At 65.4% G+C, this 57428-nt stretch carries 58 protein-coding genes and 1 riboswitch (1 of these 59 running past the window's edge); of the genes, 42 read left to right on the top strand and 16 right to left on the bottom strand.

Translation table 11 applies throughout. The annotated features are described in order from the left end of the window. Both A5658_RS14625 and A5658_RS14620 read left to right on the top strand, forming a co-directional pair. Positions 1-543 carry the end of an MFS transporter gene (locus A5658_RS14625; RefSeq protein ID WP_067336149.1) on the top strand. The gene continues 936 nt to the left of window position 1, outside the view, so 543 of the gene's 1479 nt are visible here — the last part of the coding sequence; the start codon falls outside the window, past its left edge; the stop codon is at positions 541-543. Positions 544-657: 114 nt separating this feature from the next. Further along, positions 658-978 carry a DUF732 domain-containing protein gene (locus tag A5658_RS14620; protein WP_067336146.1) on the top strand — a complete coding sequence of 107 codons (321 nt, stop codon included), beginning with the start codon at positions 658-660 and terminating at the stop codon, positions 976-978. Between the two features lie 38 nt (positions 979-1016). Here A5658_RS14620 and A5658_RS28460 read toward each other — a convergent pair whose 3' ends face one another. After that, positions 1017-1181 carry a hypothetical protein gene (locus tag A5658_RS28460; RefSeq protein ID WP_197503129.1) on the bottom strand — a complete coding sequence of 55 codons (165 nt, stop codon included), beginning with the start codon at positions 1179-1181 and terminating at the stop codon, positions 1017-1019. A 604-nt stretch (positions 1182-1785) separates the two neighbouring features. Here A5658_RS28460 and A5658_RS14615 point away from each other — a divergent pair. From A5658_RS14615 to A5658_RS28820, 7 genes are all read left to right on the top strand, one after another. Continuing rightward, the gene (locus A5658_RS14615) at positions 1786-2784 is read left to right on the top strand and encodes a Gfo/Idh/MocA family protein (protein WP_067336144.1); all 999 of its coding nucleotides are present in this window, start codon (positions 1786-1788) and stop codon (positions 2782-2784) included. Between the two features lie 145 nt (positions 2785-2929). After that, on the top strand, positions 2930-4549 hold the full coding sequence (locus A5658_RS14610) for a class I adenylate-forming enzyme family protein (RefSeq protein ID WP_067336263.1): 1620 nt from the start codon (positions 2930-2932) through the stop codon (positions 4547-4549). Next, complete coding sequence (locus A5658_RS14605) at positions 4536-5309, top strand: class II aldolase/adducin family protein (protein ID WP_067336143.1); 774 nt, start codon at positions 4536-4538, stop codon at positions 5307-5309. Before A5658_RS14610 ends, A5658_RS14605 begins: the two co-directional genes overlap by 14 nt. A gap of 10 nt (positions 5310-5319) precedes the next feature. After that, positions 5320-6588, top strand: coding sequence for an amidohydrolase family protein (locus tag A5658_RS14600; RefSeq protein WP_067336142.1), 1269 nt, complete (start codon positions 5320-5322; stop codon positions 6586-6588). Between the two features lie 56 nt (positions 6589-6644). Next, positions 6645-7409 carry an SDR family NAD(P)-dependent oxidoreductase gene (locus A5658_RS14595; protein ID WP_067336141.1) on the top strand — a complete coding sequence of 255 codons (765 nt, stop codon included), beginning with the start codon at positions 6645-6647 and terminating at the stop codon, positions 7407-7409. Between the two features lie 15 nt (positions 7410-7424). After that, positions 7425-7595, top strand: coding sequence for a hypothetical protein (locus tag A5658_RS28825; protein ID WP_231997329.1), 171 nt, complete (start codon positions 7425-7427; stop codon positions 7593-7595). A 20-nt stretch (positions 7596-7615) separates the two neighbouring features. Next, positions 7616-7906: a hypothetical protein gene (locus tag A5658_RS28820; RefSeq protein ID WP_067336133.1), complete on the top strand. Its 291-nt coding sequence runs from the start codon at positions 7616-7618 to the stop codon at positions 7904-7906. 138 nt (positions 7907-8044) lie between these two features. Here A5658_RS28820 and A5658_RS14585 read toward each other — a convergent pair whose 3' ends face one another. Beyond that, complete coding sequence (locus A5658_RS14585) at positions 8045-8629, bottom strand: hypothetical protein (protein WP_067336130.1); 585 nt, start codon at positions 8627-8629, stop codon at positions 8045-8047. Between the two features lie 290 nt (positions 8630-8919). On the opposite strand from A5658_RS14585, the gene A5658_RS14580 reads away from it, so the two are divergent. Continuing rightward, complete coding sequence (locus A5658_RS14580; RefSeq protein ID WP_067336127.1) at positions 8920-9156, top strand: general stress protein CsbD; 237 nt, start codon at positions 8920-8922, stop codon at positions 9154-9156. 56 nt (positions 9157-9212) lie between these two features. On the opposite strand, the gene A5658_RS14575 is transcribed toward A5658_RS14580, so the two are convergent. Both A5658_RS14575 and A5658_RS14570 read right to left on the bottom strand, forming a co-directional pair. After that, complete coding sequence (locus A5658_RS14575) at positions 9213-10319, bottom strand: diacylglycerol kinase (RefSeq protein ID WP_067336123.1); 1107 nt, start codon at positions 10317-10319, stop codon at positions 9213-9215. A gap of 45 nt (positions 10320-10364) precedes the next feature. Next, the gene (locus A5658_RS14570; RefSeq protein WP_067336120.1) at positions 10365-10916 is read right to left on the bottom strand and encodes a TetR/AcrR family transcriptional regulator; all 552 of its coding nucleotides are present in this window, start codon (positions 10914-10916) and stop codon (positions 10365-10367) included. Between the two features lie 194 nt (positions 10917-11110). Between A5658_RS14570 and A5658_RS14565 the strand changes: the two genes are divergently transcribed. Beyond that, entirely contained in the window at positions 11111-12328 is a 1218-nt protein-coding gene (locus A5658_RS14565) for a cytochrome P450 (protein WP_067336117.1), read from the top strand. Between the two features lie 5 nt (positions 12329-12333). Here the strand turns inward: A5658_RS14565 and A5658_RS14560 are convergent, their stop codons facing one another. The 3 genes from A5658_RS14560 to A5658_RS14550 form a co-directional block, all read right to left on the bottom strand. Further along, positions 12334-13077, bottom strand: a complete 744-nt coding sequence (locus A5658_RS14560) for a cutinase family protein (protein WP_156751470.1) — start codon at positions 13075-13077, stop codon at positions 12334-12336. Between the two features lie 140 nt (positions 13078-13217). Continuing rightward, positions 13218-14333, bottom strand: a complete 1116-nt coding sequence (locus A5658_RS14555) for a DUF1214 domain-containing protein (protein ID WP_067336110.1) — start codon at positions 14331-14333, stop codon at positions 13218-13220. Beyond that, on the bottom strand, positions 14330-14905 hold the full coding sequence (locus A5658_RS14550; protein ID WP_067336106.1) for a TetR/AcrR family transcriptional regulator: 576 nt from the start codon (positions 14903-14905) through the stop codon (positions 14330-14332). The genes A5658_RS14555 and A5658_RS14550 overlap by 4 nt, the downstream gene beginning before the upstream one ends. A gap of 28 nt (positions 14906-14933) precedes the next feature. Between A5658_RS14550 and A5658_RS14545 the strand changes: the two genes are divergently transcribed. Beyond that, positions 14934-16181 (top strand): sulfotransferase, encoded by a 1248-nt coding sequence (locus tag A5658_RS14545; RefSeq protein WP_067336102.1) that lies wholly within the window; start codon positions 14934-14936, stop codon positions 16179-16181. A gap of 7 nt (positions 16182-16188) precedes the next feature. Here A5658_RS14545 and A5658_RS14540 read toward each other — a convergent pair whose 3' ends face one another. Beyond that, entirely contained in the window at positions 16189-16683 is a 495-nt protein-coding gene (locus A5658_RS14540) for a hypothetical protein (RefSeq protein ID WP_156751469.1), read from the bottom strand. Between the two features lie 458 nt (positions 16684-17141). After that, the gene (locus A5658_RS14530; protein ID WP_067336096.1) at positions 17142-18158 is read right to left on the bottom strand and encodes a DNA topoisomerase IB; all 1017 of its coding nucleotides are present in this window, start codon (positions 18156-18158) and stop codon (positions 17142-17144) included. Positions 18159-18324: 166 nt separating this feature from the next. Here A5658_RS14530 and A5658_RS14525 point away from each other — a divergent pair, with 166 nt between their 5' ends. Together A5658_RS14525 and A5658_RS14520 are read left to right on the top strand one after the other, a co-directional pair. Beyond that, positions 18325-18888, top strand: coding sequence for a hypothetical protein (locus tag A5658_RS14525; protein WP_067336093.1), 564 nt, complete (start codon positions 18325-18327; stop codon positions 18886-18888). Positions 18889-18981: 93 nt separating this feature from the next. Then, positions 18982-19407 (top strand): SRPBCC family protein, encoded by a 426-nt coding sequence (locus tag A5658_RS14520; RefSeq protein ID WP_067336090.1) that lies wholly within the window; start codon positions 18982-18984, stop codon positions 19405-19407. A 4-nt stretch (positions 19408-19411) separates the two neighbouring features. Here A5658_RS14520 and A5658_RS14515 read toward each other — a convergent pair whose 3' ends face one another. Further along, a complete protein-coding gene (locus A5658_RS14515) occupies positions 19412-19705 on the bottom strand; it encodes a hypothetical protein (protein ID WP_067336087.1) in 294 nt (97 codons plus the stop codon). A 125-nt stretch (positions 19706-19830) separates the two neighbouring features. On the opposite strand from A5658_RS14515, the gene A5658_RS14510 reads away from it, so the two are divergent. Further along, entirely contained in the window at positions 19831-21135 is a 1305-nt protein-coding gene (locus A5658_RS14510; protein WP_067336085.1) for an NAD(P)/FAD-dependent oxidoreductase, read from the top strand. 58 nt (positions 21136-21193) lie between these two features. After that, on the top strand, positions 21194-22369 hold the full coding sequence (locus tag A5658_RS14505) for a glycosyltransferase (RefSeq protein ID WP_067336256.1): 1176 nt from the start codon (positions 21194-21196) through the stop codon (positions 22367-22369). Here the strand turns inward: A5658_RS14505 and A5658_RS14500 are convergent. Genes A5658_RS14500 through malQ form a run of 3 tightly spaced genes read right to left on the bottom strand, consistent with a single transcriptional unit; the run spans position 22360 to position 25870 of the window. Continuing rightward, on the bottom strand, positions 22360-22830 hold the full coding sequence (locus A5658_RS14500; RefSeq protein WP_067336081.1) for a nuclear transport factor 2 family protein: 471 nt from the start codon (positions 22828-22830) through the stop codon (positions 22360-22362). The two genes, A5658_RS14505 and A5658_RS14500, sit on opposite strands and share 10 nt — an antisense overlap. Continuing rightward, positions 22827-23708, bottom strand: a complete 882-nt coding sequence (locus tag A5658_RS14495) for an LLM class F420-dependent oxidoreductase (RefSeq protein ID WP_067336251.1) — start codon at positions 23706-23708, stop codon at positions 22827-22829. The genes A5658_RS14500 and A5658_RS14495 overlap by 4 nt, the downstream gene beginning before the upstream one ends. 5 nt (positions 23709-23713) lie before the next feature. Then, entirely contained in the window at positions 23714-25870 is a 2157-nt protein-coding gene (gene malQ / locus A5658_RS14490) for a 4-alpha-glucanotransferase (protein WP_067336078.1), read from the bottom strand. 304 nt (positions 25871-26174) lie between these two features. Between malQ and eccB the strand changes: the two genes are divergently transcribed. The 8 genes from eccB (at position 26175) to A5658_RS14445 (ending at position 38264) form a co-directional block, all read left to right on the top strand. Next, on the top strand, positions 26175-27686 hold the full coding sequence (gene eccB, locus A5658_RS14485) for a type VII secretion protein EccB (RefSeq protein ID WP_067336075.1): 1512 nt from the start codon (positions 26175-26177) through the stop codon (positions 27684-27686). Then, complete coding sequence (gene eccCa / locus A5658_RS14480; RefSeq protein ID WP_067336072.1) at positions 27683-31864, top strand: type VII secretion protein EccCa; 4182 nt, start codon at positions 27683-27685, stop codon at positions 31862-31864. The genes eccB and eccCa overlap by 4 nt, the downstream gene beginning before the upstream one ends. Positions 31865-32035: 171 nt before the next feature. Then, positions 32036-32344 (top strand): PE family protein, encoded by a 309-nt coding sequence (locus A5658_RS14475; RefSeq protein WP_067336070.1) that lies wholly within the window; start codon positions 32036-32038, stop codon positions 32342-32344. An 8-nt stretch (positions 32345-32352) separates the two neighbouring features. Further along, positions 32353-33546, top strand: coding sequence for a PPE family protein (locus tag A5658_RS14470; RefSeq protein ID WP_369830527.1), 1194 nt, complete (start codon positions 32353-32355; stop codon positions 33544-33546). Positions 33547-33923: 377 nt separating this feature from the next. Beyond that, positions 33924-35192, top strand: a complete 1269-nt coding sequence (locus A5658_RS14460; protein ID WP_067336062.1) for a PPE family protein — start codon at positions 33924-33926, stop codon at positions 35190-35192. Between the two features lie 528 nt (positions 35193-35720). Continuing rightward, on the top strand, positions 35721-36020 hold the full coding sequence (locus A5658_RS14455; RefSeq protein WP_067336060.1) for a PE family protein: 300 nt from the start codon (positions 35721-35723) through the stop codon (positions 36018-36020). A 9-nt stretch (positions 36021-36029) separates the two neighbouring features. Beyond that, entirely contained in the window at positions 36030-37259 is a 1230-nt protein-coding gene (locus A5658_RS14450; RefSeq protein ID WP_067336057.1) for a PPE family protein, read from the top strand. A 213-nt stretch (positions 37260-37472) separates the two neighbouring features. After that, a complete protein-coding gene (locus A5658_RS14445; protein WP_067336250.1) occupies positions 37473-38264 on the top strand; it encodes a DUF6065 family protein in 792 nt (263 codons plus the stop codon). Between the two features lie 329 nt (positions 38265-38593). Here A5658_RS14445 and A5658_RS28125 read toward each other — a convergent pair whose 3' ends face one another. Both A5658_RS28125 and A5658_RS14440 read right to left on the bottom strand, forming a co-directional pair. Continuing rightward, positions 38594-38740, bottom strand: coding sequence for a hypothetical protein (locus tag A5658_RS28125; RefSeq protein ID WP_156751468.1), 147 nt, complete (start codon positions 38738-38740; stop codon positions 38594-38596). Positions 38741-38774: 34 nt separating this feature from the next. Next, positions 38775-38969 carry a ferredoxin gene (locus tag A5658_RS14440; protein WP_067336248.1) on the bottom strand — a complete coding sequence of 65 codons (195 nt, stop codon included), beginning with the start codon at positions 38967-38969 and terminating at the stop codon, positions 38775-38777. Positions 38970-39129: 160 nt separating this feature from the next. On the opposite strand from A5658_RS14440, the gene A5658_RS14435 reads away from it, so the two are divergent. From A5658_RS14435 to A5658_RS14365, 15 genes are all read left to right on the top strand, one after another. Beyond that, a complete protein-coding gene (locus A5658_RS14435) occupies positions 39130-40311 on the top strand; it encodes a cytochrome P450 (protein ID WP_067336056.1) in 1182 nt (393 codons plus the stop codon). Between the two features lie 367 nt (positions 40312-40678). Then, on the top strand, positions 40679-40978 hold the full coding sequence (locus tag A5658_RS14430; protein ID WP_067336055.1) for a PE family protein: 300 nt from the start codon (positions 40679-40681) through the stop codon (positions 40976-40978). A gap of 168 nt (positions 40979-41146) precedes the next feature. Beyond that, positions 41147-41443, top strand: coding sequence for a WXG100 family type VII secretion target (locus A5658_RS14425; RefSeq protein WP_067336047.1), 297 nt, complete (start codon positions 41147-41149; stop codon positions 41441-41443). 43 nt (positions 41444-41486) lie between these two features. Beyond that, the gene (locus A5658_RS14420; RefSeq protein ID WP_067336045.1) at positions 41487-41771 is read left to right on the top strand and encodes a WXG100 family type VII secretion target; all 285 of its coding nucleotides are present in this window, start codon (positions 41487-41489) and stop codon (positions 41769-41771) included. An 88-nt stretch (positions 41772-41859) separates the two neighbouring features. Further along, a complete protein-coding gene (locus A5658_RS14415) occupies positions 41860-42771 on the top strand; it encodes an ESX secretion-associated protein EspG (protein WP_067336043.1) in 912 nt (303 codons plus the stop codon). Between the two features lie 175 nt (positions 42772-42946). Then, a complete protein-coding gene (eccD, locus tag A5658_RS14410; protein ID WP_067336041.1) occupies positions 42947-44461 on the top strand; it encodes a type VII secretion integral membrane protein EccD in 1515 nt (504 codons plus the stop codon). Continuing rightward, positions 44439-46187, top strand: a complete 1749-nt coding sequence (gene mycP, locus A5658_RS14405; RefSeq protein WP_067336037.1) for a type VII secretion-associated serine protease mycosin — start codon at positions 44439-44441, stop codon at positions 46185-46187. The genes eccD and mycP overlap by 23 nt, the downstream gene beginning before the upstream one ends. After that, entirely contained in the window at positions 46184-47350 is a 1167-nt protein-coding gene (gene eccE / locus A5658_RS14400) for a type VII secretion protein EccE (protein ID WP_067336033.1), read from the top strand. The genes mycP and eccE overlap by 4 nt, the downstream gene beginning before the upstream one ends. 16 nt (positions 47351-47366) lie before the next feature. Beyond that, complete coding sequence (eccA, locus tag A5658_RS14395) at positions 47367-49199, top strand: type VII secretion AAA-ATPase EccA (RefSeq protein ID WP_067336030.1); 1833 nt, start codon at positions 47367-47369, stop codon at positions 49197-49199. A 140-nt stretch (positions 49200-49339) separates the two neighbouring features. Then, positions 49340-49510: riboswitch (M-box (ykoK) riboswitch) on the top strand. Between the two features lie 280 nt (positions 49511-49790). Beyond that, positions 49791-50090: a PE family protein gene (locus A5658_RS14390; RefSeq protein ID WP_067336028.1), complete on the top strand. Its 300-nt coding sequence runs from the start codon at positions 49791-49793 to the stop codon at positions 50088-50090. A gap of 13 nt (positions 50091-50103) precedes the next feature. Further along, positions 50104-51348, top strand: coding sequence for a PPE family protein (locus tag A5658_RS14385; protein WP_067336243.1), 1245 nt, complete (start codon positions 50104-50106; stop codon positions 51346-51348). Positions 51349-51454: 106 nt separating this feature from the next. Next, positions 51455-52180 carry an MgtC/SapB family protein gene (locus tag A5658_RS14380; protein WP_067336013.1) on the top strand — a complete coding sequence of 242 codons (726 nt, stop codon included), beginning with the start codon at positions 51455-51457 and terminating at the stop codon, positions 52178-52180. A gap of 45 nt (positions 52181-52225) precedes the next feature. Continuing rightward, the gene (locus A5658_RS14375) at positions 52226-53161 is read left to right on the top strand and encodes a sterol desaturase family protein (RefSeq protein ID WP_067336010.1); all 936 of its coding nucleotides are present in this window, start codon (positions 52226-52228) and stop codon (positions 53159-53161) included. Positions 53162-53298: 137 nt separating this feature from the next. Next, complete coding sequence (locus A5658_RS14370) at positions 53299-53883, top strand: LysM peptidoglycan-binding domain-containing protein (protein ID WP_067336006.1); 585 nt, start codon at positions 53299-53301, stop codon at positions 53881-53883. Positions 53884-54076: 193 nt separating this feature from the next. Continuing rightward, entirely contained in the window at positions 54077-54697 is a 621-nt protein-coding gene (locus A5658_RS14365; RefSeq protein ID WP_067336237.1) for a hypothetical protein, read from the top strand. Here the strand turns inward: A5658_RS14365 and A5658_RS14360 are convergent. Beyond that, complete coding sequence (locus A5658_RS14360) at positions 54694-55140, bottom strand: nitroreductase/quinone reductase family protein (protein WP_067336003.1); 447 nt, start codon at positions 55138-55140, stop codon at positions 54694-54696. The two genes, A5658_RS14365 and A5658_RS14360, sit on opposite strands and share 4 nt — an antisense overlap. Positions 55141-55252: 112 nt before the next feature. Here A5658_RS14360 and A5658_RS14355 point away from each other — a divergent pair, with 112 nt between their 5' ends. From A5658_RS14355 to A5658_RS14345, 3 genes are all read left to right on the top strand, one after another. Then, a complete protein-coding gene (locus A5658_RS14355) occupies positions 55253-55975 on the top strand; it encodes a TetR/AcrR family transcriptional regulator (RefSeq protein ID WP_067336000.1) in 723 nt (240 codons plus the stop codon). A 101-nt stretch (positions 55976-56076) separates the two neighbouring features. Then, positions 56077-56577, top strand: a complete 501-nt coding sequence (locus A5658_RS14350) for a VOC family protein (RefSeq protein ID WP_067335997.1) — start codon at positions 56077-56079, stop codon at positions 56575-56577. Further along, on the top strand, positions 56574-57428 hold an 855-nt coding region (locus A5658_RS14345; RefSeq protein ID WP_156751467.1), incomplete at its 3' end, for an FAD-binding protein. The genes A5658_RS14350 and A5658_RS14345, both read left to right, overlap by 4 nt.

The raw sequence follows: 57428 nt of genomic DNA, 5'->3' as shown, positions 1-57428 counted from the left end.
CCGGCGAAGGTGCCGCAGTTCTACGTGCTGTGGGCGCTGAGCAACTTCTTCGGGCCGCTGGTGCTGGGTCGGCTCTTCGACACCATCGGTCGCAAGCCGATGATCACCATGTCCTACATCGGCTCCGCGGCGGTGGCGGTTGTCCTGGCGATCCTGTTCGTCACCCAGACCGGGGGAGTCTGGGCTTTCATCGCGGTGCTTGCGGCCACGTTCTTCCTCGCGTCGGCGGGCGCGAGCGCTGCCTATCTGACCGTCAGCGAAATTTTCCCGATGGAAACCAGGGCGCTGGCCATCGCGTTCTTCTATGCCGTCGGTACCGGCATCGGTGGTATCAGCGGGCCTCTGCTGTTCGGCCAACTGATCGAGTCCGGTCAGCGCGGCGAGGTGATGTGGTCCTTCCTGATTGGCGCGGCCGTCATGGCGGTGGCCGGGTTGGTGGAGCTCTGGCTGGGCATCGCCGCCGAACAACGCCCTCTCGAGGACCTCGCGTTGCCTTTGACGGTGGCCGACGCCGAGCGCGATGACGAGTCCCAGGGGTCCTGAAAGCATCGCGCGAGCGACGAAGCCGTTAACGCTCGTTGAAATTGCATCGGCCACCAGCCCAGATATGCGGAGGCGTACTGCATCTCGTACGCAAATTTGGAAGACTCTGGCGTCATGAAACGACTGCTGATGCTGCTCTGCATCCCCACCATGATCATCATGGCTGCGCCGGCCTACGCAGACGACCCGGCGCCCAACCCGGCGCCCAACAACGACGAGGACTTCGCCAAGCAACTCACCGACGCCGGGGTTACCTATCAGGACCCGAAAAAGGCGGTCGCGGCCGCTAAGGTCGTGTGCGAACTGCTCGACAACGATCAACCTAAAAGCGTGGTCGAGAAGAATCTGGAATCACGCAACGGATTCACCGACAACGGCGCGCACAAGTTCATGATCTTGGCCACCGCCGAGTACTGCCCCAAGCATTCGGCCTGAGAAAAGCGCCGTTCGAAAACGCCTGGCGCAACAGGTCACTAAGCCCCGCGGCGGACGACCTCGTCGGCTGTCGCACGCATCCGTTCCGACAGACGGAGCAGATCGTGTTCGCCGATGCCGTTGTGCAGGGTGTACGCGAGCTGCCGTAGCTCTACCGCGCAGTTGCGCAGTTCGTCTTCGAGCCGGGTCTGAACCGGGATCATGACCATCTCCCTCGGGCAGGACGGGCGAAAAGCCCGACAATCCAATATGAAAAATGTACGTAGTCCAGCGTCCGGTCGGCGAGGGTTGTCGACGCGTATTTACAGGACTTTGACATCTCGTTTACGCCCCAAGCTTCCTGTCGCACACGTCAGTCGCGACTTCGAGCTTCAACGCGGCGCACATTGCTCAAGTCCGCCGAAACCGACTCGCCTCGGCGACGTCGACCCGCACCGGCAGATCGCAGTCTGCACCTGGTGGCGGCTCGTATGTCATTGCGCCACAATGACATCGCCAGGTTTGGTGTCGGCCGCACGAACACATCGCGGACTTATTCACGATCCGTTCGGCTCTCATCAGATGGCCACGGGGGCAACGCAGCGGCGGCCGCGCATTGCGAATCGGCGGAAACCGCACCAGGTCACCGACCGCAGTCATAGAGCGAAGGTAAGCGCCGTCCCTGCGCACGGCATTAACAAATCAGATGGACTTGCTGAGAAAAATTCAGCTCAGTGCGACGTGGCGGCGGAGGCCGAACTCGACGAAAGAAACGGAGTATTCCTATGTTTCGTGACTGCCGGCGTGGCGAGGTGTTAGCTTCGGTCCGTGTCTGAACCCGGAACAACGTTGCGTCTCGGTGTGCTTGGGGCGGCGCGGATCGCGCCGTTGGCACTCATAAGGCCCGCGAAAGACAACCCCGACGTGGTGGTGGCTGCGGTGGCCGCGCGGGATGCCTCACGCGCCCGGGCGTTTGCCGCCAAAAACGGCATTGAGCGCGTGCACGAGAGCTACGAAGCGCTGATCGCCGATCCTGACCTGGACGCGATCTACAACCCGCTACCGAACGGCTTGCACGGCAAGTGGACTCGGGCCGCGATTGACGCCGGCAAGCACGTGCTGTGCGAGAAGCCATTCACCGCGAACGCCGCCGAGGCCCGCGAAATCGCCGCAGTGGCGGCGCGGTCCGATCGGGTCGTGATGGAGGCATTTCACTACCGATACCATCCGCTCGCACTACGCACTGAACAGATCATCGCCTCGGGGGTGCTAGGGAAGCTGAAGCGGGTCGAGGCCGCGTTGTGCTTTCCGTTGCCCAAGTTCTCCGACATCCGGTACAACTACGGTCTCGCGGGCGGAGCGCTGATGGATGCCGGCTGTTACGCCGTGCACATGGCCCGAACATTTGGCGGATCGACGCCAGACGTGGTTTCGGCGCACGCCAAGCTTCGTGATCCACAGATCGACCGGGCTATGACAGCCGAATTGCAATTCCCCGAGGGCCACACCGGCCAGATCCGCTGCTCGATGTGGTCGGCGCGCCTGCTCGAGATCAGGGCTCGAGTGATCGGCGACCGCGGCGAGTTGCGGCTGCTCAACCCCGTGCTTCCGCATGCTTTCCACCGGCTCGCCGTCCGCACAGCGGAGGGCAGGCGCGTCGAGCGCTTCTCCCGTCGGCCGTCCTACGCATACCAACTCGACGCGTTCGCAGCCGCCGTCCGTCGCGGTGAACCGGTGAAAACGACACCGGAGGATGCGATCGAGACCATGACGGTCATCGACGCGATCTACCAGACTGCCGGTCTGCCGCTGCGCCAGCCCAGCTGAGCGCGATCTCCCTCGACCGATGGCCCGGCTGGGCTCGGGCGCCGTCTCGCGAGCCGACTGGTGTGTCCGGATCGATCGCCGGGCCGGTGTCACGGTTGTCGACGAATGCGATGGCAGGCCAGAACGCGCGCCATATCATCGGGTTATGAGCACTGGCGGCCTGGATACGGTGGGCTCGCCGGCCTTCACCGACGAGGAATCAATCCGCTACCGCGAGGCGGGCTGGTGGTCGGAGACAACATTGTCCGACGCGGTAAGCCGCAACGCCGAGCAGCACCCGGCCCGGGCCGCTTACGTCGACCGGCCCGGCCTAGCCCTGACATGGGACGAATTCGACCGAACCGCAACAGCTTTAGCTGAACAGCTGGTCGGGGCTGGCGTGACCCGCGGTGACCGAGTCGCGGTGTGGCATGGCGACTCCGCCGCCATCCATGCCCTGTTCGTCGCCCTCGAGCGCTGCGGGGCCGCGGTGGTCGGTATCGGCGCGCGGGCCGGCACCCGCGAGGTCGCCGCGATCCTGCGCACGTCACAGCCGAAAATGCTGGTCAGCGATGGGCGACGCAGCGATGACGCAGCCCGGGCCGCCGGGTCCGCGATTCCGGTGGTGACCCTGACGCAGGGCGGCGCGGGGCTGCGATTTGATCTCGAGGCGGCCCCGGGTGTGCTGGCCTCGGACCAACCCCTCGGGCCCGACGACGTGTTCCTGATCAACTCGACATCCGGGACCACCGGACTACCCAAGTGCGTGGTACACACCCAGAATCGCTGGTTCTACTTCCATCAGAAGGCGGTTGCCAACGGGCACCTGAGCGCCGAGGATATTTTCCTGCCCGTGATCCCGATGCCGTTCGGGTTCGGGATTTGGACCCGTCACACCACACCGATCTACCTGGGCGCCACCACGATCGTCCTGGATCGGTTCAGCGCGCGCGCGACATGTGAGGCGATTGCCGAGCACCGGGCCACTGTGTTGTGTTGTGTCAGTACACAGTTGACGATGATGATCGCCGACGCTGCCTCGCGGGAGTTCGACCTCACTTCGCTGCGGGTCGTGTTCACCGGCGGGGAAGCGTTGCCCTATCAACCCGCGGAGGAATTCGAGAAGCTCACTGGCGCAACGATTCTGCAGTTTTACGGCTCGAACGAAACCGGTCTCCTGAGTGCCACCACGCTGGACGATTCGCAGCCTCGTCGACTGCGTACGGCTGGCCGGATCGTTCCCGAGATGTCGGTCCGGCTTTTTGACGGCGACCACGACGTCACAGAGCAGGGTCACGGCCAGCCAGCCTGTCGCGGGCCGGCCACCAGCCTGGGCTATCTCGGCGGCACCGATCACGACAAGCTGTTCACCCGCGACGGCTGGATGCGAATGGGCGACATCTGCGCAATCGACCCCGACGGCTACTTGAGCGTCACCGGTCGCACGTCGGACTTCATCCTTCGCGGCGGCAAGAACATCAGCGCGGCTCAAGTCGAGGACGCCGCGACCGCGCACCCCGCGATCGCCGTAGCGGCGGCGGTGCCGATGCCGGATCCGGTCTTTGGCGAAAAGGTCTGTCTCTACACCGAACTCGCCGACACCCAGTCGATCGACTTGCCGACTCTGGTCGAGTTCCTCCTGGGCGCAGGCGTATCCAAGGAACTGCTGCCAGAGCGCCTCATTGTGGTCGACGAACTACCCCGGTCATCGGGCGGCAAGATCGCCAAAGGCCGACTCCGCGAAGATATTCAGGCCAGGATGGAGTCCGAACATGAACGCACCTAACCCCCGTCGAGGCGGACTGGAGGTGTGGGCGCCGTCGGTGGTCCCACCGATCGGCGTCGAGTTGTCCAACCAGCAGGCACTCGCGGTCGCCTTTCGTCACCTGGCCGGTATCGGATTCGCCGAGAATCTGGCCGGCCACATCACCTGGCAACCGGACGGGCAAACCGACATGCTCGTCAACCCGTGGGGGCTGTGGTGGCAGGAGATCACCGCCTCGGACATCTGCGTCGTCGATACCGATGCGCGAGTCGTCGACGGCCGATGGGACGTCACGCCCGCGATCCACATCCATACCGAACTACATCGTGTGCGCGATGACGCACGCGTGGTCATTCACAATCACCCGTACTACGTCTGTGTGCTCGCCGCGCTGGGTCGACTTCCGGAACTGGTTCACCAGACCGGCTCCCTCTTCCTGGACGACCTGTGCCTAGTCGATGCATACGATGGTGAGATCGACAGTGCCACGCGCGCAGCCGATCTCGCGGCTCGCATCGGCGGCGCGAACCTCACGATCTTGGCCAATCACGGGGTGATCGCCACCGGCCGCAATCTCGCCCAGGCCGTCTACCGCGCCGCGTCCATCGAGCGGGCGTGCAAGCTGGCCTACGACGTGATGCTCACCGGCCACGAACCCACGAAGATGAACTGGTCGGACATGGCGGGGATGCAGCGATCGCTGATCGAACGGGCCGCCGACGTGTATTGGGCAGGCGCGGCCCGCCTGACCATCAAAGCCGATCCCGCCGTACTGAATTGAGCGAAATGCGATGAAATCAATCGATGACCTGGCTGCCAACCTCAGCTTCACCACCGCCAAGACCGGTGACGACCGCTCGGTCACGTTTCTGCCCGATCCGCCCAGGGCGGCACGCCGTTACACGTTGATTTCGGTGGACGACCACATCGTCGAGCCCCCGGACACGTTCACCGGCCGTCTGCCGCGCCGGTTCGCCGATTCCGCGCCGAAAGTGGTGGATACCGCCGACGGCGGGCAGACGTGGGTCTACGACGGACAGGTACTACCGAATGTCGGATTCAATGCGGTTGTCGGACGGCCGGTGTCGGAATACGGTTTCGAGCCGGTCCGATTCGACGAAATGCGCAGGGGTGCATGGGATATCGACGAACGCGTCAAGGACATGGACCTCAACGGTGTCTACGCGTCGCTGAACTTTCCGTCGTTCCTGCCGGGGTTCGCCGGCCAGCGACTGCAACAGCTCACCACCGATTGCGACCTGGCGTTGGCTTCGGTGCGGGCCTGGAACGACTGGCATCACGACGTGTGGGCCGGGTCGCACCCTGGCCGGATCATTCCGTGCCAGTTGCCCTGGCTGTTGGATCCTGAACTCGGCGCACAGATGATCCGTGAGAACGCCGAGCGCGGCTTCCACGCCGTCACCTTCAGCGAGAATCCCTCGATGCTGGGGTTGCCCAGCATCCACTCCGGTCACTGGGACCCGATGATGGCCGCGTGCGCGGAGACCGGGACGGTGGTGAACCTGCACATCGGATCATCGGGCTCGTCGCCGTCAACCACCGACGACGCGCCACCGGATGTGCAGGGCGTGCTGTTCTTCGCCTACGCCATCTCGGCCGCGGTCGATTGGCTCTACTCCGGATTGCCGAGCCGATTCCCAGACCTGAAGATCTGTCTATCCGAAGGCGGAATCGGTTGGGTCGCTGGACTCTTAGATCGACTCGACCACATGCTCAGCTACCACGAGATGTACGGCACGTGGGCGGCGTTGGGGGAGAACCTGACTCCGGCCGAGGTGTTCACCCGCAACTTCTGGTTCTGTGCGGTGGAAGACAAGTCCTCGTTTGCGCAGCACGAGCGGATCGGCGCCGACAACATCATGCTGGAAGCCGACTACCCGCATTGCGACTCGACGTGGCCGCACACCCAGCAGACCGTGCACGAGCAGATCGGAATGCTGCCGCCTGAGCTGATCCGCAAATTCACTTGGGAGAACGCATCACGCCTGTATTGCCATCCGGTACCCGTTGAGGTTCAGCAAAATCCAGACGCCTTCTGAGGTTCCCACGTCGGTTACCCGACTTCGGTGTCGGCCGGCCGATAGACTCCGCGGCCATGACCGCACCGCAACCCGCACTGGAAGGCCGGCGAATCCTGGTGACCGGCGCCGCCACCGGGATCGGGGCCGCGGCCACACGGGTCCTGCACGCCGCGGGCGCCCGACTGGCCGCTACCTATCACCGCACCGCTCCCGCTGACGACCCACCCGACGTGCTGTGGCTGCAGTGCGACGTGCGCGACACCGAATCAGTCGACACCACCGTCGACCGCGCGGTGGCCCAGCTCGGCGGCCTGGACGTGTTGGTCAACGCCGCGGGTCTGTGGCAACCCGGGGTGCCCGGTTCGATCACCAGCGACGAAATCGACTTCCTACTGGCGACCAACGTCAAAGCGACGGTGCTGACCAATCAGGCGGCTCACCGGGTGATGCGTGGAAACGGCGGCCAGATCATCAATTTCGGATCCGCCGAGGCCGTGATGGGCAGCCCGGTCGCGGCGGTCTACGCCGCCACCAAAGGCGCCGTGCAGGCTTGGACCCGTTCGGCGGCGAAGGCCTGGGGCGCCGAACGGGTCACCGTGAATGCGCTTGCGCCGGCGGTGCAGACGGCTGGCGCCGACCGGCTGCGCGACTTTCTCGGACCCGACGTCGCACCGTTCATCGATCAGCAGATGAAACTGTCCATCCCCCTGGGCGGCAAGCTCGGCGATCCCACGGACGACCTGGGACCGGTGTTGGTATTTCTGGCCAGCGCTGGCGCCCGCTTCATCACCGGCCAGCTGATTCCCGTAGACGGCGGGCTCGCCATGGTCGGAGGCTGAGCGAGTACCCGAGACATGGACCGCCTCGGGATCGAGATGCTCAGCGTCTTCGGCATGCCGCCGATCGAATACCTCCATCTCACGGCCGATCTCGGCTGCCGGTACATCACTGTGGCGATGGTCGGCTTCGCCCCGTCAAAGCCCTTGGTTACCCGGCATTTTCGTTACGTGACGAACCGCAACTGAGAAAAGACCTGCTCGCGGTGATGGACGACCGCGACGTCTCGATCTCGTTGGACGAGGGGCCGTTGATTGCGCCGGGGGTCGACTTTCGTTCCTACGCCGCCGATCTCGACGTGATGGCCGAGCTACGGATACCGCGGATCAACACGGTGAGCCTCGAACCCGATCGGGCCCGGGCGTTCGACGAACTGGCCGTCCTGACGGCGTTGGCAGCCGAACGCGACATCGCCACCTGCGTCGAACCTGTTGTCGGCCTGAGCATCGCGGATCTATCGTCGGCGATCGCCGCGATGGAGCACGTAAACCGAGACTAGATACCGATGCGGTCGCGCGCGGAGGAAGGCGTCAGCGCCCGCGACCGTCTGCTCCCGTGCGTGCAGAGCGCCAGGTCGCTACTGGATCAAGCGCGCGAAAGCCACTGATTGGCAATCGGATCCCCAACCGCCGGGTGGTCAGCTCCCTAGCGCTTGTTTGATCACCTCGTCCTGCTTTTGGCCGACATCGGTGACGAAATCTTGGGGTGCCAGTGCAAAAGAGGGTCCGTCGAATTCCATCGTGACCAACGCCTTGCCTTCGGTGAACAGCAACACCGTCACGCCCTTGGAGTGATCCGGCGACAGGCCGGTGACCGTCACGCCCCCCACGCCGACTTCAACGCGCAGCGACTTGGCTTGAAGGGCTTCGCGGTGCGTGGACTTGGCCGAGTCGAGCGCACTGGCGGCGGCTTCGATATCCGGCAGAATCGTTATGGTGTCGACGATCGAGTGGCTGTGGTCGGCGTCGGTGAACGTGACGGTGGCACCCTGCTGGCCGTTGGGATCCTTGGTGGCCGGACCGGCGGTAAAGGCATCGGGGGCTTTGATGTCGCTGGCCTTGATCAACAGCGTGGTGTAGTCGCTGATCGCCGGGCGTGTGGTGGTAGTGGCCCCTGGGGCCGGCGTCGACGGCTTCGATGCGCTGCTGCAGCCCGCGGCCGACACGCCTACCAGCGTCGCCGCGATCGCCATTGCGGCTATCACCGGCGGCGGAATCCTCATCACACACAGCTCCTTTTACGTTGAGTTAACCGAAACCGTATCCCAGAGCCCTGCGAGGTGCCGCTCGGTCGTCCGGCTCGACTGCCGAAACCCCTGACCAGGGCACCGCGGCGAGGGAAGCCGGTGCTGCGGTGTTTGGCCGGATGCCCTCTCGGGAAGCCACTGAGTGCGAATGAGCAACGGGTGGCCGCTCACGCGCGCCAATGTGCTCACCGCACAGCCCAACTGGTGGGTGGCGCCCGATTCGCAGAGGTAAGCAGTGTGTTCACCACAGACGAAAGGAAAGATCCATGGGGGATCAGAAGAGCGGACCTGAAGAAGCCGTGAAGGGCGCGGTGGAAGGCGTCAAGGGGAAAGTAAAGGAAGTCGGCGGATCCGTCATCGGTCGTGACGATGTCGTGCGCGAAGGACAGGCGCAGCAAGACAAGGCCGATGCCGAGCGCGATGCGGCGAAGAAGGAAGCCGAGGCCGAGTCGGCACGCGCCGGCGCGGACGCCGCCGAGAAGCGTCAGCAGGAACACCAGTAGTTGCGTGCACGAGCGGCCCGGCCTGGTAAATCAGGCCGGGCCGTTTTGGTTGGCTATCAGTGACTTTGGGCTACCTCGCCCGCGCCGACCACGTCGCGGGCGTACAGTCCGCTTCCGGTGATGAACGGCAGATCTAGTGTCGTCCTGATGCCGGGTGGTGCCGCGATCACGGCCGGAATGGCGTTGACGATCCGCCCCGCGGCGCCGCAAATTGCGGCCTGGTTGTGGTCGCCGAATCGACTGCTCGGCACGATGTCGACCGCATACGAGGGCTCACCGGTGATCTCGACACGGTAGGAGCCGCCACCCGCGGCAGGCTGCGGCAGGTCCGGCCGCAGATCGGGCCTCAGTCGGGTGATGTGCTCGATGACGATCGCCGGGTGGCCGTCGACCATGCCGCGGATCTCGAACTGCAGGGCGGCCAGGGTGCCCTTGGCCACCCGGCCGACGGCGATATCGAAGTCCTCCGGCGCCGGTTCGCGCTGATACGACTCAGTGATCTCGTCGACTTCGATGCCCAGGCCGGCCGCGAGCTGCCTGATCGCGGTGCCCCAGGCGATGCTGAGTACGCCCGGTTGCAGCAGCATCGGAATCTCGTCCATCGGCCTGGCGAATCCCATGTAATGCATGACTTCTGCGCCGTCATACGACGCGTAGTCGTGGATCTCCATGCAGCGCACCTGTTCGATGCGCTGACAGGTGCTGGCAAGCGCGAGCGGAATCAGGTCGTTGACGAACCCGGGGTCGACGCCGCTGATAAACATGCTCGAATTACCCTGTTGCGCAGCGTCTTCTACGCGTTGTATGTACTTCTCAGGCATCACACCCCAGGGATATTGCAACAGCCCCGGGGACGAGCCGACCACGTTGATACCGGCGGCCAAGATGCGCATGACGTCGGCCATCGCGTCGGGCAAACGCGTATCACCCATCGCGCAGTAGACGATGCACTCCGGCCGACCGGCGATTAGCGCATCCAGGTTGTCGACGGCCGCGATCCCGGTGGATACATCCAGGCCGGCGAGTTCGCCGGCGTCCCTGCCAACCTTTTCCGGCGTCGAAACGCACAGCCCGATCAGCTCGAATCGCGGATTGGTGATCAACTCGATCAGCGCCAGCCGACCGACGTTTCCGGTGGCGACGTGGGCGACTTGGATCGCCATTGATGTTCTCCATCCGTGGATGCGCGCGACAGACCGCCCTCGACGCTAGTCCACGACGAACGCCGGCGCGACGAATCGTCGCACCACTTCGAGCTCGGCGGCGTCGTCACCGACCGGCCAGTACAGCAGCGACATCACCACCCGGACCACCCACAGCGCGGCCTGCGGATCACTGTCCGTCAGGCCGGTGAGTTCGGTCGCGAACCCCGCGAGCAACGGTGAACCCGTCAGCCATACCACGTCGTTGGCGCGAACCGAACTGAACATCGGCCGGCTCAACGGATCAGCGCGGATCAGCCTGAGCGCCACCGTAATCGCCGTGACGACGCGCTCCGGGCCGTCTAGATCCTGGACGGCCACCCGCACTTGTTCGACGATGCGGGCGGCGGAACGGGCCACCACTGCGTCGCGGATCTGCGCCTTGCCGCCCGCGTAGCGGTAAATGGTCGCGCGCGAGCAGTGAACACGCGCCGCCAAGGTGTCGATGTCGAACGCGTCCGGCCCGTCTCGAGTGATGAGCTCGGTGGCAGCGTCATAGATGCGTTCGGCCGCGATTCCTCGGCGGTCACCGCCGACCAACCAGTCGTCACGGGGCATCGCACACCTCCAAGCGCGCGCGAGACCGTTCGAGCGCCATTCTTAGATCTGAGACATTTCGACAGGTTCTTCTCATCGTAGACCCAGGTCCGTTTGGCGCGGTGAGACAATGCCCGGTCCTGGCCGCTCGACGCTAGTTTCAACCTCGCCCGGCGGCGTTGACGCCGTTCGCGCTACCGGCTCAGCCTGGACACATGACCGCAGGCAATCCCATCGAATTGTTCGAGGCCGACTCTCTTCAAGACCCCTATCCGCTGTACGCGCGGATGCGGGCCGGCGGTGCGGTTCGTCGGATCGGAGATTCCGACTTCTACGCGGTCTCCGGTTGGGACGCGGTCGTCGAAGCCATCGCCCGCGTCGACGATTTCTCGTCGAACCTGACCGCGACCATGGTGTACCAGCCGGACGGTACGGTCGCGCCGTTCACCATGGCACCGCTCGGCGATCCATCTCACGCACTAGCCGTCGCGGACGACCCCGCACACGCGGCGCACCGCAAACTGCTGGTTCCGCATCTGTCGGCCAAGAAGGTCCAGGCGCTCGAGACCTTCGTTTCCCAGACGGCTGAACGGCTGTGGACCGACGGGGTGCACGACAGCCGGATCGAATGGATGGATTCCGTTGCCAATCGGCTGCCGATGCTCGTCGTCGCCCGGCTCATCGGCGTGCCCGAGGCGGACGCCGACAAACTCGTCGAATGGGGATATGCGGGGACACAGTTGCTCGAGGGCCTGGTCTCTGCCGACCAACTCGAGGCCGCCGGGGCATCGGTGATGGAGCTGTTGGGTTACGTCACCGACCATTTCGCGCGGGCCCGGGCCAACCCGCGGGACGATTTGATGGGCGGCCTCGCTATCGCTTGCGCGGCGGGCGAATTGGATGAGGTGGTGGCGCTGTCGATCATGGCCACGCTGTTCGCGGCCGGCGGTGAGTCGACCGGCTCACTGCTCGGGTCCGCAACCTGGATCCTGGCTAGCCGAGCCGACGTCCAGCGACGGCTTCGCGAAAGCCCGGACTTGCTGGACCCATTCATCGACGAGGTCCTGCGATATGAACCGCCATTCCGCGGCCACTACCGGCATGTCGCGACGGACACCTCTCTGTGCGGGACCGACTTGCCCGCCGGCTCGCATCTCATCCTCTTGTGGGGCGCAGCCAACCGCGATCCCGCCCACTTCGATGAACCAGACAAGTTCCGGCTCGACCGCGCATCGGCCAAGGGGCACATCGCCTTCGGCAAAGGCGCCCACTTCTGTGTCGGTGCTGCCCTTGCTCGCCTCGAGACACGGATTGTTCTGCGTCAGCTACTCGACCGCACAGCCGAGATCACGGTCGCGCGGACAGGACGGTGGTTACCTAGTCTGCTGGTCCGCCGTCTCGAGCACCTCGAATTGGCGGTCGTAGCGCGGTAGCGGGCTCAGTTCCCAAATCCGCCACGGGGCGAGGGCGCGCCGCCGGTTCCCTGTAGATGGCTTGCGGCGAAGTCGGCTCCCTGGGCGATGACGCTGCCGTCGTCGACGTAGCTGTTGTGCGCGGCGAAATTCACGCCTTCGGAGCACACCGGGTCTTCGGGCGCGCACACCTCGATGGTCTTGGCCTTGTACAACGGCCCGATCACCAGCTGAGGCTGGCCGAGGAAGTCCATCGCCCGCACGTTTGGCGTGCCGAACAGCACCACCGCCGCAACATGATTCGCGACGGACGGATCCAGCGGCTTGGGGATGGTCGCTGGATCGACGTCCTTGGGTACGGAGTCCGGAACGGCGGGGGACGTGACGAACCCGGCGACCGCTGCGCCCTGCGAATAGCCACCAAGCACCATCTTGGTGTTGGGGCACGTGTTGGCCTCCGACACGACGTGCGCGCCGGCATCCCGGATGCCGTCGAGGCCGGTCGACCACTGATCGCTCGCGGGGTAGTTCACCGCGTAGACGTCCAGCGACCTTCCCGGTAGCCGATCACGCAGGGCATCGATGAACGCCTGTCCCGTCGGCCCAACGCCCGGATCCTCACCTGTGCCGCGCGCGAAAACCACCTGAGTATCGGGACATGGCTGGGCGGATGCCGACGGGGCGACGGCGATCGGAAGAGCCGAGACCGCGAATCCCCACACAGCGGCCGAGGCCGCACCATACATACGAGTGACACGATGCGCATTCATGAGGCAGTAGGTTCCCATACAAATGTTTCCCCAAACTAAGAATTCGCTGGACATAACCTGAGTGCACCGCGCCGCGCCAAAACTTAACAGGGGAGAGGCGTTCCGTCACCAGTTCGACACGGCAGCAAGACAATTCAACGCTAGGAATCGATGCTGGTCGGCGCATCCGCCAGTTTCACCAGCTTGACCTCCGGCAGGGCGGGAACCTCATCGGTGAGGAACCATCGGAAGGCCAGGTTTCCGCGGGGATAGTCAAGTGTGGTCAGCGAATTCGGGTGGGTCGTCATGCCTCGAGACAGCACGACGGTTACCGAGCTGTCCGAGTTGGGAACCGCGCTGTGGCCGTTGACCGAGCAACGCGCGTCGGTTACACCGTGTGTGGCCATGAATTGGTTCCACACCACCAAGTTCCAGAACCTGCATGGCGGCGGACGATGAGTGATCACCAACGCTTCGTCATCGTTGAGTACGAAGCTGCCGTACGAGTAGCAGGCGTCGCGCGCCGACCAGCCGAAGTTGGCGTCCGGCACTTGATAGGGCTCGGCGAATTCGTTTGCTGCGTGAGCGATCTCATGACCGAGGGCATGCGCCTCGTCAACCCGTGCACCCACGGCCAGCGGGACTATCGCGAACATCGTTCGCATCCAGGTGGCAGCGGCCCGCAGCTTTGCCGCCGTCTCGGCATCTCCGTGTCGCACGGGCTCCGGCTCGTCAAGCGATTCGATTTGCCAGTTGATCGGACGACCGGTCTGCGGGTCAGCCTGATAGTCGCGAGTCATCAACATCGCCGCGCCCGGTGTGGGCCCGAGCTCGAATGAAAAGTTGCCGTCCGCGTCGATGTCGAGATCGTCGTCGCGCACGATGGCCACGATCCGATCCGACCAGGCGCCGGGCGACGGTTCGTTGTAGGCGGTCAGCGAGAAGTACACGCTGTCGCCGCGGTTGCCGCTGATGCGATAACGCCGGCCAGGATCGACCGGACAGATGTAGTAGTAGGCATCCGTGTTGTCACCGCCCCAACGGCGGTCACGCCGAAATGGAGTGTTGACCGCCACGAACACCGGTCGGCTCGGCTCGCCGAACAGGCAGGTGTCGAATGCGACGCCCAAGGTGCTGGCGAGCATTCGATAGCCGTCGGCGATCTGCTGGTCGTCGGTGACGGCGCGGTCGCCCTCCAGGAACGAGCGATCCAGCCCGCCCACCGTCTCCATCAACTCGCGCCAGGCGGCGGTGGACTCATGCTCGCTGTCGATCATGCGCTGATTCCTCTCGCTATCAGGGCCGCGGTGCGATCGACCCATGATTCGTCGAGCCGGTCGCCCCGGGTGAGCAGGGCCAGAAAGGTGGTGCCGGCCAAGACCTCGACCACCTGGGCGGCGGTGACATCGGACCGGACCTCGCCGCGCGCGACAGCGTCGACGAGGCGATCGGTCAAACCTCTGGACAGGATGTCGCTGAAACGCTCCAGCAGGGCCGCGTGCAGCGTCATGTCGGCCGCCATCTCGCCGACCAGGCCGGGTAGCGCGGCCCGCGCCGCGGGAGTGGTCAGCACCGCGGCGGTTCGGCGAACCATCTCGCGCACGTCTCCGGTCAGCGAGCCGGTGTCGGGGAGCGCCGTGGCGTCGCTGATCGGAAAGACGGCCTCGTGCACCAGGTGCGCTTTGCTCGGCCAGCGCCGATAGATCGCGGGTTTGCTGGTGCCGGCCCGCCGGGCGATGGTGTCGACCGAGAGGTCGGCGTAGCCGGTCTCGGCGAGAAGCTCGACGGTCGAATGCAGCACCGCGCCGTCGATGCGCTTGTCGCGGGGGCGGCCCAACTCTGTCGTCATTACGTAACTCAGAGTAACATAACTAGCCGTGACCAATGCCGGACCCTCGCCCGTTCATCTCGACGACCTCGCTGTGCCGCGATTCAGCCCGGCGGTAGAGCAGCTTCGCGAGCTGATGGGGGCGATGGCGCCGGAGTGCCCGCTGGACGCCGATGTGCTGCACGCCAAGGCCACGGCCGAGACCGGCCTGACCGACTTCGGGCCGGATGACTACCGGGAACGCCTCGACGTCTACCTCGAGGCGCTGCGCGATATCGACGGCCTGCACGGCCCCGGGATCGTCAACCTCCACGCCCAGGTCCTACAGCTGCTCAAGAATCGACTACTGCTGCACGACCTGCTTGCCCGCCATCCCGAAATTCGCGACATCGAACTACTGGCACCGGTCGTCATCGCGGGTCTGCCGCGCACCGGCACCACCCATCTGCACAACCTGCTCGCCATGGGCCCGACGTTCCGCACGCTCCCCTACTGGGAAAGCGTGGAGCCGTTCCCTCTGCCGGCCGAGGTGGGGATCGAGCCTGACCCTCGCAAGGCGCGCATGGACGTCGCCGTCGAGTTCATGAACGCGACAATGCCGTACTTCCCGCTCATGCACGAGATGACCACCGAGCACGTCCATGAAGAGATCCAGCTACTGGCCAACGACGTGTCGACGATGCTGTTCGAAACACTTGCCCATGTGCCGCGCTGGCGCGACTACTACCTCGCCCACGACCAGACGTCGTCATATGAGTACCTCAAGCTGCAGCTGAAAGCGCTGCAGTTCCTCAGGGGCGGCCGTCGCTGGCTGTTGAAGTCGCCTCAGCACCTCGAACAGCTGCCGGTGCTGAACGCGGTGTTCCCCGGCGTCGTCGTGGTGTGCACCCACCGCGACCCGGTTCCGGTCGCGCTGTCGATGCTGGCGATGATCACCTACACGGCGCGGATGCATCGCTCCCCGGTGCCGGTGCACGAGATCGCGGCATCGTGGTGCGACCGCTTGGGGTTGATGCTCAACGCATTTGTCCGGAATCGGGACGTCATACCCGCCGAGCGGTCAATCGACCTCCGCTTCGACGAGTTCATGGCCGACGAACTCGGTGCCGTCGAACGAATACACGCCCTGGCCGACGAGCCGCTGACCGATGCGGCCCGCGCCGCGATGGCCGAATATCTGGACGCCCATCAACGCGGACGGCTGGGCTCGATCGTGACGTCGGCCGATATGTTCGGTCTCGACGAGCACGATCTGCCCAGCCGTTTTGCCCGCTATCGCGAGCGATTTTCAGTCTGACGCGCGCTTAGGCGCCTTGCGGTGGTGCCGGAGCGTCATTGGGTGCGTCGGCGACCGCCGGCGCCGCCGGGGGCGGCTCGGGGGCCAACACGCTTACCAGGACAGGAGCCGGGGCATCGGCCGGCGCGTCGCCGGCGTCCACCGGCAGGTACATGTGGTGGTTGAACTGCGGCTGGTAGGCGCCACCACCGCCGATCCGCACCCCGCCGCCTTCACCGCTGGAGACGGGGGTGCCGTCGGGCAGCGTGACCGCGGTGTGGCCACCGTTCCAGCCGATCACCAGGGCACCGGGCGCGGTGCCGTAGTGGAACCCGCGCGCCAGCAGCGCTGACTCCTCGTTGCCGGTGTTGAACCGGCCGCTGAAGGCGGGTCGGTCCGCTGCCACGTTGGAAACCAGAGAGGCCAGACCGGAGCAGTCCGTCCCTGCGGGGGAGTTACCGCCGGTGACGTAGGGCGTCCCCGACATCTGGTTGACCAGAGCCATCACAGTTTCTAAGAACATGAGCCGGGACGGTACTTACAAGCTCAATAGGTAACCAAACTTTGTGCAGCCCATCACTTTTGGTTTCTAAACATGACTTACGTCTCATTTGGAAGCGAAAAGCCCTGGTAGATGGGGCCTCAAAAGATCAATTCGACATACGTGGAAGAGTAACGCAGTCTTGACTTTTCGCCAGGGAAAGCGCTCAGATGCAGCAACTTTAGGCCAAAATCGCTCTTTAGCAAAGTGTTATTCGTCACCGAGGTCAAAATCGCTTGAAACAACCCACTCTTCAGTTGGTGCTGAGCCAACTCATAGGTGTGCGTTAGGCATTCCACAACCGACGCGACGTTGCGCTGTTCGATATTTGCACACCGACGTGACGGCGCCTGATTTTTCCGGAACATGCTGTGTTCCAGTGGTATTCATTGGATCAACATGAATCATGCTTATTAGCAATCGGTTACGCAGCTCGCCCCTTAACGACGGCTCACGCGCCTGATCATGCGCACGGTGGCCTGTTCGATCACTTCGCGTCGTGCTTCGGGACTGCGCTTCCGTTGTGCCCGGCGCAATGCCGGCGCAATCGTGAGGCCCTGCTCGTAGGCTTCGACAACCCGCGGATCCACATACGAGCGACGCACCACCGCCGGCGTGTTACCCAACTGGTCGGACACCGCGCGCATCACCGCGGCCTCCTCGCGCCGCCGCGCCGTCTTCGAGGTCGGCTCGCGTGCAACGCCAAACGCTTCGGCAGCCAGCACTGTGCCGTGCCACGTTCGTAAATCCTTGACACTGAACTCCGCACCGACAAGTTCCCGAAATCGTTCGTTGATGTCGTCGGCACGGACTTCAGACCAGCCATCCGAGGTCTGATAGGCAAGCAGACGCGGCGTAGTGGTCTTGGCGCGCATCAAAGATCGCACCGCCTTGAGCACCAGTGGGTCCTCCAGGGAAATAGTCTGTCTCACACCACTTTTCGCTGGAAAATCGAAGTCGACGCTGTCGCGATGCACGTGCACATGGTCGCGTAGCAGGGTCGATAGGCCGTAGCTGCCGTGTTCTCCTACGTACTCTTCACCGCCGGCCCGGAAGTACCCCTGGTCGATAAGATGCTGTGCCAGTGCCAGGACACGATCGCGCGCCAGTCCCCGGCGGCGTAGATCGGTGAGCAGGTTCAGCCGCCAGCCGGGCAGATGCTTGGCCAGGCTCAGCGTGCGCTCGTACTTCTCTTCGGACCGTTCTGCCTGCCAGCGTTCGTGATAGAGGTACTGCCGTCGTCCGGCCGCGTCGGTACCGACCGCCTGAATGTGTCCGTTGGGGTGTGGTGAGATCCATACTTTCTTCCATGCCGGCGGAATCACCAGTGCATCGATGCGGGCGAGCACGTCGGCATCGCGAACCGGGTCACCGTTGTCGTCGATGTAGGAAAACCCGCGACCACGGCGAATTCGGTGCAGCCCCGGCCCATCGACGGTGCTTTTTCGCAGCCTCATCGGAATCGGTGCGTGGCGCGGGAGATCGGCGTCCGAATTCGCTGTGCGTTCATCCGTACACGACTACCCAGCAAGAGAATTGCAATAACGCGGTTGCCTGCGCGGCAGGGCCGACACGACCGGATCAGCGGCCGTCGCGGGAGCCGACGTGAGACGGTAGTGAGTTATGCAGGGCTTTGAGTACGTCAGCTACGAGACTTTTGGCCGGCGCTTCTTCGAGGTGGCCGTCACTGAAGAGCGCGTCGCGGCCGCGTTCGCCGCGATCGCCGGTAGCCAATTCGAGATGCCGCCGATGGCTCAGGGTCCGGGAAAGATTGCCAAAGTCAGCGCCAGCGTCACCATCAAGCAGCCCAAGGTCACGCGAAATGTCGCCGACAGCATCACCTTTGACATTCATATCCCGCTGCTGATCGACCTGCTGGTCGACCTCCGGATCGACAAGCAGCGGTTCATGGTCGACGGCGACATCGCACTGAGCGCGACGGCACGGGCCGCCGAGCCCCTGTTGCTGATCGTCGACGTCGCAAAACCCAATTCGTCGGACATCGCCGTGCACGTGTCGTCCAAAAGCATCCGCGGCGAGATACTCCGCATCATCGGCGGCGTCGACGCGGAAATCCGCCGCTTTATCGCGCAGTACGTCAAAGACGAAATCGATGCGCCTCAATCGCAGCAGGCACAGGTCATCGATGTTGCCGAGCAGCTCGACCAGACCTGGACGGGCCTCTGATCGCCAGCTCCACGGTTTACCACGCTGGCACGTCAGGGTATGTAGTTCCCCGCACGTGACCGGGTTTTCAACCGCTGCAAGGAGTGAGACGAGGTGGCTCAAGTCGATGTCTCGACGACGTCGAAACTTTCTCCCGAGTCCGCATGGAAGCTGGCATCGGATCTCAGCCGGTTCGGAGACTGGATGACGATCTTCGGCGGCTGGCGCGGCGAAGTTCCCGACGTGATCGAAAAGGGCACCAAGGTGTCGTCGCTGATCAAGGTAAAGGGATTTCGCAACGTCATCCATTGGATGGTCACCCGCTACGACGAACCGAAGGCGATCGAACTGTCCGGCCGCGGGCGCGGCGTGGGAATGACCGTCGCGATGCGGGTCACCGACGACGACCCCGGTTCGACGTTTCACCTCACCGCCGACCTGAACGGTCGTCTGCTCAGCGGCGCAGTGGGACGACTTGTCGCGCGGATCATCACTTCGGACGTGCGTAAGTCAGTGCAGAACTTGGCTTCTCTGGAATAGGTCTCTACCCGGCGTTGCGGTGGGTCCGGCTCCAGTCCCGTTGAACCTCGCGGACCCGCCTGGCTTCCATCGTCAGCCAGGCCAGGCCGGCGCCGGCCGTCAACAGCGTGACGATCGCGGCACCGATTCCCACCCCGACCGCGTGTTCGGCGAAGCTGGCCAGGCACACCACAAACGCGACAACCGCGATTGCAACCAATACCAGACCCGGCATTTTCGCCGTGTTCTTCATCGTTTCGCCGGCCAGAGGCTGCGCGGTGCGGTGATGGTCGACGGGGTCGTTCGAGGTGTCTCCCACAGATCTCTCCTTGATTCGCTCGGGTCCCGGCGTGCAACGAAATACCCGGATCAATCGGCAGAAAAACGGTCGAGGCCGGCGGGGCCAGCGGTTTGTGCACCGACGCGAGGGGCTACAAAGGAACGGTGACGTCGGTCGTGGTGGTGGGCAGCGGATTTACCGGCTTCGAGTGCGCGCGGCGGCTGGCCCGCCGATTACGCCGGGCCGACGTCGACGTGACGATCATCTCGCCGATCGACTACATGCTCTATACGCCGCTCTTGCCGGACGTGGCCGGCGGGGTCGTAGATGCGCGGTTCGTCGCTATCCCGCTCGCGGGCACGCTCAAGGGCGTGCGCGCCATCCGCGGCCGGGTCGACAGCGTCGATCTCGAACAGCACCGACTGCAATTCACCGATCTCGAGCAACGCACCCGCGAGCTGTCCTGGGACCGATTGGTGTTGACCCCCGGCTCGGTGACCCGTCTGTTCGACATTCCCGGATTAGCCCAATACGCAAGGGGATTGAAGTCGACGGCCGAGGCGCTGTATATGCGTGATCACGTGTTGGAGCAACTGGAGCTGTCGTGCCTGGAGGAGAGCGCCGAGTTGGCACAGGCGCGGCGCACCATCGTGGTCGTCGGCGCCTCGTATTCCGGCACCGAGCTCGTGTTGCAACTTCGCGCGCTGGCTCACGCCGCGGCCAAGCAGATGAATTTCGACCCGGCATCGGTGCGATACCTGCTGCTCGACCTCGCCGAACAGGTCATGCCGGAGGTCGGCGAGAAGCTCGGCGCCCGCGCACAACGCGTGTTGCGGAAACGAGGGGTCGACGTCCGATTGGGGTTGACGCTCAACGAAGTTCACCCCGACCATGTGGTTCTCAGTGACAACACCCGGGTCGACACCCACACCGTCGCATGGGTGACCGGGGTGACGGCCGCGCCGCTGATCGACACGCTCGGGTTACCGACCGAGAAGGGCCGACTCAAGGTGCAGACCGACCTGACGGTGCCCGGCCATCCGGACGTCTTCGCCGCTGGGGATGCCGCGGCGGTGCCCGACGTGACCCAGCCGGGCAAGATCACCCCGCCGACGGCGCAGCACGCGACCCGCCAAGGTAAGACGCTCGGCGATAACGTCGCCGCCAGCCTCGGGCACGGCAAGAAGCGCGACTACAAACACCACGACATGGGCCTGGTCGTCGATCTCGGCCCTCATCAGGCGGTGGCAAACCCACTGAAAATCCCGCTGTCCGGCTTCCCGGCCAAGGTTGTCACCCGCGCCTACCACTTGTATGCCATCCCGCGGGGGGTAAACCGGTGGGCCGTCATCCTGGCATATCTGACCGATGCCATGTTCGCGCGCTCGGTGATCTCGATGGGGCTCGCGACGCAGGGCGATGCCGAATTCTCCACCAGCGAAGGCATTCCGCTGCCCGAAACCGGCTGACGACAACGCTTCTGACACCGCCGGGGCGCCACGGGTCGCAGCGGGTTAGGTTGTGCCGGTGAAGTTCGTCCTTGCCGCCTATGGCAGTCGCGGCGACACCGAACCCTGCGTCGCGGTCGCGGCGGAGTTGCAGCGCCGCGGCCACAATGTCCAGCTGGCGCTGACGGTTCCAGTTGAGATGCGCAGGTACGTCGAATCCGCGGGATTGGCCACGACGCCTTACGGACGCGACTGGCACGGGCTGATGAGCGACGAAGACTTCACCCGCATGCTGCAGAACCCGATGAGCGCCATTCCGCAGGCCGTCGAATACGTAGCCCGAGTCGTCACGGAGAAGACCGCCACATTGGTGTCGCTGGCTGAGGGCGCCGACCTGCTGGTCGCGGGGATGACCGAGCAGACGCCGGCCGGCAATGTGGCCGAATACCACGGCATTCCGCTGGCTGCACTGCACTTCTTTCCCGCGCAGATCCTGCAGCAGGGATCCCCGGACGACAGCGTCTCGACCCAGTCCGATCGGGAACAGCGTCGAGCGTTGGGTTTGCCCGATTCTGCTGCACCCACGCGGCCACTGGAGATTCAGGCCTACGACGAAATCTGCGTACCCGGGCTGGCAGGGGGATCGGCGGACGGCGCCGACCGCCCCTTCGTCGGGGCACTGACGCTGCAGTTGCCGACCGATACCGATGACGAGGTGCTGTCATGGATCGCGGCCGGAGCGGCGCCCGTGCATTTCGGCTTCGGCAGCACCCCGATTTCGGCGCCGGCCGACACGATCGCCGTCATCGGCGCCGCGTGCGCCCACCTCGGCGTCCGCGCCTTGATCTGTATGGACCCGAACGACTTTGCCGGAATCTCTGTTCAGGACCATGTCAAGGTTGTCCGCGAGGTGAACCACTCGACCGTCTTTCCCGCCTGCCGCGCGGTGGTCCACCACGGCGGGGCGGGGACGACGGCCGCCGGACTGCGGGCCGGCGTGCCGGCCCTGGTGCTGTGGAACGGCCTCGATCAGCCGGTGTGGGCGGCATCGGTCAAACACCTGGAAGTCGGTCTGGGACGCCCCTTTTCAGAGTCGACGCTGGACTCCCTGATCGCCGACCTGGGAGAAGTCCTCACCCCGCACCACGCGAACCGCGCCAAAGCGGTCGCGGATCAGATGACCACGCCGGCCGAAAGCCTCAGTCGGGCCGCGGATCTGCTGGAGGACGCGGCGGCACGGGGCCGTCAGGGCTGAGCGGGTCGCACCTGGCGCACCCGCCGGGTTTCGATTGCGTCAATCGTCAACTCCCGGCGGCGAATCCGCCATCCGCCGTCGGCAATGCGCTGATATTCGTCGGCGTAGCGCAGATGCCACGTGACGTCGCGGAGCTGGTCGTCGTGCCTAAGCCAGTGATGGGCGATGCAGGCGATGCGGCCGTGAGCGCCGCCGCGGCCGGAGTCGGCGTCGTACACCTCGCCGACGATGGCGTGCTGCGTGCGGATCATGGCGGACACCGCGGCAACGGCCTCGGAGATCGCGGTATGACCGGAGTGCGGCCGGACTGGCTCCAACGCTGACGGTGGATCGGGCAGGACCAACTCCCCGTCGTGGGTGAAAAGGTCTGCAATGGAATCGAATTTCCGGTCATCGACCCTGGCGGCGTAGCGGTGCACGAGGTCGCTGAGCGCCGCCCGGTCGTCTGCGCCGAGCGTCATGCCGAAAGAGAAAGTCGTTGGGCGCAGGCTGAGAGTTCGTCGCTGGCCTGCTGCAGATCGGTGATCGGCGGCATCGCCAGCACGATCCGGTCGGCGCCCTGGGCGGCCAACCGCTCGGCACGCTCCGCGTCGATCTTGGTGACCGAATGCCCCAGCGTCAGTTCGATATCGGCCACGTCACGTCCGGCGGCCACTGCCTCGTCGCGCATCAGCGCCAGCAGGGTCTCCAGCTGCGCGCCGGCCACTCCCAACGGCTGGAAACCGTCACCCAGCCGCCCGGCCCGTCGCGCGGCCGCCTTGCTGTGGCCGCCGATGTGGACTGGAAGATGTTGACCGGCAATGGGTTTAGGGCTACAGACCACGTTGTCGAATTGGAAGAACTCACCGCGGTGGGTGACGCCGTCGGGCTGCAGCGCCCACAGCGCCCTCAGCACCGCCAGCTGCTCGTCGGCGCGTCGGCCCCGGCTGGCGAACTCGGTTCCACAGGCCTCGATTTCTTCCCTGAGCCAGCCGACCCCGACGCAGAGCCGAAGTCGCCCGCCCGACAGTGCATCCAGGGTGGCTGCCCGCTTGGCCAATACGACCGGGTGATGGTTGGGAAGCACCAGCACACCCGTTGCCAAACCCAACCGCTGAGTGTGGCCGGCCAGAAATGACAGCAGATCGAGCGGATCGGGAACCGGACAGTCCGGGGTCAACTCCACACGTCCAGAGGAATCGTAGGGATAGACGCTGTCATACCTGGTTGCGAGCACGGTGTGCTCGACGGCGACGATCGATTCGAAGCCGCACGCCTCCAGATGCTGCGCGAACGCGGCGATCCAATGGGGGTCCGCAGTGACCCCGGCAGCGACGGGGGCGACTACCCCAAACTTCAAAGGCTTCATGGCGAATCGAAATTAACAGGCGGACCGCCGGCCGTCTGCTCACGCATGGCCTCGGCCAGGGTGGTCGCCCGGTGATCGTTGAACACGTCCTCCAGCAGGATCGGTCGGCCATCGGGACCGCTCAGCGGAACCCTCCAGTTCGGGTACTCGTCGGTGGTACCCGGTTGATTCTGAGTTCGCTTGTCACCGACCGCGTCGGTGAGCGCGAGGCCGAGCAGCCGCGACGGGGTTCGCCCCAGATACTGGTGCAGGGCCAGGACGGTCTGCTCCTCGTCGGCGTGCTTGGACAACAGGCCCACTCGGCGCAGTTCCGTCAACCAGGCCGCTTGTTCGGCCTCGGCCGCCGCCAACTCCTGCTCAACCGGCCGGGTCAGCAATCCCAGCGAATCCCTCAGTCGCACATGCTCATTGGCGAGGTAACCGGCCGTCGGCGGCAGGTCGTGGGTGGTCACCGAGGACAGGCAGTACTCGCGCCAGCGTTCGGCCGGCAACGGGCCGCCACCCCCGTCGCGGTCGAGTTCGAACCACAGAATCGACGTGCCCAGCACGCCGCGGGCGCGAAGATAGTCGCGCACCCAGGGCTCGACGGTGCCCAGATCTTCGCCGACCACCAACGCCATTGCGCGATAAGCCTCCAACGCAACGATGCCGATCATCGCCTCGTGGTTGTAGCGCACATAGGTGCCTTCGGTAGGTGCTTGGCCCTGCGGAATCCACCACAACCGGAACAAACCGATGATGTGATCGATGCGCACCCCGCCGGCATGCCGCAGCACGCTGCGGATGAGCGCGCGGAACGGCCGATACTCCTGCTCGTCAAGGCGATCGGGCCGCCACGGGGGCTGTGACCAGTCCTGGCCCAGCTGGTTGAACTCGTCCGGGGGCGCGCCGGCTGACACGCCGAGGGCCAGCGAATCCTGCAAAGCCCAGGCATCGGCCCCATCCGGGTGCACGCCGACGGCGAGGTCGTGCACGATGCCCAACGACATCCCGGCCGAAACCGCGTGAGTTTGCACGGCGGCCAGTTGCTCGTCGAGTTGCCATTGCAGCCAGCGGTGGAAATCGACTGCGGCCGAATGCTTTTTGACGAACTTGGCGACGCTGTCGGACCCCGGATGACGCATCGATTCGGGCCACTGATGCCAGTCGGCACCGTACTTTTCGGCCAGCACACACCAGGTGGCGAAGTCGTCGAGGGCCGTACCCTCACGAGCGCAGTACGCCGCGAACGCGAGGTCGCGGCCGGCCGTACGGGGGACCGCGAAGACCAGCTCCAAGGCCTCGCGTTTGGCCGCCCATGCGGCATCCCGGTCGATCGAATCCAGCGATGCTGCGTGCTTCTGTACGCCCTCACGCAGCCGGCGGACCCGGCCCCGCCGGGGTAGCTCCGCGAACTCCGGAATGGCTTCAACGCGCAAATACAGCGGGTTGACGAATCGGCGCGAGGTCGGCAGATACGGCGAGGGCTCCATGGGGGAGGTCAGCTCGGCCGCGTGCAGTGGGTTGACCAGCACGTAACCGGCCCCGTGCACCGACGCCGACCAGACCGCCAGGTCCACCAGGTCGGTCAAATCGCCGACGCCCCAGGACTGCCGGGATCGGACGCTATATAACTGTGTGGCCAAGCCCCAGGCGCGACGGGCGGCCAGGCGCTCGGGCACTCCCAGCCAGGCCGGCGTCACGATCACCGCGGCATTGAACTCCTCGTCGCCCGAGCGCAGGTATGCGCGGTGATAGCCCAGCGGCAGATCGTCGGGCAACACGAAGCTTGCCTCACCGACCCGCCGGCCATCCAGGTCGAACGGCGGGGTGAAGTTGTCGACCTGTCGTATCCCAGTGCGGACGGTGCCGTCCTCGAGCTGCAGCCACACATCGGCCGGCTGGCCGTGCGTCACATGGACCCAAAAGGTCGTCTGGGTGCCGGCCTGCCCGAGGATGGTCGGCGGCAGGGCGCGTGACCAGTGCGCTTTCTCGTGTGCCGCCCGCGCGGCGTTGCGTTTAGCCTCGTCCGCGGCGTCGACGCCGAGCGCGGCCAGCACCGCGATCAGTGTGCTCTCGGGCACGTCGACCCGACGGCCGCTCCAGTCCTCGTAAGCGGTGGAAATCCCGAATCGACCCGCGAGATCGACCAACGACGGCGCCATTTGGCTCATAACAGACATCTTGCTTGTCGAGATGTCTGCGAGGCGAGCCGAGTGTCTACCTCAGCGTCGCTTTTCCGCCAAGTTGCGTTTACTCCTGGCCGTACTATTCGCAGTGACGAAGCCGTCGAATCTTTCCACTATCAATTGGCAGGTGACAGCTCTGTGGCACAAACCACACACGGCGCCGACGTGAACATCGCCCGCGCTCAAACGTTCGCGTGGCAAGGTCGCGCGGGGTGCCCTACCGTTATCACTGTGAATCGTGGGACTACAGCATCGTCGGTCGTCGCGTCCGACTGGAGCGTGACCGAACATGGCCGGTGATCAGCAGCGGGGTTCGGGCTACGGCCTGGGACTTTCTACCCGGACCCAGGTAACCGGCTACCAGTTCCTAGCTCGTCGTACCGCGATGGCGTTGACTCGCTGGCGGGTGCGGATGGAGATCGAACCCGGCCGTCGCCAGACGCTGGCCGTGGTGGCGTCGGTGTCCGCGGCGTTGGTGATCTGCCTCGGTGCCCTGCTGTACTCCTTCCTCAGTCCTTCGGGCCAGCTGAACGACACCCCGATCATCGCGGACCGCGATTCGGGCGCGCTGTATGTCCGGGTCGGGGACAAGCTGTACCCGGCGCTGAACCTGGCGTCGGCGCGGCTGATCGCAGGCCGTGCGGACAACCCGCACAAGGTGCGGGCCAGCCAGATCGCGGAGCAACCGCACGGGCCGCTGGTCGGCATCCCCGGGGCTCCGTCTGAGTTCGCCCCGACCAGCCCCGCCACCTCGTCGTGGCTGGTATGCGACTCGGTGACCCCGACGGCCGGTGTGGGGGCACCGCCGGTGACCGTCACCGTGATCGACGGCAAGCCCGACCTGTCGAACCGTCGACACGTGCTCAACGGGGCCGAGGCCGTGGTGCTCAGATATGACAAGGACACGTACGTAATCCGCCAGGGCCGTCGGTCGCGTATCGACTCGGCCAACCGCGCGGTGTTGCTGCCGCTGGGTTTGACCCCGGAGAACGTCAGCCAAGCCCACCCGATGAGCCGAGCGCTGTATGACGCGCTGCCGGTCGGCCCCGAACTGTCGGTGCCCAAGGTCCCCGGCGCCGGCCAGCCGGCAGCATTCGGCGGCGCGCCAGGGCCGATCGGAACCGTGATCGTCACGCCGCAAATCAGTGGGCCCCAACAGTATTCAGTGGTACTTGCGGACGGCGTGCAGACGGTCAACCCGGTGGTCGCGCAGATTCTGCAAAACGCCGGCACCCCGGCGGGAAACTCCCCGATGGTGGTGGCGCCCGCGTCACTGGCGAAGATGCCGGTGGTCCACGGGCTGGATCTGTCGGCGTATCCCGACGCCCCGCTCAACCCCGTCGACCTGAAGGAGAATCCCGCGACGTGCTGGTGGTGGCAGAAGACCGCCGGTGAGGAGCGGGCTCGCATCCAGGTGATCTCCGGGCCGACGATCCCGGTGCCCAACAGCGCGACCGACAAGATCGTGGCGCTGGTGAAGGCGGATTCCTCGGGACGCGAAGCCGATCACGTCTACTTCGGACCCGAGTACGGCAACTGGGTCGTTGTCACGGGCAACGACCCAGGATCGACCACATCCGAATCCCTGTGGTGGCTCACGAGTTCCGGTGCGCGATTCGGCGTGGAGAACACTCGTGATTCCCGCTCCGCATTGGGGCTGACGGCTCAGCCGTCGCCGGCACCGTGGGTGGCGCTGCGGCTGTTGGCGCCGGGCCCCGCACTGTCCCGCGCGGATGCGTTGGTGCGCCACGACACCCTTCCGACCGATATGAATCCCGCAGAGTTGGTGGTACCCAAGTGAAGCAAGGTTTCGCACGCCCAACGCCCGAGCGGGCGCCTGCCGTCAGGCCGGAGAACATCGTCCTGCCGACACCGCTGAGTGTCCCGCCGCCCGAAGGCAAGCCGTGGTGGCTGATCGTGGTCGGCGTGCTGGTGGTCGGCTTGCTGGTCGGCATGGTCGGTATGACCGTCGCCAACGGTTCGCGGATGTTCCTCGGTGCCGGTTCGATCTTCCCGATCTTCATGATCGGCGGGGTCGCGATGATGATGTTCGGTGGCCGTTTCGGAGGCCAGCAGCAGATGAGCCGGCCGAAGCTGGACGCGATGCGCGCCCAGTTCATGCTGATGCTGGACATGCTGCGGGAGACCGCGAACGAGTCGGCCGACAGCATGGACGCCAACTACCGCTGGTTCCACCCGGAGCCGACGACGCTGGCCGCCGCGGTGGGCTCCGCCAGGATGTGGGAGCGCAAGCCGGACGGTAAGGACCTCAACTTCGGTGTGGCCCGGATCGGGGTGGGCATGACCCGTCCCGAGGTGACCTGGGGCGAGCCGCAGAACATGCCGACCGACATCGAGCTCGAGCCGGTCACGGGTAAGGCGCTGCAGGAATTCGGTCGCTACCAGAGCGTCGTCTACAACCTGCCGAAGATGATCTCGCTGCTGGTCGAGCCGTGGTACGCCCTGGTCGGTAACCGCGATCAGACGCTGGGCGCCATGCGGGCGCTCATCTGCCAGCTCGCTTTCTCGCATGGGCCCGATCACCTGCAGATGATCGTCGTCACGTCCGACATGAGCAGGTGGGACTGGGTCAAGTGGCTGCCGCACTTCGGCGACCCGCGCCGACGCGACGCGGCCGGCAACGCGCGGATGGTCTACGCCTCGGTGCGCGAGTTCGCCGCCGATCAGGCCGAATTGTTCGCTGGCCGTGGGTCTTTCACACCCCGCCACGCGAGCTCGTCCGCGGAGACGCCGACGCCGCACCACGTGATCATTGCCGACGTTGACGACCCGCAGTGGGAGTACGTCATCAGCGTCGACGGCGTCGACGGCGTGACGTTCTTCGACCTGACCGGTTCGGCACTGTGGACGGGCAACCCGGAGCGAGTGCTCAAGTTCACCGACGACGTCGGCGTGATCGAGGCGCTGCCCCGTGATCGCGACACCTGGATGGTGATCGACGACAACCGGTGGTTCTTCGCGCTCGCCGACTACGTCACCGAGGCCGAGGCCGAGCAGTTCGCGCAGAAGGTGGCCCGTTGGCGGCTGGCCGAGGCCTACGAGGAGATCGGGCAGCGGGTCGCGCAGATCGGCGCTCGAGACATCCTGTCCTACTACGGGATTGACGACCCGGCGGAAATCGACTTCGAGACTCTGTGGGGCAGCCGCCGCGACGCGCTGACGAGCCGCTCGCGGTTGCGGATCCCGTTCGGAAACCGTTCCGACAACGGCGAACTGCTGTTCCTCGACATGAAGTCACTCGACGAAGGCGGCGACGGCCCGCACGGCGTCATGTCGGGAACGACGGGTTCCGGTAAGTCGACGCTGGTGCGTACCGTCCTCGAGTCGCTGATGCTCTCGCATCCGCCGGACGAACTGCAGTTCGTGCTGGCCGACCTCAAGGGTGGGTCCGCGGTCAAGCCGTTCTCCGGCGTGCCACACGTCTCGCGCATCATCACCGACCTGGAAGAAGACCAGGCGTTGATGGAGCGCTTCCTGGACTCGCTGTGGGGTGAGATCGCGCGTCGAAAGGCGGTCTGCGACAACGCCGGTGTCGACGACGCCAAGGAATACAACGAGATGCGCTCCCGCATGCGGGCCCGCGGTCAGGACATTCCGCCGCTGCCAATGCTGGTGGTCGTGATCGACGAGTTCTACGAGTGGTTCCGCATCATGCCGACCGCCGTCGACGTTCTCGACTCCATCGGCCGGCAGGGTCGCGCCTACTGGATCCACCTGATGATGGCTTCGCAGACCATCGAGAGTCGGGCCGAAAAGCTCATGGAGAACATGGGTTACCGGCTGGTACTGAAGGCGCGTACCGCCGGTGCGGCACAGGCGGCCGGTGTTCCCAACGCCGTCAACCTGCCCGCGCAAGCCGGTCTGGGATACTTCCGTAAGAGCCTCGACGAGATCATCCGGTTCCAGGCCGAGTTCCTGTGGCGCGACTACCGCCGCGGCGTCTCCCTCGATGACGACGGGCCGGCGATGCTGACTCACTCGGTGGATTACATTCGGCCGCAGCTGTTTACCACCGGATTCACTCCGATCGAGGTCGGTGTCACCGGGCCGGACGACTTCGACGCCCTGACCAACGGTGACAGCGGCGGCGAGCTTTTCCTCGGCAACGGCTCCGGCGAGACGCCAGAGGAAGAGGAAGAGGAAGCAATCCGGACGCCGAAGGTCGGTACCGTGATCATCGACCAGCTCCGGCGGATCGACTTCGAGCCGTACCGGTTGTGGCAGCCGCCGCTCGACCAGCCGGTCTCGATCGAAGCCCTGGTCAATCGCTTCCTCGAGCACCCGTGGCAGGAGCAGTACGGCCAGACCACGGACCTGGTGTTCCCGGTCGGGATCATCGACCGGCCGTTCAAGCACGACCAGCCGCCGTGGACCGTGGACACCTCCGGGCCTGGTGCCAACGTGCTGATCCTGGGGGCCGGTGGATCGGGCAAGACCACCGCGCTGCAGACGCTGATCGCCTCGGCCGCGCTGACCCACACTCCCGAGCAGGTTCAGTTCTACGTGCTGGCGTACAGCAGCACCGCGCTGACCACGGTGGGTGCACTGCCGCATGTCGGTGAGGTCGTCGGTCCGACCGACCCATACGGCGTCCGCCGCACGGTGGCCGAGTTGCTGGCCCTGCTGCGCGAGCGCAAGCACACGTTCCTCCAGTACGACGTGCCCTCGATGGAGGTCTTCCGTCGGCGCAAGTTCGGTGGGGAAGCGGGCCAGGTTCCCAACGACGGCTTCGGTGACATCTTCTTGGTGATCGACAACTACCGGGCGCTCGCCGAAGAGAACGAAGTACTCATCGAGCAGGTCAACCAGATCATCAACCAGGGGCCGTCGTTCGGTATCCACGTGATGGCCACGGCCGACCGCGAATCGGAGCTTCGGCCCCCGGTCCGCAGTGGTTTCGGATCGCGGATCGAGTTGCGGCTGGCCGCGGTCGAGGACGCCAAGTTGGTGCGCTCGCGATTCGCCAAGGATGTTCCGGTCAAGCCGGGCCGCGGCATGGTCGCGGTCAACTACGTGCGACTGGACAGCGACCCGCAATCCGGTCTGCACACGCTGGTGGCTCGTCCGGCGATGGCAAGTACGCCCGACAACGTCTTCTCCTCGGAGAGCGTTGCGGCGGCGGTCAGTCAGATCGCGGTCGGCCACGCGCCTCCGGTGCGCAGGCTGCCCGCGAAGTTCGGCCTGGAGCAGGTCCGGGCACTGGCGCAGCAGGACAAACGCCAGAACGTCGGCGTCGGCGGAATCGCTTGGGCCATCAACGAACTGGACCTGCAGCCGGTGTACCTCAACTTCGCCGAGAACGCGCACCTGATGGTGACGGGCCGACGCGAATGTGGCCGTACGACGACACTGGCGACGATCATGGCCGAGATCGGACGGGTGTACGAGCCGGGAGCCAGCATCGCGCCGCCGACATCGCGCCCGTCGGCCCAGGTATGGCTGGTCGACCCGCGTCGTCAGCTGTTGACCACACTGGGCACCGACTACGTCGAGAGGTTCGCCTACAACCTCGACGGTGTCTCGGCGATGATGAACGAGCTGGGCGAAGTGCTGGCCCGTCGCGAACCGCCGCCGGGATTGTCGGCCGAAGAGCTGCTGTCCCGCGCATGGTGGAGCGGGCCGGAGATCTTCCTGATCATCGATGACGTGCAGCAGCTGCCGCCGGGCTTCGATTCGCCGCTGCAGCGGGCCGCGCCGTGGGTGACCCGCGCCGCCGACGTCGGTCTGCACGTCATCGTCACCCGGACTTTCGGTGGATGGTCCTCGGCGGGCAGCGACCCGATGCTGCGAGCGTTGGCTCAGGCCAACGCGCCGTTGCTGGTGATGGACGCCGACCCCGACGAGGGCTTCATCCGCGGCAAGATGAAGGGCGGCCCGCTGCCCCGCGGTCGTGGTCTGCTGATGGCCGAGGACACCGGTGTGTTCGTCCAGGTGGCAGCCACGGATCTGCGCCGGTAGCTGGCTCCAAAGAGGTCCCCCGCCCGGATGGGTGGGGGACCTCTTTGTGCGACGCGGGCGCTGCCAGACATCTCATAGCCAGCGCATAGCTTCGCCATGACTGCGGCCCATCATTGCTGGTTAACGTCTCTAACCAGTGACAGGTGGCATCTGTGGCGAGGGGAGTGCCAGATGTGGTTTGTGAGTACGCAGCCGGCCGAGTTGACGGCCGCCGCGGACAATCTGCAAGGCATCGGGTTGGCGATGAGGGCGCAGAACGCCGCCGCGGCAGCTCCGACGACGGGCGTGACACCCGCTGCGGCAGACGAAGTTTCGGCCCTCACGGCGGCGCAGTTCGCCACGCACGCCGAGATGTACCAGGTCATCAGCGCGCAGGCGGCGGCGATCCACGAGCTGTTCGTCAATGCGCTGAGCGCCAGCGCCGACTCGTACGCGGCCACCGAGGCCGCCAACGCAGCCGCGGCCGGCTGGGCGGTCTGAAGACCATGCTGGATTTCGCCGCTCTGCCTCCCGAGACCAACTCCAGCCGAATGTATGCCGGTCCAGGACCGGGCTCGTTGCTGGCCTCCGCGTCGGCCTGGCAGTCGCTGGCCCAGGAGCTGAGTTCCGTTGCCGCAAGCTACGGGTCGATCCTCTCGACATTGACCAGTGGCCCTTGGACGGGCGCCAGCTCGGCGTCGATGGTCGCGGCCGCGTCGCCCTACGTGACGTGGCTGAGCGCCACCGGCGAGCAGGCGCAACAAGCCGCCACGCAGGCAGCAGCAGCCGTCACCGCATACGAAACCGCTTACGCCGCAACCGTTCCGCCTCCGCTGATCGCCGCGAATCGAAGCCTGCTGATGAGCCTGATCGCGACCAACATTCTCGGGCAGAACGCGCCGGCGATCATGGCCACCGAGGCCCTCTATGCCGAGATGTGGGCCCAGGATGCCTCCGCCATGTACGGATACGCCGCCGCCTCGGCCACCGCGTCACAGGTCAGCCCGTTCACCTCGCCACCTCAGACCACGAACCCGGGTGGGCTGGCGAGTCAGGCTGCGGCTGCCGCCCAGTCGGTGGGCACCTCCGGCGGGACCGACGTCGAGACGGTCATGGCGTCGGGCCCGCAATTGATCTCCACCACCCCACAGGCCCTGCAAAGTCTCTCGTCGCCGCAGGCTCTGAGTGGCCTGGCGACTACTGCGACCGACACCTCATCCTCATCGTCGTCGTCGATGTCGCTGCTCAACGAGCTCAGCACGCCGCTGCGGATGGCGACGACGCCGATGAGCATGCTGTCCAGGCTGTTCACGGCGGGCAGCACGGCGACCGCCGCCAAAGCCGCGACGACTGCGGCCAACGAGTTGGGAGCGGCCCAGTCCGCCGGAATCGGTGCTGGCAGTGGCACATTGACGTTGTCGGGCCTGGGCGGGCTGGGACACAGCATGCCAGCTGTCTCCGCGGGCATGGGCCAGGCGACTACCGCGGGTGCGTTGTCGGTGCCGACCGCCTGGACGGCCGCGGGGTCCGCGGCAACGCAGTTCGGCGGGGCCGGCGCCGCTTCGGCGGTCCAGGCGGGGGCGCACGCGGGCCTGCCGCCGATGATGCCGATTACCGCGATGGGCGGCCGCCAGGCCGCCCAGACACCGCCCCGATTCGAGCTCCGTCCGACCGTGATCCCCTTCACACCGGCCGCCGGATAGCGGGCCGCACTGCGGCCATCGGGTGGCGCAAAACCGAACATCATCTGAACAACAGTTGATCGCGGATGAACACTGCTTGATGAGTCGTGAATTGTCGGCATCGTCGTCGCGGATCGCGCGCGCGGCCATCTAGTGTCTCAGCCAGCGACTGTTCAGTGATGAGCACGGGCGCTCAATGTTGTTGACGCTAAGGGTTACCGAGGAAAGAAAGCGCATTTCGTCTGTGGCCACACACCGTGTTCCGCACATCGATCTCGACCGGGCGGCCATTCAGAGCCTGCTAGTCGCTGACCAGTTCATGACCACGCCCCACGCCGCCGCCCCGACGCGGCGGTCGACGGCGCAGACACCACTTGGCTTGCTGACGGAGGGTCCTAGTGCTTGATTTCGCCGTGTTGCCACCTGAGGTCAATTCGGGCCGGATGTATTCGGGTCCCGGACCGGGGCCGCTGTTGGCGGCCTCTGAGGCCTGGGACAGCCTGGCCGCGGAATTGGGTTTCGCGGCGACTGGGTACGGATCCGCTCTAGCGGAGCTGACGAGCAACAACTGGGTGGGCCCGACGTCGGTGGCGATGATGTCCGCCGCGACGCCCTACATCAACTGGTTGACCGCAACCGGCGCGCAAGCCGAGCAGACCGCCAACCAAGCTCGAGCAGCCGTCGCCGCATATGAGGCCGCGTTCGCAATGACAGTGCCACCTCCGGTGATCGCTGCCAACCGCGCGCTGCTGGCAGCCTTGGTCGCCACCAACTTCTTCGGTCAGAACACACCGGCGATCATGATGACCGAAGCCCTGTACGCGGAAATGTGGGCGCAGGACGCCGCGGCGATGTATGGCTACGCGGGCGCCTCGGTGGCCGCCACGCAGATGACGCCATTCGTCGAACCTCCGCAGACAACCACCGATAATGGGGCGAGCAGCCAGGCGAGCGCGGCGGCCCAGGCCGCCGCCACACCGGCCGGCCAAGCCGCCACGGTGGCGCAGAACGCGGTGTCGGCAGCGCCCGCCACGACCACCCAGATGGCAGCAAGTCAGATGGCCGCGAGCTCCACGCTGCCCGCGGCGACAGCCCCGCCGAATACGTTCGTCGGTTGGCTTGAGACGCTGTACCAAAACACCATCACCAGCCTCGGTCAGGGCGGCTGGGGCGTGGGCTTGACGAACGCCAACCTGAACACGATGCGGCAGGTGCTCCAGGCCTACTTCGCGGTCGGTCTCGGAAACTTCGGCTACGGCCTCGGCCAGCAGTTGATCACCCCCGCGCAGGCAACGGCACTAGAGCGGGGGCTTGGGTTGATGCCACCGGCCGCAGGACTTGGCGGTCTGGGCTCCAGCCTGGGTGGCGGCACGGCCGGCGTCAGCGGCGCACCCTATACGGCTAGCAGCGTGTCGGCCGCTATGGGCGAGGCGAACGCTCTCGGGCGGCTGTCAGTGCCCGCGGGTTGGCAAGGGGTGGGGCCTTCGGAGACGATCGAGGCTCGGCTGGTCGGCGCCGCGCGTCCGGTCGCAGCGTCGTCGAATGGAATGCTCGGCGGTATTCCGATGGCGGGCAACGCCGGCCTTGGTGGAAACCGCGCTGCCGGCTACACCGTGAAATACGGCGTCAAGCACGCTGTGATGCCCAAGCCGCCCGTGGGCGGGTAGCCGCGCAGTCAATCACGAGGAATTGCAACGGCTTTGGCAGCGGCAGGCACCTGGCGTAATCGCAGGTGACGACCGGATGCGCGCCGGAGTCCCCGGCACAGCTCGCACCGTCCGCGGTCTCAGCGCCGATCAAAAGCCGCTCAGGCGTGGGACTTTCACGCTCGCAGTCGTCGAGCCGCTTGACGTTCCCCGCCCGACCGCACCGCGCGGGGTCTCGAAAGGTGTTGTGGCGAAAGCCCGTTCCCGTGATCGGTACCACGGGCACGTTCGGTCGCACGACAGCCTGGACAGCAACTGAACGGCCGATCCCACACCGCGCGCCAGTGCCGGTCCACATTGCAGCATTACCGCAGGTGAAAGGTTTGTCGAACGTTGGATGAACAGCCGATATCGGGGGGTGAATACTGGCCGTCCAGGCGTGAACAGTTAGGTCGGCAGCGGTGTTATTCACGCGTGACCCTCTACTCTTTCAACCGAACGACCTTGCCCTAGGTCGTAGATGCGAACGGTTACTAAGGAGGAGACCGGATGTCGTTCGTGACCACACAGCCGGAAGCACTATCGGCGGCGGCCACTAGCCTGCAGGGGATCGGCTCGGGGCTGAACGCCCAGAACGCCGCTGCCGCGGCTCCCACCACAGGTGTGGTTCCCGCTGCCGCCGACGAGGTTTCGGCTCTCACGGCGGCTCAGTTCGTCGCTCACGCGCAGCTGTACCAGGCCGTGAGCCAGCAGGCTGCAGCCATCCACGAAGCGTTCGTCAACACGTTGGGCACCAGCGCCGGTTCCTACGCAGCCACCGAGGCCGCCAACGCGGCAGCGGCCGGCTAGGGGGCTTCCATGATCGATTTCGGAGCGATACCACCTGAGATCAACTCGGCCCGGATGTACATGGGTCCCGGTGCTTCGTCGTTGCAGGTTGCCGCGTCGGCATGGAACGGCCTTGCGGCCGAACTCCAGTCGGCTGCCCAAGGCTACGAGACGACGATCACGCAACTCGCCAGCGATGCGTGGAACGGCCCAGCCTCGGCGGCGATGGCAAGTGCGGCGCAGCCGTACGTCACCTGGATGCAGGAGACCGCCGCGCAGGCCGAGCAGGCCGCGACTCAGGCCCAGGCGGCTGCTGCCGCCTACGAGCAGGCGTTCGCGTCGACCGTGGCGCCGCCGCTCATCGCGGCCAACCGTGCTGAGACGGCGGCGGCGACGCAGGCTAACGTCTTCGGCCAGTACACCGCGCTGATCATGCAGCTCGAGGCGCAGTACGCCCAGATGTGGGCGCAGGACGCCGCGGCCATGTACACCTATGCGGGCCAATCGTCGGCGGCCAGCAAGGTCACCCCGTTTGCCAGCCCGGCCTCGACCACCAATCCTGCCGGCACCGGAAACCAAGCCGCCGCGGTCAGTGCGGCCACCGGCAACTCGGCGGCGTCGAGCACGCAGAGTCTGTTGTCACAGCTGACCTCGTCGACGCCAAGCCAGCTGCAAAGCCTCGCGGCGCCGGCAGCCAGCTCGGCGGCCCCCACCACGACGCCGTTCCAAGATCTTTATGCCTTGATCTTTGGTACGACCGTCTTGCCGACGAACCTGTCGGCGTTGGTCACCGCCTACTCGCCGTACGCCAGCTTGTTCTACAACACTGAGGGTCTGCCTTACTTCAGCGTTGGTATGGGTAACTTCGGCGTTCAGATCGCGAAGAGCGCGGGAATGCTCGGTGGGGCTGCCCCGGCCGCTGCCGCCCCGGCACTCCACGGCTTGGGTGGCCTCGGTGCCGGGCTGGGCAGTGGTGCTGCCGGCGCGGGTGCGCATGCGGTGTCCGCCGTTTCGGGCGGCGCCGCCTCGGTCGGCAAGTTGGCGGTACCGGCGTCGTGGATCGGCGGAACTCCGCAGGCGGCCACACCGGCCGTGCAGCTGGTCAGCAACGTCAGTGCTGCACCGGAGGCTGCGGCCGGCGGCGGAAACCTGATGGGCGGTATGCCGTTGGCCGGTACCCGTGCTGGTTTCGGCAACGGCTTGGGCCCGCGCTACGGATTCAAGCCCACTGTGATGGGCCGGCCACCGATCGGCGGCTGAGTCCGAATAGCTTCACACACTTGGGGTGTCACGTCGCGGCGTGGCACCCCACGTGCGTTGGGCGCGAAAAACGAGCTGCCGCAGGCGATGCTCGAACAAACAGCTACCATCGCCCACGACGGCCGCTACACGAACCGTCGCCAATGGGCACAACTCAGCCGACACATGACGTGCATCTGTGGCAATGGGGGTTCCCACCGAATCGAGGATCCGATGAGTGACACGTCCGATAGGCCGACCCATCCGCTGATCGGGTTCGTCACTCGTGACAATCCACCACAGATTGCCCCGGCACCGATTAGCCGGGCGTGGATGTCGGAGATGTCCGAGAGCCGAAAAGGTTGGCCCAATCGGTGTTTGCCGATGCTCATCGCCAACCAAAGCGGCTGGGAACTCCGCAATCGCTGCGCCTTCACCGCTACCTGGATCGGTCAGGGAGACGTGGACGTGAACGTCATGCCCGATAGGCGGGACACCGCTCAGTTCCTGCCCGTCAGCCATTTCGGTAACGGGATTCTGACCTGGCATGTGCCGATAGTGTTTCGCACCCCGCCGGGCTATAACCTGTTGGTCCGCGGGCCGGCGAACTATCCGAAGGACGCCGTATCCCCGTTAGAGGGTATCGTCGAAACCGACTGGGCCAGCGCGAGTTTCAGCATGAGTTGGAAATTCACCCGTAAATTGATGCCGGTGCGATTCGAAGTCGACGAGCCCATCTGCATGATCGTTCCGCAGCGCCGAGCCGAACTTGAAGACTTCGCACCCGAACTCAGACGCATCGACTCTGACGAAGACCTGGACCGCAAGCATAAGTCTTTCCTTGGCGCACGTGACGTGGAAGGCCAGGCCCAGGCAGCGGCGGCCGTCGCCGCGGGGGAGCCGGTGCAGTGGCAACGTGATTACACACGTGGCCAACACGTCGACGGCGAGGCCGGGGCAGCGGACCATCAGACTCGCCGTCATCTTCGTTCCTTCGTCGAGGCGCAAGACGACAAGCGGCAATGAGCCCCACAGCCGCCGTCCTTGGAGCGAGGTAAATCGCGGACGTCGCAAACATGACTCGCACATGAACAGTTGGGGAGCTTTCGGAAGCACGCGAGAGGAGTGGCGTAGGTTTCCGAGAGATGAACAATGGGGGGCGACGCCAGGAGGGCTTCGTGGCCAAACACGCTGAGGCATCCGGACCGCTGACGTTGTCGCCGAGACCCCGAAACACCGGCCGCACGCTCCCGAAGAGCAATGCCGGTTCGCGGGTGTTCAGTGCACCAAACGTGTTGCCACGCAGGCCCACTCAGCCCGCCGAGATCGCGCAGGCGCGGGTATTCGAGCGCCTTCTACAGGACGAGTCCGCCGAACTGCGGGACCTTGCGCACCGCGTTGGAACTGACGATTCCGAGCGGGCTGGGGAGCTGACGCAGATCCACGCTCGGCTCGACGAAGTCGATGGCCTGCTGCGGGCATTGCAAGGGCGGTTCCCGCACTCCGCACCAGACGGTGACCGTTAGCCAGAGTGAATTAGTCCTCGTCGAGGATCAGCGCCATCTCCGGACACGACGCCACCCCGTCACGAGTTACCTGCACGTCTTCCGGGGCCACCTCGTGTTCTTCGAGAATGGAGTAGCCGGAGTCATCGATCGGGAAAATTTCGGGGTCAACCGCGTAGCACTGAGCGTGGCCGACGCATCTCGCCTGCTCGACACGAACCTTCACAGTGCCGATTCTAAAAGACATGTCGAACATCGTCGCCCCATTCCGCACCGGGTAGGACGCCGACGGCGCCACCGAACCGCATTGGGCCGCATACGATGTCTACAGTCGCCCGCCACGGCGCCGGAGACGACGAACCAACCTGCGACGAAAGATCACGTACATGAGCACCACTGATGAAAGCCTGTACGGCACCGGCTTTCACCTTCCGCGGCTGGATTACTACTCGCTGCCGATGGCCGTTGACCGTGGCGCCGGGTGGAAGGTTCTGCGCGACGCCGGACCCGTGGTCTTCATGAACGGCTACTACTACCTCACCCGCCGTGAGGACGTGCTGGCGGCGTTGCGCAGTCCCAACGTTTTCTCTGCTCGACTGGCGCTTCAACCACCGGGAAGCCCAATTCCAGTGATCCCGTTGGGATTCGACCCGCCAGAGCACACGCGGTACCGCAGGATCCTCCAGCCGTTTTTCAGCCCGCACGGGTTGAGTAAGTCGCGACCGGTGCTGGTTCGCCACGCCGCGGACATGATCGACGCGATGGCCGGCGGTAGTGAATGCGAGGTGATGAAAGACCTCGCTAGGATATACCCCTACCAGGTATTTCTGGATCTCTACGGTCTGCCGTTGGAGGACCGCGACCGGATAATCGCCTGGAAAAACGCGGTGCTCTCCGACGACCCATTCGCCTCCCAGGCCGACGTCGCCGCCGCGGCGCAGGCGATGTACCACTACTTGATGGACGCGATCCGACAGCGCCGGGAAAACCCCGGCTCGGACATGTTGTCCACCGTGATGCACAGCGAAGGCCAGTTCACGGACATCGAACTGCTAGGCATGAGCCATCTGCTGATTCTGGCGGGACTGGACACCGTGACCGCGGCGATCGGCTTTGCCCTGCTTGAGTTGGCGCGAAGACCACAGTTGCGCGAACAGCTCCGCGATAACCCAAGGCAGATCAGGGTTTTCATCGAAGAGATCGTGCGGCTGGAGCCGTCGGCGCCGGTGGCGCCACGGGTACTGACCGAAACCGTCGTCGTCGGTGGAATGACGTTGCCCGCGGGCTCGTCGGTCTTCTTGTGCATGGCCTTGATCAACCGCGACGGCAGCGATGCGATCTCGACCGACGAACTCACGATGGACGGTAAGGTGCACCGGCACTGGGGGTTTGGCGGCGGCCCGCACCGCTGCCTGGGATCGCACCTGGCGCGCATGGAACTGACAGTGATCGTCGACGAGTGGCTCAAGAGAATTTCCGAATTCGAACTGGCACCTGACTACGAGCCCGAAATCAAGTTCCCCAGCAAAACGTTCGCGCTCAAGGAACTCCCGCTGCGTCTCGGCTGAGCCAGCGCCCCACAGCCCGGCGAAACGGGGTGGCCTCTGACCATGGCCGCCGGGCGCCGTCGCGGACGTTATCCGCGCTTAGATTTTTTCGCCGCGCCGAAGGTCCGCGCCGTCCACGCCTTGATCAACCCGTGTCGAACAGAGCCCGCCCGCGCACTGCGCATTTGAGCACTTCAGGAGCCCGTTCGGCCGTCACGACCGGACGCCGCGGAGCCGCGTCCGTTACCCCGCTGTTACCGCAGATGAACAGTTGTTGCTAGCGGGTGAACAGTTGCAAACACCCAGCGTCAGCCCCGGCACACGGCCGTGTGCCCGTCTATTCTCATCCACGAACAGACCGCCGGAACTGACTCAGGAGGATCCCCGAATGTCGTTCGTGACCACACAGCCGGAGGCACTATCGGCCGCGGCCACCAGCCTTCAGGGAATCGGCTCAGCTCTCAACGCGCAGAACACGGCCGCAGCGGCTCCGACGACGGGCGTGGTTCCGGCCGCGGCCGACGAGGTTTCGGCCCTGACCGCCGCTCAGTTCGCCGCTCACGCGCAGCTCTACCAGGCGGTGAGCGCTCAGGCGGCGGCAATCCACGAAGCGTTCGTCAACACGCTGGGCACCAGCGCCGGTTCATACGCGGCCACCGAGGCCGCCAACGCCGCCGCCGCAGGCTGATCGCCGCCTATATGAAGACCATCCCACTGTGGCTCCACACCCGGTGGCAGCCATTACGCGGGGAAGGGGGGACCAGCCGTGTGTTTCAAGTCGGCGGTTACCTCAGGTAACCGTTCCGACTACCACGTTTATCGCCGTCAATCACTACTCAAGCAAGGAGAAAGTTAAGTGCCTACGCGTTTTATGACTGACCCGCACGAGATGCGGGCGATGGCGGGCCGTTTCGACGTGCACGCGCAGACCGTTGAGGACGAGGCTCGCAAGATGTGGGCGTCGAGCCAGAACATCGCCGGTGCGGGTTGGAGCGGTACCGCTCAGGCCACCAGCTACGACACCATGGGTCAGATGAACACGGCGTTTCGCAACATCGTGAACATGCTGCACGGGGTGCGCGACGGGTTGATCCGCGACGCGAACAACTACGAGGCCCAAGAGCAGAGTTCTCAGCAGATCTTGAGCAGCTAGCTCGCTGACCAGCGTAAGCTTTCACACACAGGAGGATAGATAAATGTCGATTAGCTACCAGTTCGGTGATGTCGACGCCCACGGCGCGTTGATCCGCGCCCAGGCCGCTTCGCTGGAAGCCGAGCACCAGAGCATCGTGCGCGATGTCCTGGCCGCCGGTGACTTCTGGGGTGGCTCGGGTTCGGTGGCTTGCCAGGAGTTCATCACCCAGTTGGGTCGGAACTTCCAGGTGATCTACGAGCAGGCCAACTCCCACGGCCAGAAGGTGCAGACGGCAGGCAACAACATGTCGTCCACCGACTCCGCTGTGGGCTCAAGCTGGGCCTGACAGTCAGCACAGGGCGCGGCAGCACACCGATTAAGGTGTGCTGCCGCGTCGTGCGATAGCCGCAAAACCATCTACACGAGAGAAGCGAATGGATCAGACCACACGCACCGACATCACCGTCAATGTCGAGGGTTTCTGGATGTTGCAAGCGTTGCTGGACATTCGCCACGTCGCACCCGAGTTGCGATGTCGGCCATTCGTCTCCACAGATTCCATGGACTGGCTCAACCAGCATCCGGGCATGGCGGTCATGCGCGAACACGGCATTGTGGAAGGCGAGACGGTTAACGAGGCGGTAGCCGCCCGAATGCGCGTCCTTGCCGCGCCCGATCTTGAAATCGTCGCACTGTTGTCGCGCGGCAAATTGCTCTACGGCGTCAAGGAAAAAGAAGAGGGTGGCGCCGAGGAGCAGGTGGGCTCGCGTGACATCCCGGACAATGAATTTCGCGTGCTGCTGGCGCGTCGCGGTCAGCACTGGGTGTCGGCCGTGCGAGTCGGCGACGAAATCACCGTCGACGACGTTGCGATCGCCGACACCACCTCGATCGCGACCCTGGTCTTCGATGCGCTGGAGTCCATTCACCACGCCGAGCCAGCGGCCATCAACGCGGTCAACGTGCCGCTCGAAGAAATGCTCGAAATCACGAAAGCCTGGCAGAGTTCCGGGTTTAACGTCTTCTCCGGCGGGGATCTGCGCCGGCTGGGTATCAGCGCAGCGACCGTGGCCGCTCTCGGCCAGGCGCTGTCGGACCCGGCCGCCGAGGCTGCGGTCTACGCCAGGCAATACCGCGACGACGACAAGGCGCCGAGCGCCTCGGTGCTGTCGCTGAAGGACGGCTCAGGCGGCCGAATCGCGATGTATCAGCAGGCCCGCACGGCGGGTTCGAACGAGGCCTGGCTCGCGATCTGCCCAGCAACTCCGCAGTTGGTCCAGGTCGGCGTGAAGACCGTCCTGGAAACCCTTCCCTACGGAGAGTGGAAAACGCACAGCAGAGTTTAACTGATTGTTACGCAGATACCGTGCACGCCAAGGATTTTCGATGCAGCATTTAGCGAAGATGCGGATGCCGCGAAATCCTTTTAGAATCTGCTCAGCAAATTACGACGAGACGTCGTAATCCACATAGCGAGGCAATACACATGGACCCACAATTCGTCGACAAAGGGGTGCACCGATGACCGCAGTAGCCGAGGCCTCACAGCCTGGCGCAGAGCTAGTTTCGACGCCTCAGTCGGCCGTCATCGGCATCATCGCCGGCGAGGGCGTACAGATCGGCGTCCTGCTGGACGCCAACGCCCCGGTTTCGGTGATGGTCGATCCGTTGCTGAAGGTCGTCAACGTCCGACTGCGGGAACTGGGCCTCGCGGCGCTGGAAGCCAAGCAGCGCGGCCGATGGGCATTGTGCCTGGTCGACGGCACGCCGTTGCGGGCCACCCAGTCGCTCACCGAGCAGGACGTCTACGACGGCGACCGGCTGTGGCTGCGCTTCGTTGAAGACACCGAGCACCGCTCGCAGGTCATCGAGCACATCTCGACGGCCGTCTCGGTCAACCTGAGCAAGCGGTTCTCCTCGATCAACCCGTCGGTGGCGATCCAGGTCGGCGCGGCGATGGTCGGCAGCGGGGTGGTGCTCGCCTCGCTGCTGCTGAGCTGGTTCCGTTACAAGCACGACTCCTGGCTGCCGGCGCCGTACGCCTTTGTGATCGCGGTGCTCGTGTTCACCGTCGCGCTGTTGATCCTGAACCGCGCGCACACCCCGCAGAACCGTCGCGCCGGCGACATGCTGCTGTGGAGTGGCATCGCACCGCTGGCGATCGCCGCCGCCTCCGCTCCTCCCGGACCGGTCGGCTCGCCCCACGCGGTCATGGGCTTTGCCGTGACCACCGTCGCAGCGATGCTGATCATGCGTTTCACCGGCCGTCGGTTGGGCACCGGTACTGCGATCGTCACGGTGTCGCTGATCGCGACCATCGCGAGCCTGTGCCGGATGGCGTTCAACACCGGCGCGGTGACGCTGCTGACCACCATCCTGCTGGTCTGCGTGTTCGGCTACCACAGCGCACCGGCGATGTCGCGGTGGTTGTCCGGCATCCGGTTGCCGGTCTTCCCGTCGGCCACCAGCCGGTGGGTGTTCGAGGCTCGGCCGGACCTGCCGACCACGGTCACGCACGGCGTTGACGGCGGCCGCCCGACGCTGGCAGGCCCGGAGTCCATCCAGGACGTGGTGTTGCGGGCCGAGCGGGCCCGGTCATTCCTGACCGGTCTGCTGGTTGGCCTCGGCGTGCTGACCATCTTCTCGCTGGCCGGCGTGTCCGACCCGCGCACCGCCGACCGCTGGCTGCCCCTGCTGCTGGTGGCCAGCACCGCGGGCTTCCTGATGCTGCGCGGACGCTCCTACGTAGACCGTTGGCAGGCAATCATTCTCGCGGTGACATCGGTCCTGATCGTCGGCGTGGTCGTCGTCCGCTACTCGCTGGTGCTGTCTTCGACTGCCTCGATCGCCGTAACGGCCGGGATCGCGGTGCTCCTGCCCGCGGCGGGTCTGACGGCAGCGGCGACGGTGCCCAACACCATCTACAGCCCGCTGTTCCGCAAGCTCGTGGAATGGGTCGAATACCTCTGCCTGATGCCGATCTTCCCGCTGGCATTGTGGTTGATGAACGTCTATGCCGCGATTCGCTACCGGTAGTCGACGACTGCGGCCGCTTCGCGCGGCCGCAGTCGCCGGCTCCACCCTGATCGTCGCCACCGTCGCGTTGTCCGGCTCGCCGGCCTACGCGATCAACCCGCCTCACATCGACCCAGCCGCCACACCCCCGGACGGTGCGCCGGGCCCCGGCCAGCCGATGAAGCAGAACTCGTACTGCACCGAAGTTGGGGTGTTGCCGGGCACCGACTTTCGGGTTCAGCCGAAGTACATGGACATGCTCAACCTGAACGAGGCGTGGAAGTTCGGGCGTGGTGCCGGCGTGAAGGTCGCCGTGATCGACACCGGCGTCACGCCACACCCGCGGTTGCCACACCTGATCGGGGGCGGCGACTACGTGATGGGTGGCGGAGACGGGCTGTCCGACTGCGACGCACATGGAACGCTGGTGGCATCGATGATCGGCGCCGCCCCGGGAACCGAAGGGGTCGCCGGCGGACCCGCACCTCGGCGCCCACCACCGGTCCCGACCAAGGAACCACCACCGCCGGCCCCACCACCCCAGACGATCAGCGTGGCTCCGCCGCCGCCGCAGACCATCACGATGGTTCCGGCCCCACCGGCATCGCCGTCGGAGGAAGCTCCGGCATGTCCATGGTGCCCGCCCGCGGCGCCCAAGGCACCCGGGGCAGCCAACCACGGGCACGGCCACGCGGTGCTGCCCGGCTACTCCGGCAGCAGGCACGGCCAGGTCGTATCGGTGGACTACCCGCGACCGTTGGACCCACCACCACCGCCGGCACCGAGCGACGCCTACAGCGGTATCGCCCCGGACGTCGACCTGATCTCAATCCGCCAGTCCAGCCAGGCTTTTGGGCTCAAGGATGCCTACACCGGTGACGAGGACCCGCAGACGCGGCAGAAGCGGGACAACATCTTCACGATGGCGCGCGCGATCGTGCACGCGGCGAACATGGGCGCGCAGGTGATCAACATCTCGCAAGTGATGTGCATGAGCGCGCGCAGCCTGATCGACGCCCCCGACCTTGGTGCCGCGGTGCGGTACGCCGCGGTCGACAAGGACGCCGTGATCGTCGCGGCCGCAGGTGACACCAGCCAGCGTGACTGCAAAGAGAACCCATTGGTTGATCCGTTGCACCCCAACGACTCTCGCGATTGGAACGGCGTGACTACCGTGGTGACTCCGTCCTGGTACAGCGACTACGTCTTGACCGTCGGCGCAGTGGACGCCTCCGGCACACCGATGGACAAGCTGAGTGTGGCCGGGCCGTGGGTGGGGATAGCAGCGCCCGGCACCGACGTGGTCGGGCTCTCGCCGCGAGATGACAACCTGATCAACGCAATTGACGGTCCGGACAACACCTTGTTGGTGCCGGCGGGGACCAGCTTTTCGACCGCGATCGTGTCCGGTGTGGCGGCTCTGGTGCGGGCCAAATACCCGAACCTGTCCGCGCATCAGATCATCGATCGGCTGATTCGCACCGCGCGGGCACCCGCTCGCGGGGTCGACAACCAGGTCGGCCACGGGATCGTCGATCCGGTTGCCGCACTGACTTGGGATGTGCCCGAAGGCTCTATCCTGCCGAAGGATTCAGCGAAGCCGCTGAAGCTGCCGCCGGCTCCGCCCCCGCGCAACATGACCCCGGTGTGGGTTGCCGCCGGCGGGTTGGGTGCAGCACTGGTGCTCGTCGGTCTGGTCTTCGGCGGAGCCGTCTTGATGAGGAAAACAGCAGGGAGACAGGAATGAAGGCGCAACGCGAGTACGGGCTGTCGCTCTCGTGGGCGCGGGTCACCACGGTGTTCCTGATTGATGTTGCGCTGTTGGTGATTGCGAGCCATCTGCCCGACTCATGGCAGGCCGGTCGCAACCTCTGCTTCTGGATCGGTGTCGGCCTCGCCGTCATCGTGACCGCGGTCGCCCTGCTCACCAACGGGGGAGTGCCGGTGTCTTCGGCCCCGATCGCCCGAGTGCGGAACTGGTACGCCGACCCCGAGGCGCTGACCGTCGGCTGCACCCCGGCCACCGATCACCGCCGCCAATTCAGCCGCGAAACGGTCGGAATCCGCGAGTACGACAACCAGCTGGTCGCGGTGATCGCCGTAGATGGCACGGGTGAAGCCGGCCGGCACCGCCACCGTGACGGGTTGACCGCCAGCATTCCGCTGGAAGCCGTGGTCAGCTCGCTGCGTCAATTCGACGTGCGTTTGGACAGCGTCGACATCGTCTCGGTCGGAACGCGCCGGGGCGCCAAGGGCGTTCAGGCCGCCGCCAGCGACGACTTCGGCAACGGTCGCGAACGCCGTCCGATCGACGAGCGCAAGACCTGGCTGGTGCTTCGGATGGACCCGCAGCACAATGTGAGCGCCGTCGCCGCCCGTGATTCGGTGGCCTGCACGCTGGCCGCCGCCGCCGAGCGCCTGGCGCACGACTTGGACGGACGCAGCTGCGCCGCCAAACCACTGACCGCGGACGAGATCGCCGAGGTCGACGATGCCGTTCTCGCCGGGCTGCAACCGGCTCACGTCCGCCCGTTCTGGCGCTACCTGAAGACCCCGGACGGCTTCGTCACGAGCTTCTGGGTGTCGCCCGGCGACATCACCAGCGAGACGCTCGAGGAGCTGTGGCTCACCGACGCCGATGTGACCGTCATGACGATTCGCATCATCGCGGAGGGCCACGAGGCCGACGTGTCGGTGTGGGTGCGCTACCACAGCCACCAGCGGCTGCGGAAAGAGGCCTTCAGCGGTTTGAACCGGCTCACCGGGCGCCAGCTCGGCGCGGTGGCCGCCAGTCTCCCGGCGCCGACGTCGCGCCGGCCGCTGCCGATGCCGAGCCGCACGTTGACCCGCAACGAGGACATTCTGGTTCCGGTTGGTGCTGCAGCGGGGGCGCAGGCGGCCAACGCCTAAGCCTTACGATGACAGGATGACGCGACCGCAGACCACCGCGCCGGACTCCCGCAACGCGATGGTGGCGGGGCTCCTAGCATCCGGCATCTCGGTCAACGGGCTTCAGCCCAGCCATAATCCGCAGGTGGCGTTGCGCATGTTCACGACGGCCACCAGTCTCGACCCGGAGATGTGCGACGCCTGGCTGGCGCGACTGTTGGCCGGCGACCAGAGCATCGAAGTGCTCGCCGGCGCGTGGCAATCCGTGCGGACCTTCGGTTGGGAGATCCGCCGGTTGGGGCTGACGGAGTTGGAGTTCCGCCCCGAGGTTTCCGACGGGATGTTCCTGAAGCTGGCGGCAACCAGCGTGGAATCGCTGGGCGCCAGTTACGCGGCCGCCCTCAGCGAGGCGAAGCGGTACGCCGAAGCGGCCGAGTTGCTGGATTCCATCACTCCCCGTAACGCCTCGGACGAGGAACTGATCAAGTACGTGCGCGGGCTGCTGTATTTCCGCACCGGCCGCTGGCCGGACGTGCTCGTCCAGTTCCCGCCGGGGGCCGGTTGGCGTCACCCCGAGTTGAAGGCGGCCGGTGCGGCGATGGCAACCACCGCGCTTGCTTCGCTCGGTGTGTTCGAGGAGGCGACCCGACGAGCCCAGGAAGCGATCGAGGGCGACCGGGTGCCCAGCGCGGCCAACGTTGCGATGTACACCCAGGGGATGTGCTTCCGGCACCTCGGCCGCGAAGACGAGGCCATCGAGAGCCTGCGCCGGGTGTACTCCCGCGACGCGAAGTTCACGCCGGCCCGCGAGGCGCTGGACAACCCGAGCTTCCGGCTGGTGCTCACCGACCCGGAAACCATCGAGGCACGCACGGATCCGTGGGACGCGGATAGCGCACCGACGCGCGAGCAAGCCGAGGCCGCCCGGCATGCAGAGATGGCCAAGAAGTATCTCGACGAAGGGGATGCCGAGCTCAACGCGATGCTCGGCATGGAAGCGGCCAAGCGGGAAATCAAGCTGATCAAGTCCACCACGAAGGTGAACCTGGCCCGCGCGAAGATGGGTCTGCCGGTCCCTGTGACGTCGCGCCACACGTTGCTGTTGGGGCCGCCCGGTACCGGCAAAACGTCTGTGGCGCGGGCTTTTTCGAAGCAACTGTGTGGCTTGACCGTGCTGCGAAAGCCGTTGGTGGTGGAGACCAGCCGCGCGAAGCTGTTGGGCCGCTACATGGCGGACGCGGAAAAGAACACCGAAGAAATGCTCGAGGAGGCGCGCGGCGGAGCGGTGTTCTTCGACGAGATGCACAACCTGCACGAAAGTGGCTACTCGACGGGTGACGCGTACGGTAACGCGATCATCAACACCCTGCTGCTCTACATGGAGAATCATCGCGACGAACTGGTGGTTTTCGGAGCCGGGTACGCCAAGGCGATGGACAAGATGCTCGAGGTCAACCAGGGTCTGCGACGCCGGTTTTCCACCGTCATCGAATTCTTCAGCTACAACCCAAAGGAACTCGTCGCGCTGACCCAGCTGATGGGCCGCGAGAACGAGGACATCATCACCGATGACGCCGTGGAGAGTTTGCTGCCCGCCTACACCAGGTTTTATGAGGACGAGACCATTTCGCCGGACGGCGACCTGATCCGCGGCATCGATACGTTGGGAAACGCCGGGTTCGTGCGCAACGTGGTGGAGAAGGCCCGCGATCACCGCAGCTTCCGCCTCGACGACGAGGATCTCGACGCCGTGCTGGCGAGCGATTTCCATGAGTTCAGCGACAACCAGTTGCGCCGGTTCAAGGAATTGACGCGCGACGACCTCAACGAGGGACTCAGCGCGGCGGTGGCCGAAAAGAAGACTGACTGAAACCGTTGGTGTACAGCGCCTTTCGGCGCTCAGTCGGCAAGCATCTGGTGCTAGAACCGGCGCGTTCGGCCAGCCGCATGTTTGAGTTCGCCCCGGCACCGAGTTGACTCCCGTCGATCCGGGTGGAACCATGGCCCAAGCAAGCACCTCGCTAGGTGAGGCGTCTGCGCGGATACAGGCCACTGACCTCAAATGTCGAAAGACGCCCAGGGTCAGGACAGCTCTTCCCGGCTTAAGGGTTGAGCCCAAGTGGCTTCCGGGTTTTCGGGATACGCCGCGCAGTGCCAAAGCTCTGTCGAGAGGGGTGCGGCGGCTGGCTCGTCTGCCGGTTCCGTCTCGTCCCGCGTGCACCGTGTCGGCACCCCTGTGTGCCCTGGCCGCGAGGAGGTGAGGCGAATTGAGTCCGAGCGATAGTCCGTATCCGAGATCGGCGACCGGTTCGTCGAGACCCGACCCCGGCGCCCTCTCCACCCGTTAACTCGGCTTTCGCCGTTTCAATTACTCACGCGCGCTTGATTTTTCGTGCGCGTGTCAATCTGTCGCGCCGTGACACAGACGCGGCTTCAACCTGCCCTCGTTAAGGAGCGCCCGATGACTTTTGTGACGACTCAGCCCGAGTTGCTGTCGACCGCGGCTAGCCAACTTGCCGGCATCGGTTCGGAACTCGCGGCACAGAATGCGGCGGCGGTGGGCCCGACGACCGGTGTGGTCCCAGCCGCTGCCGACGAGATATCGACCTTGACCGCAGCGCAATTCGTGTCGCAGGCCGCGATGTATCAGGCGGTCAGCGCTCACGCCGAGGCTGTACACGAGTTGTTCGTCGACGCGTTGGGCACAAGCGCCGATTCGTACGCCGCCACCGAGGCCGCCAACGCGAGCTCAGCGAGCTAAAAGGAGCGCGATGATGACCGCACCATTCGACTTCGGCGCATTCCCGCCGGAAGTCAACTCCGCCAAGATGTATGCCGGTCCAGGCTCGGGATCGATGCTGTCTGCCGCCGCCACCTGGAACGAGCTGGCATCCGAACTGCGTTCGCAGGCAGCCAATTACGGCTCGATCGTGTCGAACCTGACCGGTGAGGGCTGGCAGGGACGCGCATCGACGGCGATGGCCGCCGCCGCCGCGCGTTACACGTCGTGGATGAACAGCACGGCGGCTTCGGCCGAGCAGACCGCCGACCAGGCGCAAGCCGCAGCGGCCGCCTACGAGGCCGCTTACGGAATGACCGTGCCACCGCCGGTGATCGCGGCCAATCGAATTCAGTTGGCGTCGTTGGTCGCAACGAATCTGCTGGGCCAGAACGGACCGGCAATCGCGGCCACCGAGGCGCACTACGGCCAGATGTGGGCGCAGGACGCCGCCGCGATGTACGGGTACGCGGCACAGTCGGCGTCGGCGACCAAGGTCCCGTCGTTCACCGCTGCGCCGCAGACCACGACGACCGGAGCGCTCGCCGGGCAGGCGGCCGCGAGCACTCAGGCCGCCGGTTCCAGCGCGCAGGCGGCGTTGTCGCAGCTGACCTCAACCGTGCCGGGCGCGCTGCAGGGGATGGCTGCACCGGCGGCATCCACGCCGTCGTCGTCGCTGCTCTCCGAACTCGAGGGTCTGCTGACCGGCGGGACAACGGGAAACTCTCAGCTCGACACCTTCTGGAGCACGTGGGGCCCGAACGCCAACATCTGGAACACGCTGACCTCCACCGGAGCCATCAACCCGCTGCAGGCGGCGCAGCTGGCGACCAGCGGCAGCTTCCTGGGGCCCAGCGCGATGGCGACAAACGAAGGCCTGGGCGGACTTTCACCACTGGGACTGTCAGCCGGCCTCGGCTCGGGTATGACGGGAATTTCCGGTTCGGCCGGACTCGGTGCGACAGGCTCCTCGATGGCGGCGGGCTTGGGTCAAGCCACGTCCATCGGACCGTTGTCGGTGCCGCCCGCCTGGACCGCCACGGCTCCGACGGCGGCATCGCCGGTCACCCCAGCACCGGGTAACACCTTGTCGGCCACGCCCCCCGAGGTGGCGGGCGTGCCGGGAGTCGCCCCGACTGGCGCCAGCCTGGGTGCCCGCGCGGGGGCCAGCGCCGGAATCACGGACGACCGCTTCCTCGTCCGCCCGCCGATGGTGCCGTCGTGGGCCGCGGTCGGGTGAAACAGGAAAACCGATTTCACATCACGCAACTGGGCCTAACGCCGATCACGGGCGACGTCGTCCACACTGGTAGGCATCTCGGCTCACGAGAAAGGAGGGCCGCGTCATGCAGACGATAAGCATCGCGGAGTTCACGCTGCGATTGGCGATGGGACTGGGCTGCGGCGCCCTCATCGGAATCGAGCGGCAATGGCAGGCGCGACGGGCAGGCCTGCGCACCAATGCGCTGGTCGCCACCGGAGCGACGTTGTTCGTGCTGTATGCGGTTGCGACCAACGACAGCAGTCCCACCCGGGTGGCGTCGTACGTGGTTTCCGGCGTCGGGTTCCTCGGTGGTGGCGTGATCCTGCGTGAGGGATTCAACGTTCGTGGGCTCAACACCGCGGCAACGTTGTGGTGCTCGGCCGCGGTGGGTGTGCTCGCCGCCAGCGGGCACTACCTGTTCACGCTGGTCGCTACCGGCGCGATTCTCGTGATCCATCTGCTGGGACGCCCGCTGGGGCATCTCATCGATCGCGACAACGTGGTCGAGGAAGACGAGGACGACCAGCCGTACCAGCTGCAGCTGGTCTGTCGACCCAAATCGGAAAAGTACGCGCGCGCTCAGATCGTGCAGCGCACCGGATTTGGCGGCGATCGCTTCGTGCTGCGCGGCATCCACACCGGTCGCATCGCCGACGACAGCGTCGAGTTGACCGCCTACCTGCTCAGCGACGGCCACGCGCCGGCCCGGCTCGAGCAACTCGTCGCGGAATTGTCGATCCAGGAAGGCGTTCAGGCGGTGCATTGGTACGCCGGCGACGACGACGACCGGATGCCGCGGGCACGTTAGCCAATCCGTTCTCAACGCAGGTCAACGACGTCGTAGGGTGGGAGAGTGGACGCGATCGCCGGTTTCCTATCCGTTCTGCCCGAGCAGATGCGGGATCCGGTGTTGTTCGCGATTCCGTTCTTCCTTGTGTTGTTGATTCTGGAGTGGACGGCGGCCCGCAAGCTCGACCGCATCGAGCGGCACTCTGATCGTCCGGGCTCGGGCGCCTACCTGGCGGCCGACGCGTGGGCCAGCATCCGGATGGGTCTTGTCTCGGTGGCAACGACGGCGGGCTGGAAATTCGTCGCGCTCATCGGCTACGCCGCGATCTACGCCTACGTGGCGCCCTGGCATCTGCCCGCGACGCGTTGGTACACCTGGGTGATCGCGATTCTCGGTGTCGACCTGCTTTACTACTGCTATCACCGCTGCGCACACCGGATTCGGCTGATGTGGGCGACCCATCAGGCCCACCACTCCAGCCAGTATTTCAATTTCGCCACCGCGCTGCGCCAGAAGTGGAACAACAGCGGCGAGATTCTCATGTGGATTCCGTTGCCGCTCTTGGGCATTCCGCCGTGGGTGGTGTTCTGCAGTTTCTCGGTAAACCTGATTTATCAGTTCTGGGTGCACACCGAGCGGGTCGGCGGAATGTGGGCCCCTTTCGAATTCGTCTTGAACACGCCGTCGCACCATCGGGTGCATCACGGCATGGACGCCGAATACCTGGATAAGAACTACGGCGGCATTTTCATCGTCTGGGATCGACTCTTCGGCAGCTTCCGGCAAGAGACGTTCCGTCCGCATTACGGGCTGACCAAGCAGGTGGACACATTCAACGTGTGGAAGCTGCAGACTCACGAATATCTGGCCATTGCCAGGGATTTCCGTTCTGTGACCCGTTTGCGCGACCGGCTCGGCTACGTGTTCGGACCCCCCGGATGGCAGCCGTCGTCGGCCGCGCGGCCCGAGGCATCGGCACCGCTGACGCCGTCCCGCTAGACGATCGCTCAGCGGTGCGGCTGTTCACTCGGCGTTTTTATTGGAGCGATCCGAAAGCCCCCATGGCTCAGCCAAGATCAGTAAGTTCGACGGCGAGGCAGGTATCCGCCTGCCTTGACCACGAGAGGGGAATTGCTGTGGGAGACACTCTCACCGAGGGGCAAAAACTTGTCAAAGGTGAATCGCTTACCTCGAGCAACGGGGCTTACACCCTGACGTTGCAAGACGACGGGAACCTGGTCCTGGCATCGCGCGGACACGCGATCTGGGCGTCGGGGACCAACGGAGAAGACGTGGTCCGCGCTGAGGTCCAGAGCGATGGCAACTTCGTTGTGTACACGGGTGACAAGCCGGTGTGGCACACCGACACCAAGGGCAAGAAGAACGTGCGTCTCGTGCTTCAGGACGACCGCAATCTGGTGCTCTACTCCGGCGACGCGGCCGCATGGTCGACCAAGACCGAGACCGACGCACCCCCGCCGCCGGAACCGGAAGCCGCCGCACCGGCAGCCGAGGAGCCCGCGGTTGAGGAAGCCGCTCACGCGGAGCCCGAGCCCGAACCCGAGCCCGCGCGCACATACACCGTCGAGTCCGGTGACACGTTGTGGGCCATCGCCGAGCAGTTCTACGGCGACGGCAACAAATACCAGATCATCGCCGACGCCAGCGGCATCTCGAATCCGGATCTGATTCAGCCGGGTCAGGTACTGACCATTCCTTGATTGTCATGGGGAGCGCGCCGGCCGTGCCGCGGTCGGCGTGTTTCCAACTGTCCCCCCCGCCGAGGGCTGCTCGCCTAATATCGACTAGGGAGCCTAATGGCCGGCCAATGGGCGCTGGCCCTCGACGGATCGGAGTCGGCGGGTGGGGGGTCCGGTAATCCGCGCTTTCGGCGCGATCGTCGTCGCCGTGGCGATGTCTGCTGTTGTTCCTGCGTCCGCCCATGCCGATCCGATCGTGGTCTTTCCCGGGATGGAGATCCATCAGGGCAGCCATCTGTGCACCCTGGGCTATGTGGACCCTGGGCTGCGGGTGGCGTTCAGCGCGGGTCACTGCCACAGCGACGGCCCGGTGCTCGACCGGGAGAACAAGGTCATCGGGAACGTGGCGACGTTCCGGGACAACACACCCAACGGCGCGTTTGTCACCACGGATCAGGAAATCTCCGATTACGAGTCGATCGTCCTGGCACCGGATGTCGTCGTGAACAACATCCTGCCTGGTGGTCGCGCGCTGCAAGTCGACCCCGGCCTGGTCGTCACGCCTGGCGAACCCGTCTGCCATTTCGGCGTGGTCACCGCCGAGACCTGCGGAACCGTGGAAAGCGTCAACAACGGCTGGTTCACCATGGGACACGGCACCGCCAGCCAACAGGGCGACTCGGGAGGCCCGGTCTACCTCACGTCAGGCCCGGGACCCGCCCGGATTGTCGGGATCTTCAACAGCGTGTGGGGCAACTTCCAGGCGGCGGTCTCGTGGCAATCCACCACCCAGGAGATCCGCCAAGACGTGGGTGTCGGCGGTCCGACGATCTAGCCGTCGGCGGTCAGCGCGAAGACCGGGATCGACGGTGCGGCCGCCCTGACCTGGTCGTCGGAGGAATCGGGGGTCAGCCCCGCGATGTGCCCTTTGACCTCCCAGTACCACCGATCCAGGTAGCGCCGCAGCAGTTCCGGCTTCGCCGCGTCGTGCACCTCGGTCGCCCGCAGCGTGCGACGGCGCCAGCCAGGTCCCATCTCCACTGCGCCGGCGGCCCGCACGTTGCGCGCCCACTGGGTGTTGCCGCGCGGAGACACCAGATAGTCGACATCGCCGACGGCCAGCACATTGACCACCACCTTGCGGGTCCGGCCGGTTTTGCGACCGCGTACGCGCAGGGCCCGGGTGCCCGCGATGCTGATGCCCGCCTCCGCCAGCCAGCGGATCACCGCGTTTGCGGCTTTGGCCACGCCATTGGGCTCGTCGTATCGCGCTGTCATGGAGGTGTCCTCTCTCGATCAATTAGAGAGCAGCGCTCTCTGTTACGTCGACCTTGTCACACCTGCGCCCGAAAAACAAGAGCACCGATCTCATTTATGCGAAACTGGCCTGATGACGAAGCGGCGTGACTCGCGCGAGCGCATCGAGGCGCAGATCATCGAACTGGGTCGGCGTCATCTGGTCGAGCACGGCGCTGCCGGGCTGTCGCTTCGCGCGATCGCCCGTGACCTGGGCATGGTGTCGTCCGCCGTCTATCGATACGTGTCCAGCCGGGACGAGTTGCTGACGCTGTTGCTCATCGACGCGTATTCCGAGCTGGCCGACGTGGTGGATCGCGCCCGCGAGGCCGTGCCGGACGTGTGGAGCGACGACGTCATCGCGATCGCGCACGCCGCCCGCGGGTGGGCCATTACTCAGCCGGCCAGCTGGGCGTTGTTGTACGGGAGTCCGGTGCCCGGTTATCACGCCCCGGCCGAGCGAACCGTCGGCCCCGGAACACGGGTAATCGGAGCATTATTCGACGCGGTAGCGGCCGGCATCGCCACCGGCGACATCATGCTGACCAATCACCCTGCACCACAACCGATATCGGCCGACTTCGAACGCATCAGACGCGAATTTGGTTTTCCCGGTGACGATTCCGTGATCGCGAAGTGTTTCGCGATTTGGGCCGGCGTGGTTGGCGCGATCAGTCTCGAGGTGTTCGGGCAGTACGGCGCCGACACGCTCACCGACGCGCAGACCGTGTTCGACACCCAGGTACGACTGCTGGTCGGGGTCTTGACTCACGCCGACGTCGACTCGCCGCCGTTTCACGTTGCGACCCCGAACTAGAACGTGTTCACCAGCGGGCCACGGCGTCGGATACCGCAGATGATGGCAACATTTTTTCGGTAGTTTCAGCGGGAGCCGGTGCTGGGTTATTCTGCGAGACGATGAGCGTTTCCTTCGGGTCACCGGTCCAGACCGCCTGGGTGACCAACGACCTGGACGCCACAGAAACGGCTCTCACCGGCCTGTTAGGCGTCAAGAAGTGGGTGCGCCTGCCCGACATTCATTTCGCGCCGGACTCATGCAGCTATCTCGGCGCACCCGCAGACTTCGTCGCCCACATCTCGCTGAGCTACCTCGGCGACATGCAACTCGAGCTCATCGCGCCGGTCCGCGGGCCTAATATCTATAGTGACTTTTTGCAACGCGGCGGACCGGGTCTGCACCACATTTGCGTCGAGTCCGACACGCTTGAGGACTTCGATGCGGTGCTGGCCTTGGCAGCCGAGCAAGGAGCCACCGTGCCCCAGGAGGGTGTGATGCCCGGCGGGGTGCGGTTTGCCTATATATCGGCCCCGCAGTATGGGGTTCCGTTCGTGGAGATCGCGCATTTCTCTCCGGAGATGCGTCAGTTTTTCGACTACGTCAAGCAGGAGCAGCGTTGAGCACCGACATCCCCCCAACGTTGAACGTCGACGACGTCACGTCATGGTCAGACGACGTCGACGTGGTGGTGATCGGTTTCGGCATCGCCGGAGGCTGCGCGGCGGTGAGCGCGGCCGCCGCCGGTGCGCGGGTGCTGGTGTTGGAGCGGGCCGCGGCGGCGGGCGGCACCACCGCGATGGCCGGCGGACATTTCTACCTGGGCGGCGGAACCGCCGTTCAACAAGCCACCGGCCATCCGGATTCGGCCGAGGAGATGTACAAGTATCTGGTCGCAGTGTCGCGTGACCCCGACCACGAGAAGATCCGCGCCTACAGCGAGGGCAGCGTCGAGCACTTCAACTGGCTGGAGGACTTGGGTTTTCAATTCGAGCGGAGCTTCTACCCGGGCAAGGTCGTCGTCCCGCCGGGCACCGAGGGCCTGAGCTACACCGGCAACGAAAAGGTGTGGCCGTTTTGCGAGCAGGCCGTTCCCTCGCCGCGCGGACACTCGGTGCCGGTGCCGGGGGAGTTGGGCGGTGCGTCGATGGTGATCGACTTATTGGTCAAACGCGCCGATGAGCTGGGCGTGCAATTCCGTTACGAGACGGGCGCCACCAACCTGATCCTGAACGCAGACGGCGCCGTGGTCGGCGTCGCCTGGAAGCACTTCACCGAAACCGGTGCGGTGAAAGCGAAATCGGTCGTGATCGCAGCCGGCGGTTTCGCGATGAACGAGCAGATGGTCGCCGAATACACACCCGAATTGGGGCAGCCGCGACGCACCAAACACCACGGGTTGGTGGCGCCTTACATTTTGGGCAACCCCAACGACGACGGGCTCGGCCTCCGGATGGGTATTTCCGCGGGTGGC

Source organism: Mycobacterium sp. 1245111.1, from assembly GCF_001673405.1.
In the GTDB taxonomy this organism is placed as follows: Bacteria; Actinomycetota; Actinomycetes; order Mycobacteriales; family Mycobacteriaceae; genus Mycobacterium.
The sequence above is the reverse complement of the archived record's forward strand: the minus strand, read 5'-3'. Positions and strand labels throughout refer to the sequence as shown.

Coding starts and splice junctions, on each gene's coding strand:
- A5658_RS14620 (WP_067336146.1), top strand. CDS start 658: ATGAAACGACTGCTGATGCTGCTCTGCATCCCCACCATGATCATCATG.
- A5658_RS14380 (WP_067336013.1), top strand. CDS start 51,455: ATGCAGACGATAAGCATCGCGGAGTTCACGCTGCGATTGGCGATGGGA.
- eccA (WP_067336030.1), top strand. CDS start 47,367: ATGACGCGACCGCAGACCACCGCGCCGGACTCCCGCAACGCGATGGTG.
- A5658_RS14475 (WP_067336070.1), top strand. CDS start 32,036: ATGTGGTTTGTGAGTACGCAGCCGGCCGAGTTGACGGCCGCCGCGGAC.
- A5658_RS14555 (WP_067336110.1), bottom strand. CDS start 14,333: ATGATCGACAGCGAGCATGAGTCCACCGCCGCCTGGCGCGAGTTGATG.
- A5658_RS14565 (WP_067336117.1), top strand. CDS start 11,111: ATGACCGCAGGCAATCCCATCGAATTGTTCGAGGCCGACTCTCTTCAA.
- A5658_RS14365 (WP_067336237.1), top strand. CDS start 54,077: ATGTCTGCTGTTGTTCCTGCGTCCGCCCATGCCGATCCGATCGTGGTC.
- A5658_RS14550 (WP_067336106.1), bottom strand. CDS start 14,905: ATGACGACAGAGTTGGGCCGCCCCCGCGACAAGCGCATCGACGGCGCG.
- A5658_RS14455 (WP_067336060.1), top strand. CDS start 35,721: ATGTCGTTCGTGACCACACAGCCGGAAGCACTATCGGCGGCGGCCACT.
- A5658_RS14595 (WP_067336141.1), top strand. CDS start 6,645: ATGACCGCACCGCAACCCGCACTGGAAGGCCGGCGAATCCTGGTGACC.
- A5658_RS14560 (WP_156751470.1), bottom strand. CDS start 13,077: ATGAATGCGCATCGTGTCACTCGTATGTATGGTGCGGCCTCGGCCGCT.
- A5658_RS14585 (WP_067336130.1), bottom strand. CDS start 8,629: ATGAGGATTCCGCCGCCGGTGATAGCCGCAATGGCGATCGCGGCGACG.
- A5658_RS14600 (WP_067336142.1), top strand. CDS start 5,320: ATGAAATCAATCGATGACCTGGCTGCCAACCTCAGCTTCACCACCGCC.
- A5658_RS14350 (WP_067335997.1), top strand. CDS start 56,077: ATGAGCGTTTCCTTCGGGTCACCGGTCCAGACCGCCTGGGTGACCAAC.
- A5658_RS14580 (WP_067336127.1), top strand. CDS start 8,920: ATGGGGGATCAGAAGAGCGGACCTGAAGAAGCCGTGAAGGGCGCGGTG.
- A5658_RS14530 (WP_067336096.1), bottom strand. CDS start 18,158: ATGAGGCTGCGAAAAAGCACCGTCGATGGGCCGGGGCTGCACCGAATT.
- A5658_RS14390 (WP_067336028.1), top strand. CDS start 49,791: ATGACTTTTGTGACGACTCAGCCCGAGTTGCTGTCGACCGCGGCTAGC.
- A5658_RS28460 (WP_197503129.1), bottom strand. CDS start 1,181: ATGATCCCGGTTCAGACCCGGCTCGAAGACGAACTGCGCAACTGCGCG.
- A5658_RS14420 (WP_067336045.1), top strand. CDS start 41,487: ATGTCGATTAGCTACCAGTTCGGTGATGTCGACGCCCACGGCGCGTTG.
- A5658_RS14575 (WP_067336123.1), bottom strand. CDS start 10,319: ATGGCGATCCAAGTCGCCCACGTCGCCACCGGAAACGTCGGTCGGCTG.
- A5658_RS14435 (WP_067336056.1), top strand. CDS start 39,130: ATGAGCACCACTGATGAAAGCCTGTACGGCACCGGCTTTCACCTTCCG.
- A5658_RS14605 (WP_067336143.1), top strand. CDS start 4,536: ATGAACGCACCTAACCCCCGTCGAGGCGGACTGGAGGTGTGGGCGCCG.
- A5658_RS14525 (WP_067336093.1), top strand. CDS start 18,325: ATGCAGGGCTTTGAGTACGTCAGCTACGAGACTTTTGGCCGGCGCTTC.
- mycP (WP_067336037.1), top strand. CDS start 44,439: ATGCCGCGATTCGCTACCGGTAGTCGACGACTGCGGCCGCTTCGCGCG.
- A5658_RS14385 (WP_067336243.1), top strand. CDS start 50,104: ATGACCGCACCATTCGACTTCGGCGCATTCCCGCCGGAAGTCAACTCC.
- malQ (WP_067336078.1), bottom strand. CDS start 25,870: ATGAGCCAAATGGCGCCGTCGTTGGTCGATCTCGCGGGTCGATTCGGG.
- A5658_RS14610 (WP_067336263.1), top strand. CDS start 2,930: ATGAGCACTGGCGGCCTGGATACGGTGGGCTCGCCGGCCTTCACCGAC.
- A5658_RS14415 (WP_067336043.1), top strand. CDS start 41,860: ATGGATCAGACCACACGCACCGACATCACCGTCAATGTCGAGGGTTTC.
- A5658_RS14570 (WP_067336120.1), bottom strand. CDS start 10,916: ATGCCCCGTGACGACTGGTTGGTCGGCGGTGACCGCCGAGGAATCGCG.
- eccE (WP_067336033.1), top strand. CDS start 46,184: ATGAAGGCGCAACGCGAGTACGGGCTGTCGCTCTCGTGGGCGCGGGTC.
- A5658_RS14355 (WP_067336000.1), top strand. CDS start 55,253: ATGACGAAGCGGCGTGACTCGCGCGAGCGCATCGAGGCGCAGATCATC.
- eccD (WP_067336041.1), top strand. CDS start 42,947: ATGACCGCAGTAGCCGAGGCCTCACAGCCTGGCGCAGAGCTAGTTTCG.
- A5658_RS14540 (WP_156751469.1), bottom strand. CDS start 16,683: ATGTTCTTAGAAACTGTGATGGCTCTGGTCAACCAGATGTCGGGGACG.
- A5658_RS14445 (WP_067336250.1), top strand. CDS start 37,473: ATGAGTGACACGTCCGATAGGCCGACCCATCCGCTGATCGGGTTCGTC.
- A5658_RS14450 (WP_067336057.1), top strand. CDS start 36,030: ATGATCGATTTCGGAGCGATACCACCTGAGATCAACTCGGCCCGGATG.
- A5658_RS14430 (WP_067336055.1), top strand. CDS start 40,679: ATGTCGTTCGTGACCACACAGCCGGAGGCACTATCGGCCGCGGCCACC.
- A5658_RS14360 (WP_067336003.1), bottom strand. CDS start 55,140: ATGACAGCGCGATACGACGAGCCCAATGGCGTGGCCAAAGCCGCAAAC.
- A5658_RS28825 (WP_231997329.1), top strand. CDS start 7,425: ATGGACCGCCTCGGGATCGAGATGCTCAGCGTCTTCGGCATGCCGCCG.
- A5658_RS28820 (WP_067336133.1), top strand. CDS start 7,616: ATGGACGACCGCGACGTCTCGATCTCGTTGGACGAGGGGCCGTTGATT.
- eccB (WP_067336075.1), top strand. CDS start 26,175: ATGGCCGGTGATCAGCAGCGGGGTTCGGGCTACGGCCTGGGACTTTCT.
- A5658_RS14500 (WP_067336081.1), bottom strand. CDS start 22,830: ATGACGCTCGGCGCAGACGACCGGGCGGCGCTCAGCGACCTCGTGCAC.